This window comes from Corynebacterium riegelii, from assembly GCF_001263755.1.
Taxonomy (GTDB): Bacteria; Actinomycetota; Actinomycetes; order Mycobacteriales; family Mycobacteriaceae; genus Corynebacterium; species Corynebacterium riegelii.
The window spans coordinates 1,345,036-1,402,209 of record NZ_CP012342.1; the positions used below are offsets into that span (position 1 = coordinate 1,345,036).

Annotated in this window: 58 protein-coding genes, 1 other RNA gene and 1 riboswitch (2 of these 60 cut by a window edge); of the genes, 29 read left to right on the top strand and 30 right to left on the bottom strand. The window is 58.9% G+C overall.

Translation table 11 applies throughout. The features are described from left to right. From AK829_RS06555 to AK829_RS12460, 5 genes are all read left to right on the top strand, one after another. Positions 1–484, top strand: the 3' portion of a protein-coding gene (locus tag AK829_RS06555; protein WP_052205140.1) for a hypothetical protein. The gene continues 53 nt to the left of window position 1, outside the view; the window shows 484 of its 537 coding nt (coding positions 54–537); the start codon falls outside the window, past its left edge; it ends in the stop codon at positions 482–484. 118 nt (positions 485–602) lie between these two features. Next, positions 603–1,166, top strand: a complete 564-nt coding sequence (locus AK829_RS06560) for a hypothetical protein (protein ID WP_052205141.1) — start codon at positions 603–605, stop codon at positions 1,164–1,166. Between the two features lie 14 nt (positions 1,167–1,180). Continuing rightward, positions 1,181–2,209 (top strand): XRE family transcriptional regulator, encoded by a 1,029-nt coding sequence (locus AK829_RS06565; RefSeq protein WP_052205142.1) that lies wholly within the window; start codon positions 1,181–1,183, stop codon positions 2,207–2,209. 8 nt (positions 2,210–2,217) lie between these two features. Then, a complete protein-coding gene (locus tag AK829_RS06570) occupies positions 2,218–2,655 on the top strand; it encodes an ImmA/IrrE family metallo-endopeptidase (RefSeq protein WP_083439771.1) in 438 nt (145 codons plus the stop codon). A 302-nt stretch (positions 2,656–2,957) separates the two neighbouring features. After that, a complete protein-coding gene (locus tag AK829_RS12460; RefSeq protein WP_157045314.1) occupies positions 2,958–3,098 on the top strand; it encodes a hypothetical protein in 141 nt (46 codons plus the stop codon). Between the two features lie 242 nt (positions 3,099–3,340). Here the strand turns inward: AK829_RS12460 and AK829_RS06580 are convergent, their stop codons facing one another. The 9 genes from AK829_RS06580 to prfB form a co-directional block, all read right to left on the bottom strand. Further along, on the bottom strand, positions 3,341–3,733 hold the full coding sequence (locus AK829_RS06580) for a hypothetical protein (protein ID WP_052205145.1): 393 nt from the start codon (positions 3,731–3,733) through the stop codon (positions 3,341–3,343). Beyond that, positions 3,733–4,224, bottom strand: a complete 492-nt coding sequence (locus tag AK829_RS06585; RefSeq protein WP_052205146.1) for an ImmA/IrrE family metallo-endopeptidase — start codon at positions 4,222–4,224, stop codon at positions 3,733–3,735. The genes AK829_RS06580 and AK829_RS06585 overlap by 1 nt, the downstream gene beginning before the upstream one ends. A gap of 340 nt (positions 4,225–4,564) precedes the next feature. Next, entirely contained in the window at positions 4,565–5,854 is a 1,290-nt protein-coding gene (locus AK829_RS06590; RefSeq protein WP_052205147.1) for a tyrosine-type recombinase/integrase, read from the bottom strand. Between the two features lie 191 nt (positions 5,855–6,045). Next, positions 6,046–6,436, bottom strand: a transfer-messenger RNA (tmRNA) gene (ssrA, locus tag AK829_RS12190). Positions 6,437–6,470: 34 nt separating this feature from the next. After that, positions 6,471–7,121 (bottom strand): SDR family oxidoreductase, encoded by a 651-nt coding sequence (locus AK829_RS06595; RefSeq protein WP_052205148.1) that lies wholly within the window; start codon positions 7,119–7,121, stop codon positions 6,471–6,473. 3 nt (positions 7,122–7,124) lie between these two features. Beyond that, complete coding sequence (smpB, locus tag AK829_RS06600; RefSeq protein WP_052205149.1) at positions 7,125–7,619, bottom strand: SsrA-binding protein SmpB; 495 nt, start codon at positions 7,617–7,619, stop codon at positions 7,125–7,127. Between the two features lie 16 nt (positions 7,620–7,635). Next, positions 7,636–8,538 (bottom strand): permease-like cell division protein FtsX, encoded by a 903-nt coding sequence (gene ftsX / locus AK829_RS06605; protein ID WP_052205150.1) that lies wholly within the window; start codon positions 8,536–8,538, stop codon positions 7,636–7,638. Further along, positions 8,539–9,225, bottom strand: coding sequence for a cell division ATP-binding protein FtsE (ftsE, locus tag AK829_RS06610; protein ID WP_052206419.1), 687 nt, complete (start codon positions 9,223–9,225; stop codon positions 8,539–8,541). A gap of 29 nt (positions 9,226–9,254) precedes the next feature. Then, complete coding sequence (gene prfB / locus AK829_RS06615) at positions 9,255–10,361, bottom strand: peptide chain release factor 2 (protein ID WP_052206420.1); 1,107 nt, start codon at positions 10,359–10,361, stop codon at positions 9,255–9,257. A 62-nt stretch (positions 10,362–10,423) separates the two neighbouring features. Then, positions 10,424–10,536: riboswitch (TPP riboswitch) on the top strand. On the opposite strand from prfB, the gene thiC reads away from it, so the two are divergent. The 3 genes from thiC (at position 10,535) to hisN (ending at position 13,938) form a co-directional block, all read left to right on the top strand. Beyond that, entirely contained in the window at positions 10,535–12,313 is a 1,779-nt protein-coding gene (thiC, locus tag AK829_RS06620) for a phosphomethylpyrimidine synthase ThiC (protein WP_052205151.1), read from the top strand. (Overlaps the previous riboswitch by 2 nt.) 19 nt (positions 12,314–12,332) lie before the next feature. Continuing rightward, positions 12,333–13,166: an inositol monophosphatase family protein gene (locus AK829_RS06625; protein WP_232305672.1), complete on the top strand. Its 834-nt coding sequence runs from the start codon at positions 12,333–12,335 to the stop codon at positions 13,164–13,166. Beyond that, on the top strand, positions 13,156–13,938 hold the full coding sequence (hisN, locus tag AK829_RS06630; protein WP_052205153.1) for a histidinol-phosphatase: 783 nt from the start codon (positions 13,156–13,158) through the stop codon (positions 13,936–13,938). Before AK829_RS06625 ends, hisN begins: the two co-directional genes overlap by 11 nt. Positions 13,939–13,949: 11 nt before the next feature. Here the strand turns inward: hisN and AK829_RS06635 are convergent, their stop codons facing one another. Next, positions 13,950–14,780 carry a S1 family peptidase gene (locus tag AK829_RS06635; RefSeq protein WP_052205154.1) on the bottom strand — a complete coding sequence of 277 codons (831 nt, stop codon included), beginning with the start codon at positions 14,778–14,780 and terminating at the stop codon, positions 13,950–13,952. A gap of 103 nt (positions 14,781–14,883) precedes the next feature. Here AK829_RS06635 and AK829_RS06640 point away from each other — a divergent pair, with 103 nt between their 5' ends. From AK829_RS06640 to AK829_RS06695, 12 genes are all read left to right on the top strand, one after another. Next, on the top strand, positions 14,884–15,357 hold the full coding sequence (locus AK829_RS06640) for a GNAT family N-acetyltransferase (protein WP_232305673.1): 474 nt from the start codon (positions 14,884–14,886) through the stop codon (positions 15,355–15,357). 179 nt (positions 15,358–15,536) lie between these two features. Further along, positions 15,537–16,451: a cation diffusion facilitator family transporter gene (locus AK829_RS06645; RefSeq protein WP_052205156.1), complete on the top strand. Its 915-nt coding sequence runs from the start codon at positions 15,537–15,539 to the stop codon at positions 16,449–16,451. Between the two features lie 24 nt (positions 16,452–16,475). After that, the gene (locus AK829_RS06650; protein ID WP_052205157.1) at positions 16,476–17,726 is read left to right on the top strand and encodes a DUF418 domain-containing protein; all 1,251 of its coding nucleotides are present in this window, start codon (positions 16,476–16,478) and stop codon (positions 17,724–17,726) included. A 27-nt stretch (positions 17,727–17,753) separates the two neighbouring features. Next, positions 17,754–18,404, top strand: coding sequence for a thiamine phosphate synthase (locus AK829_RS06655; RefSeq protein ID WP_052206421.1), 651 nt, complete (start codon positions 17,754–17,756; stop codon positions 18,402–18,404). 117 nt (positions 18,405–18,521) lie between these two features. Then, positions 18,522–19,775, top strand: coding sequence for an ATP-binding protein (locus AK829_RS06660; RefSeq protein ID WP_083439774.1), 1,254 nt, complete (start codon positions 18,522–18,524; stop codon positions 19,773–19,775). Positions 19,776–19,824: 49 nt separating this feature from the next. Further along, a complete protein-coding gene (thiO, locus tag AK829_RS06665; RefSeq protein ID WP_052205159.1) occupies positions 19,825–20,922 on the top strand; it encodes a glycine oxidase ThiO in 1,098 nt (365 codons plus the stop codon). A 9-nt stretch (positions 20,923–20,931) separates the two neighbouring features. Further along, a complete protein-coding gene (gene thiS, locus AK829_RS06670; RefSeq protein WP_198147751.1) occupies positions 20,932–21,141 on the top strand; it encodes a sulfur carrier protein ThiS in 210 nt (69 codons plus the stop codon). 3 nt (positions 21,142–21,144) lie between these two features. After that, positions 21,145–21,927, top strand: coding sequence for a thiazole synthase (locus tag AK829_RS06675; protein WP_052205160.1), 783 nt, complete (start codon positions 21,145–21,147; stop codon positions 21,925–21,927). Between the two features lie 116 nt (positions 21,928–22,043). Next, on the top strand, positions 22,044–23,042 hold the full coding sequence (locus AK829_RS06680; RefSeq protein ID WP_052205161.1) for an ABC transporter substrate-binding protein: 999 nt from the start codon (positions 22,044–22,046) through the stop codon (positions 23,040–23,042). Positions 23,043–23,061: 19 nt separating this feature from the next. Further along, entirely contained in the window at positions 23,062–24,024 is a 963-nt protein-coding gene (locus AK829_RS06685) for a FecCD family ABC transporter permease (RefSeq protein WP_052205162.1), read from the top strand. Then, positions 24,021–24,788, top strand: coding sequence for an ABC transporter ATP-binding protein (locus AK829_RS06690; RefSeq protein WP_052205163.1), 768 nt, complete (start codon positions 24,021–24,023; stop codon positions 24,786–24,788). Before AK829_RS06685 ends, AK829_RS06690 begins: the two co-directional genes overlap by 4 nt. An 11-nt stretch (positions 24,789–24,799) precedes the next feature. Further along, positions 24,800–25,090 carry an ArsR/SmtB family transcription factor gene (locus AK829_RS06695; RefSeq protein ID WP_052205164.1) on the top strand — a complete coding sequence of 97 codons (291 nt, stop codon included), beginning with the start codon at positions 24,800–24,802 and terminating at the stop codon, positions 25,088–25,090. Between the two features lie 24 nt (positions 25,091–25,114). On the opposite strand, the gene AK829_RS06700 is transcribed toward AK829_RS06695, so the two are convergent. The 8 genes from AK829_RS06700 to AK829_RS06735 all read right to left on the bottom strand — a co-directional run bounded on the left by AK829_RS06700 (position 25,115) and on the right by AK829_RS06735 (position 31,464). Further along, a complete protein-coding gene (locus AK829_RS06700) occupies positions 25,115–25,981 on the bottom strand; it encodes an urease accessory protein UreD (RefSeq protein ID WP_052205165.1) in 867 nt (288 codons plus the stop codon). A 1-nt stretch (position 25,982) separates the two neighbouring features. Beyond that, positions 25,983–26,597: an urease accessory protein UreG gene (ureG, locus tag AK829_RS06705; protein ID WP_052205166.1), complete on the bottom strand. Its 615-nt coding sequence runs from the start codon at positions 26,595–26,597 to the stop codon at positions 25,983–25,985. 21 nt (positions 26,598–26,618) lie between these two features. Then, a complete protein-coding gene (locus AK829_RS06710) occupies positions 26,619–27,338 on the bottom strand; it encodes an urease accessory protein UreF (protein WP_052205167.1) in 720 nt (239 codons plus the stop codon). After that, positions 27,319–27,786, bottom strand: a complete 468-nt coding sequence (locus AK829_RS06715; RefSeq protein WP_052205168.1) for an urease accessory protein UreE — start codon at positions 27,784–27,786, stop codon at positions 27,319–27,321. The genes AK829_RS06710 and AK829_RS06715 overlap by 20 nt, the downstream gene beginning before the upstream one ends. Positions 27,787–27,864: 78 nt before the next feature. Next, positions 27,865–29,577 carry an urease subunit alpha gene (gene ureC / locus AK829_RS06720; RefSeq protein WP_052205169.1) on the bottom strand — a complete coding sequence of 571 codons (1,713 nt, stop codon included), beginning with the start codon at positions 29,575–29,577 and terminating at the stop codon, positions 27,865–27,867. Positions 29,578–29,610: 33 nt separating this feature from the next. Further along, positions 29,611–29,922 carry an urease subunit beta gene (locus AK829_RS06725; protein WP_052205170.1) on the bottom strand — a complete coding sequence of 104 codons (312 nt, stop codon included), beginning with the start codon at positions 29,920–29,922 and terminating at the stop codon, positions 29,611–29,613. A 14-nt stretch (positions 29,923–29,936) separates the two neighbouring features. Then, positions 29,937–30,239, bottom strand: a complete 303-nt coding sequence (locus AK829_RS06730) for an urease subunit gamma (RefSeq protein ID WP_052205171.1) — start codon at positions 30,237–30,239, stop codon at positions 29,937–29,939. A 61-nt stretch (positions 30,240–30,300) separates the two neighbouring features. After that, entirely contained in the window at positions 30,301–31,464 is a 1,164-nt protein-coding gene (locus tag AK829_RS06735) for a DMT family transporter (RefSeq protein ID WP_052205172.1), read from the bottom strand. A 362-nt stretch (positions 31,465–31,826) separates the two neighbouring features. On the opposite strand from AK829_RS06735, the gene AK829_RS06740 reads away from it, so the two are divergent. Continuing rightward, positions 31,827–32,960 carry a ThiF family adenylyltransferase gene (locus AK829_RS06740; RefSeq protein ID WP_083439908.1) on the top strand — a complete coding sequence of 378 codons (1,134 nt, stop codon included), beginning with the start codon at positions 31,827–31,829 and terminating at the stop codon, positions 32,958–32,960. A gap of 5 nt (positions 32,961–32,965) precedes the next feature. Beyond that, positions 32,966–33,400, top strand: coding sequence for a hypothetical protein (locus AK829_RS06745; RefSeq protein ID WP_070496114.1), 435 nt, complete (start codon positions 32,966–32,968; stop codon positions 33,398–33,400). A 5-nt stretch (positions 33,401–33,405) separates the two neighbouring features. Here AK829_RS06745 and AK829_RS06750 read toward each other — a convergent pair whose 3' ends face one another. From AK829_RS06750 to AK829_RS06760, 3 genes are read right to left on the bottom strand one after another with little or no spacing between them, the layout of a single operon-like run. Then, positions 33,406–36,651: a type I restriction endonuclease subunit R gene (locus tag AK829_RS06750; RefSeq protein WP_052205175.1), complete on the bottom strand. Its 3,246-nt coding sequence runs from the start codon at positions 36,649–36,651 to the stop codon at positions 33,406–33,408. Positions 36,652–36,657: 6 nt separating this feature from the next. Next, entirely contained in the window at positions 36,658–37,821 is a 1,164-nt protein-coding gene (locus tag AK829_RS06755) for a restriction endonuclease subunit S (protein ID WP_052205176.1), read from the bottom strand. Further along, positions 37,814–39,409 (bottom strand): type I restriction-modification system subunit M, encoded by a 1,596-nt coding sequence (locus AK829_RS06760; protein WP_052205177.1) that lies wholly within the window; start codon positions 39,407–39,409, stop codon positions 37,814–37,816. The genes AK829_RS06755 and AK829_RS06760 overlap by 8 nt, the downstream gene beginning before the upstream one ends. A gap of 223 nt (positions 39,410–39,632) precedes the next feature. Here AK829_RS06760 and AK829_RS06765 point away from each other — a divergent pair, with 223 nt between their 5' ends. Both AK829_RS06765 and AK829_RS06770 read left to right on the top strand, forming a co-directional pair. Beyond that, a complete protein-coding gene (locus tag AK829_RS06765; RefSeq protein WP_052206423.1) occupies positions 39,633–40,751 on the top strand; it encodes a glutathione S-transferase C-terminal domain-containing protein in 1,119 nt (372 codons plus the stop codon). 97 nt (positions 40,752–40,848) lie between these two features. Further along, positions 40,849–41,319, top strand: a complete 471-nt coding sequence (locus AK829_RS06770) for a hypothetical protein (protein ID WP_052205178.1) — start codon at positions 40,849–40,851, stop codon at positions 41,317–41,319. 18 nt (positions 41,320–41,337) lie between these two features. Here AK829_RS06770 and AK829_RS06775 read toward each other — a convergent pair whose 3' ends face one another. Further along, the gene (locus AK829_RS06775; protein WP_052205179.1) at positions 41,338–42,789 is read right to left on the bottom strand and encodes a purine-cytosine permease family protein; all 1,452 of its coding nucleotides are present in this window, start codon (positions 42,787–42,789) and stop codon (positions 41,338–41,340) included. Between the two features lie 237 nt (positions 42,790–43,026). Here AK829_RS06775 and AK829_RS06780 point away from each other — a divergent pair, with 237 nt between their 5' ends. Next, a complete protein-coding gene (locus tag AK829_RS06780; RefSeq protein WP_052205180.1) occupies positions 43,027–43,911 on the top strand; it encodes an abortive infection family protein in 885 nt (294 codons plus the stop codon). Positions 43,912–44,023: 112 nt separating this feature from the next. On the opposite strand, the gene AK829_RS06785 is transcribed toward AK829_RS06780, so the two are convergent. The 5 genes from AK829_RS06785 to AK829_RS06805 form a co-directional block, all read right to left on the bottom strand. Then, positions 44,024–47,560 (bottom strand): type I restriction endonuclease, encoded by a 3,537-nt coding sequence (locus AK829_RS06785; protein ID WP_052205181.1) that lies wholly within the window; start codon positions 47,558–47,560, stop codon positions 44,024–44,026. A gap of 2 nt (positions 47,561–47,562) precedes the next feature. Further along, positions 47,563–48,720, bottom strand: a complete 1,158-nt coding sequence (locus AK829_RS06790; protein WP_052205182.1) for a restriction endonuclease subunit S — start codon at positions 48,718–48,720, stop codon at positions 47,563–47,565. Further along, positions 48,713–50,713, bottom strand: a complete 2,001-nt coding sequence (locus AK829_RS06795; protein ID WP_052205183.1) for a type I restriction-modification system subunit M — start codon at positions 50,711–50,713, stop codon at positions 48,713–48,715. The genes AK829_RS06790 and AK829_RS06795 overlap by 8 nt, the downstream gene beginning before the upstream one ends. Before the next feature lie 171 nt (positions 50,714–50,884). Next, complete coding sequence (locus tag AK829_RS12465; protein ID WP_052205184.1) at positions 50,885–51,415, bottom strand: hypothetical protein; 531 nt, start codon at positions 51,413–51,415, stop codon at positions 50,885–50,887. A gap of 69 nt (positions 51,416–51,484) precedes the next feature. Further along, the gene (locus AK829_RS06805) at positions 51,485–51,988 is read right to left on the bottom strand and encodes a hypothetical protein (protein ID WP_052205185.1); all 504 of its coding nucleotides are present in this window, start codon (positions 51,986–51,988) and stop codon (positions 51,485–51,487) included. Positions 51,989–52,111: 123 nt separating this feature from the next. Between AK829_RS06805 and AK829_RS06815 the strand changes: the two genes are divergently transcribed. The 3 genes from AK829_RS06815 to AK829_RS06825 are packed head-to-tail and all read left to right on the top strand — an operon-like array spanning position 52,112 to position 56,076. Further along, positions 52,112–53,689 (top strand): SLC13 family permease, encoded by a 1,578-nt coding sequence (locus AK829_RS06815; RefSeq protein ID WP_232305674.1) that lies wholly within the window; start codon positions 52,112–52,114, stop codon positions 53,687–53,689. Between the two features lie 27 nt (positions 53,690–53,716). After that, positions 53,717–55,603: a sensor histidine kinase gene (locus AK829_RS06820; RefSeq protein WP_198147752.1), complete on the top strand. Its 1,887-nt coding sequence runs from the start codon at positions 53,717–53,719 to the stop codon at positions 55,601–55,603. Beyond that, on the top strand, positions 55,600–56,076 hold the full coding sequence (locus AK829_RS06825; RefSeq protein WP_052205189.1) for a response regulator: 477 nt from the start codon (positions 55,600–55,602) through the stop codon (positions 56,074–56,076). The genes AK829_RS06820 and AK829_RS06825 overlap by 4 nt, the downstream gene beginning before the upstream one ends. Here AK829_RS06825 and AK829_RS06830 read toward each other — a convergent pair. Then, entirely contained in the window at positions 56,073–56,303 is a 231-nt protein-coding gene (locus AK829_RS06830) for a flavodoxin domain-containing protein (protein WP_052205190.1), read from the bottom strand. The genes AK829_RS06825 and AK829_RS06830 overlap by 4 nt on opposite strands. Before the next feature lie 39 nt (positions 56,304–56,342). Between AK829_RS06830 and AK829_RS06835 the strand changes: the two genes are divergently transcribed. Next, complete coding sequence (locus tag AK829_RS06835; protein ID WP_052205191.1) at positions 56,343–56,762, top strand: YbaN family protein; 420 nt, start codon at positions 56,343–56,345, stop codon at positions 56,760–56,762. On the opposite strand, the gene AK829_RS12470 is transcribed toward AK829_RS06835, so the two are convergent. Together AK829_RS12470 and AK829_RS06840 are read right to left on the bottom strand one after the other, a co-directional pair. Beyond that, positions 56,743–56,904, bottom strand: coding sequence for a hypothetical protein (locus tag AK829_RS12470; RefSeq protein WP_157045315.1), 162 nt, complete (start codon positions 56,902–56,904; stop codon positions 56,743–56,745). The genes AK829_RS06835 and AK829_RS12470 overlap by 20 nt on opposite strands. 77 nt (positions 56,905–56,981) lie before the next feature. Next, positions 56,982–57,174: the 3' portion of a YwiC-like family protein gene (locus tag AK829_RS06840; protein ID WP_052205192.1), read on the bottom strand. 608 nt of this gene lie beyond the right edge of the window; the window shows 193 of its 801 coding nt (coding positions 609–801); its start codon lies off the right edge, out of view; the stop codon is at positions 56,982–56,984.

Sequence of the window (57,174 nt, forward strand, 5' to 3'; positions counted from 1 at the left end):
CCCCTCCCAAGCAGCTGAAGCAGCAAACCTGCCGCGTCCCACACTTCTGAGGCACTCAGACCGGGGACGTACGACTGCGGAGAATGCGATTGTGATTGCTCGGGCGTTTAATGTCTCGCCTGCGGATGCGCTCGTTGAGATGGGTTTCTTGGAGCCGGACGAGGTTAATGCTTCGGAGGCTCTTGCTGTTCGTGAGGCGCTTGGGCGTGCGGAGTGGTCGGAGATTTTCGAGGAGATCACACAGCGCATTAATGCGTCGCCAATGTTCGAGGGTGATTTCGAGCTGTCCCTAGATTCGCCGGTGCATATTCCCGAGCCTGCGGACCTGGAGGAGAAGCGCAAGCAGCGCGAGGCTGGCGTCGAGAAGCAGTTCAAGGGTGCGGACTGGCGCAGCAAGCCGAAGCCGGGGCGTGATGGGTATGCGGCGGACAGCTCGCCGCGTGAGCCACAGATGGGGGACGACGGGTACCACGATGGGCCCTAGCCCTATCGACCCTTAGTGCCCGTAGGTCCTGGACAATCGCCCGATTGTGTAACAGTTCGAGTGATATTATCACTCACGTGTGAAAATATCACACGGATTGTTACATGAAGGAGTTGTGATGGCCTATCCCCTGGAGGACAATGCATTGCTACTGCGGCGCTTCCATAAGCAGCTAACAAAGCAGTACGACGACCTACGTGAAGCAGTTGGTGTCGCACTGGAATACCGGCGAAAGCTGCCCTACCACGACTACCTGGACGAGTTTCCGAGCCTAGACCGCAATCCCATGCTGGTGGCTCTGCATAAGCAGTTCCGCGACACTGGGCTCGGCGGCCTGGCCCTGAGCGAGCCGTCGGGGTTCCCTACCCGCCTGTGGTTCGAAAACGACGAAGCCATCCTGATGGTGCGCCGCAGGAAGGGATTCCGCCACTCCACGAGCGAGGAACCCGACCAGCCCCTCATTGAGAACAAACGTCGCATCGTGTTGCTTTGGGAGTTCCCGAAGACGGGGACAGACTCGATCACCGCGTTTTCCATGCAACTGTTCGATGGTGAAGGCATGCTCGAGGATGCAACGAAACTATCGCAAGAAATCCAGCTACTGACACCCAACGAGAAGATCACCGCCGACAAGTTCTACCCAACGCGCGCAGACGAACAAGGGTTTAACTTCGGCAGCTAGAAAGCACCCACTACATGTCCACTGAAAGCACGAACCTCAAGCACATCAGGATTCTGCTCGGCTACACCCAAGGAGCCTTCGCCGCAGAACTCGGGGTTTCGCAATCAACGCTGAGCAGCGTCGAACGCCAACGACGCAACCTTTCGCCGCGGCTCCTGACCACCGCACAATTCGTCACCAAGGTTCCCCGCGAGTTCTTCGAGGAACCCATCGACTACTACGAGGCACCCGACCTCCTGTTTCGTACAGCACGACTCGGTCAACCCGAATCGGAGAAAGTCGCCACTGCGTTCTCCATCACCGAGCACTACCTCAAACGCCGCTACCCCAACACAACAAGCAAGCTGCCAGAGTTAAACCTGGACGACCAGCCACTAGACCTGCTCACCATCGAGGACGCTGCCGCACGCACTCGCGAACACCTACAGCTTGCACCCGATACCGCCATCGGCAACCTGACAGCAGCACTCCACCAATGCGGAGTCATCGTCACCTCCCTGCCCGAACACATCGTCCGCGACACCAACTTCGATGGTGTCTCCACGCCTACACCCACTCCCCTTCGCGTCATCGCACTCAACCGGCAGCGCAGCGGAGACCGCTACCGATTCAGCCTTGCCCACGAACTCGGCCACCTGGTCTTGCACACAGCAACCACCCGGCGCGACCTGTCCGCGCTCGAGACCGAAGCCAACCAGTTTGCCGGGGCGTTGCTTATGCCCCGTCAGCTTCTTGTTGGCACCGTGACGCCAGAGGCGACGCTGTCTGATTACGCGAAGCTTAAGTCGCAGTGGGGTTGCTCAATCCAGGCGATTGTGCGGCGCGCGCATGAACTCGACCTTATTGATTACAAGCGTTACCGCAGTCTGCGTATGCAGATCTCTGGGCGTGGCTGGCGGGTCGAGGAACCCGGCGACGTGCTGCTTGAAAACACCTTCGTCGAACCGGTTGATCTGACCCATCTTGTTCCTTCCGCCCATGAGGCAGCGGTGCAACCACGCATTGCCAGTGTGACCCAACTGCCGACTACTCGCTCAAAGTAAGGCGCACGATGTCATCGAAACATGTTGCTTTGCTTGATATGGCCACCGCCATCAATGTGTGGGTCGATGTGGACGACGTGGGGTGGCTTTCCCCGCGTGCCAAAGGGGGCTGGTTCCCCCAGCACGACCTGATTCTGCTCGCTCCGGGTCTACACCCGGTTGAGGAACTGTGCACCCTCGCTCACGAACTCGGCCACGCCACTCTCGGCCATACAACTCACGAGAATGGGTGGTTTGCACAGCGCCAAGAGCGAGCCGCCGATAGGTGGGCGGCACGTATGCTTATCTCCCCTGTCGAATACGAACTTGCGGAACGTCTCCACGGCACACATCTCGGCGGTATCGCACATGAGCTCGGCGTGACCACGCACATCCTTGCCACCTGGCAAGGCCTCTACGAAAGGACACACGTAAGACGGCCCGCGCCACCCCCACCTATGCGGTGATGCACCACAAGTTCCAATGTTTACCAACTTGACACATAGCGCGTTAGCGCGCTATGCTGTAGGTAGTTCCACAAGGAACAACGAAGAAAACTCAACAGAGAAAGGAGGCAAGGTGATTGAATTCATCGCCACAATCACCGCCATCTGGCTAACAATCCTCAAGACCAGGGAACACTTCACAAAGTACCCACTCAAGAAGAAGAACCCGCCAGAGATTGAAAAGTAGAACCCCGGTTCCGACTAAGCCAAGTAGCCGGAACCGGGGACTACCCCAACACTAACCCACAGAAAGGAACCAAGCAATGACCATAGCCACCGTAGCCCTCTTCATTATCGGCGCCATCTTTAACTGGCACCCCGCCACGCTTGCCGCCATCGGCGCATGCGCAATCCTCTGCCTCACACTCGACACCCGAGCACTCATCATGAACCGAAAGGTATAACGATGCGCCCCATCATTACTGACGCAGACACCGGACGCGAACTCTGGCGCGTCAAAGAGTGCGCCACCCATTGCGGCATCAAACCATCCACCTGGACTACCTACACCGCACAGGGACGCACTCCGGCTCCCATTGCTCACTTCGATGGCAGAACCCCCCTCTGGGACGCCGAAGCCGTCAAAACCTGGCACGCCCAGCGGCCCGGCAGCCCAGTGAAAAACCACCCCAAGTAGGTTAGAACGCTACGAGAAGAGCGTCATTACGATGACCCGGCAAGCGACAACTCCAAGTCCCACCAGTATGGCAACCATGACCAGGAAGTCGACGATTACACATAGCCAGTAGAACTTCGGCCACATGTCGCGAGCGGTATTGAATCGAACGTAAGGCGGGTCATCACTAGAGGTTGCACAGTCCGCCAGGAACTGGAACGTGCCAATTGCCGGGTGCCACTTCACCCAGGACATCAGAAACGCCGGGGAATTGACCGGCTTTTGCATTGCTGCCGCTGGTGGGTCCGGACTTGGATGCTGCTGCTTGGCCTGCGCCGCCATAACCCGCGCTTCAGCACTCAGCTGGACGTCAACCTTGGCGTCTTCAGTCTTCCGTTCGTCCGCGTTTGTCAGATCGTCCATTACTCCGGGTTCTTCTCCAGACGGTCACAACGCTTACGCACTGCAGGAACAGACACACCGAAGTGCTCCGCTGCTGCATACTCCCCTCGGGCATTCACGATGCGCAACAATTCATCGGCAGGCATCAGCAGCGCACCTGCGAACTCGTCCGCATAGAACTCATGGAGGTTGTAGTTGTCGGACTTGCGGTAGTCGATGAACGAATAGTCATCATCGTCGGCGATCGAAGCACGCTCGATCAAATGGCCGATCTCGTGCGCGAGCGTAAACCGCTGCCGCTGCGGGGTCTCAAGCGAATTGATGAAGACCTCCGGGGCCGTGTCCTTCTCCTTGAGCACAAAACCAGACACATCTGGCTCAAGCGGCTGCAGCCACACACGAGCGCCGAGCATGTTGGCCATCTTGACCAAGTTGTCCAAGCCAAAACTGCCCGGGTCCAGCACGGAGCGCAGCCGGTCAGCCTCCTGCCTCGCAGACTCCCACAACAACATCGGCGCTCCTCCTTACCTACTTGCCGCCAGTATATCTATCCACCACGACGCTACTGCAGCGAAAGACTTCCAGAGCCCCCCGACTGGCACTCGCTATCGACTACCTCGGCTGGAATAACGTCGGCTATTCGAAGTTCTCCATCGACGCCCTAATCCTCTTACCGGTGTTGCTCCAGGCTCGCCGAACAAATTGGCCCGGCTTCGGAGGCCTCAGAATGTAGATCTCCTCTCCGTGGCTCGTGGTCGCGATGACTTCCTTTTCGCGCTCCTGCCACGCGGACTCTCCTGACAACACAACTAACCTCCTCGCTCATGGCCACCACCGTATCCGCACGCCCAGCTAGGCGGTCTGTTCGTCCGACTTGCGCTGCTTGCGCTTCTCCTCCAGGTCGGCGACGCCGTCGGGCAGTCCCTCTAGTGTGCGGTTGACGCTGTCGAGGACTTCACGCTTCTTGGCTTCGGTGGTGCGCATGTAGATCTCGGTGATCGTGCGTAGATCGCGCTGGCCGAGGATTTCGCCGATGGCGGGGATTGGCATGCCAGCTTCCACCAGCGTGGTGATTAGCCAGACGCGGCCATAGTGGGGTGTGATGCGGACGTCTTTGTGCCCGGCGCGTTCTTTGGCTCGGTTCATGATCGAGCGGTATGAGGTGTCCATGACGATCTTTCCGGTGGGGCCGGTGAATAGGAAGGCGTTGGGGTCGGGGTTGGTGAAGTGTTTGAGGTGGTATTCGAGGTCGTCGTTGTAGTGCGGAAAGATTGGGACGTAGCGGCTGGCAGCAGCGGTTTTGACGCTGTTTTTGTAGGCCATGCCGCGTTGTTCTTTGGGGCCGTCGGTGACGCGGTAGGCGTTGCCGTTGATGTGGAAGGTCCATGTGTCGCCGTGTTTGGTGAAGTCTTTGCGTTGTGCGCCGAGGGCTTCGCCGAGTCTGACGCCGTGGACGAGGGTCAGGATTGCAATGAGTTTGTGATCTCCCCTGACGTTGCGGGAGGTTGAGGTCTTCGGGTCGAGTTCCTTGATGATGTCGGTGATGACTTGGTTTTCTGGCAGTTGCTTGCGGTCGTGTTGGATTGGTTTGGCGGCTGAGGGCAGTACGACCGGGTTGGCGTCAATCATGTCGCGTTCGACGGCTGCTTCGATTGCGGTGCGCAGTCGCTTGTAGGCCGCTCGGTTCGTCGGTGGGGTGTCGTACTGGAGGTTGATTGCGTCCCACCATGCTGCGACGTCTCGGCGGGTGAGTTGAGTTAGCGGAATGTCTTTCAGGCGGGCTGCTTTTCCAGACACTTTGAGGATGCGCCGGTTGATGGTTTGCGTGTAGTTCTGGTGCGTGGCTGGGCCGAGCGAGTTGGTGCCGCGGGTGCGCAGTTCGAGCCATTCGGTAAGCCAGGCGCCGACAGTGCGGGCATCGTCCTCTTTGGCCCGTGCGCGTTGCTTCGGTGGGATCCAGTCGCCACGGTCAATGATCTTGCGCTCGTTGGAGAGCCAGGCGTAGGCGTCATCAGATTCCGGGAATGTTGTGGCGGCAGAGTGCTTCTTGCCGTCGGGTCCGGTGTAGCGTGCGCGCCAGCGTCCGGAGGGGAGCTGAGAGACGGTGCCGAACTGTCGTTTCGATGGGCGGCGGGGTGCCATGTTCTCGTCCTTTTTCGTGGTCTCTGCGTGGTCTATACGTGGTCCACAATAGCCGTTTTCGTGGTCTAAACGTGGTCTACGGAATGAACGGCATTGCACTTTGGTGCACCATCCTGCACTATCATTTATTACCGCTACCAGCACAAACAAGAAGAAACCCCCAGGCCCGTGAGGGTCTGGGGGTTTGTGTTCAGTGGAGCCGCCGGGAATTGAACCCGGGTCCTTCATCACCGCGCCAGGGCTTCTCCGTGCGCAGTTCGCACAGAATCTCTACTCGACCCTCCGGATCAGACGAACATGTCCGGATGACGGGCCCAGTCAGTGAAAGGTGTCCCTTCCAAGGCCCCACTGACAGGGCCGGAAGGCAAGTCCCCTAAGTCGACGCCAGGTACCGGGTCGGGGACTTCCCCGGCCTGACGGACACGCAGGTCGCTAGCTCTATGTATTAGGCAGCGAGGGCGTAGTCACGCTGAGAGTTCTTCTCTGCGTTTATTAGTTACAGCGACGCTTACGGTGGTCTCCTGCCTGCACCGGCACGCTTCCCCTGGCTAAGTAGATGAAGTCGAAACCAGAATCGACCCCATGTCCACTACGAGAAAACGTAGGTAAAAGCACTCTAGCTTGTAGACGGCCTCACGCGCAAGAACTCCACCACCGCATCGGGCCCGGCGTCCACGGCAAGACGCGCAGCTTTGGCTACTTCGGTGGCGGGCATCTTCGGCAACGCGTCATCACCAGCGAGCATGTCGGTGTCCGTACGCCCCGGGTGCAGAGAGGTCACACGGATCTTGCCGACTTCTTCAAGCTGCAGCGACTCAGTAAAGCCGCGCAGGGCGAACTTGGAGGCGCAATAACCGGAGTTGTCCGCAATACCGTGGAAGCCGGCGCCGGAGTTGAGGGTGATGAGGAGGCCACGTTGGCGTCGTAAAGCAGGAAGCAATGCGCGAGTCAGGGTGACGGGCGCGAACAGGTTGACCTCCATCATCCTGCGCCACGCGGCGTCATCGAGCTGCTCCAACGGGCCGTGCTCCATCACGCCAGCGCACAACACGAGCACGTCGAGCTGCTCGATCTGGGCAGCGGCGCGCAGAATCGCATCGGTATCCGTCAGGTCCGCAACGAACGGCTCTGCGCTCGGCAGCTCGGCAACCACCTCGGAGGCATCGGCCGAAGCACCTGCATAAATGTGGTGGTCTTTGCCCAACTCTTGCGCAATCGCGTGACCAATGCCGCGGGTTGCGCCCGTAATCAGTGCAGTCTTCTTCATCGTTTAGGCCTTAATCCCCTTCAGCTTGCGCCCCAGCTCGCGCGTGATTTCACGGTCCTCAGTGCGGCGCTTAATGTCACGGCGCTTGTCATAATCCTGTTTACCCTGCGCAAGACCAAGCTCCACCTTGGCACGCCCGTCCTTCAAATAGAGGGAGAGGGGGACGAGGGTGCGGTTGCCGTCCCGAAGCTTGCCCTCCAGGGAGTCAATCTCCCGGCGGTGCATAAGCAGCTTGCGGGTGCGGCGCGGCGGGTGGTTTGTCCAGTGGCCGCGCGAGTACTCCGGAATGTGCATGTTGCGCAGCCAGACTTCGCCGTTGTCAATGGTGGCGAAGGCCTCTACAAGCGAGACCTTGCCCTCGCGCAACGCCTTGATCTCGGTGCCCTGCAGCACAATGCCGCACTCCCAGGAATCCAAGATGGTGTAGTCATGGCGGGCTTTCCGGTTAGTGGCAAGCACCCCGGAATTGCTCAGCTTGGACTTCTTTTTCTTGGCCATAAGTGTTCAAAGTCTACTACTTACGCACGTAGGAACGAAGCGCCACCTGCGCGGCCAGCCCGCCAATCAGCATCGCACCAAGGCCTACCAGCGGCAACACCACAAACACCGCGGAATCCGGCACGTGCGCAACCAGCTGCGAGGCGTAGAGCTCCCCCAGCATGGAATCGATCACGGAGCGCTTGCCAACCCACACCAACAGCGTGGCCAAGACCGACCCCATGAGCACAGAAAGCACCGCTTCAAGCACGAACGGGGCTTGGGTGAACCACCTGGAAGCACCCACCATGCGCATGATGCCGATTTGTTCACGACGGTGGAACGCCGCCAACTGCACCATGTTCACAATCAGAAACAGCGCAGCCAACCCCTGTACCGCCGCCACCATCCAGGTGACATTGCGGAAGGTGTCCATCGTTTTCGCCGCCTGGCGCACGGTATCCGCCTGATCGGTGACCACGCTGACCTGTGGCATCGTTGCGATATCACTGATCGGCCCTTGGTCGCCCGGGTCCTTCAAACGCACATGCAGGACCGCTGGAAGCGCCTCCGGGCTGGTTTCACGGACTAGGTCCGGCTCAGTGTCTTGGAACAGTTCCACGAAACGCTCGTATGACTGCTCGCGGGAGCGGAACGTCACCTGCTCCACACGATCATCGCCCTGCAGTGTGTCACGCACCTCAAGGCATGCCTCGGAGGAACAGTCCTGGTCATTGGCCGAAATCTCTTCGTCCAGCTCCACCATGACCTCAACGCGGTCAAGGTAGAGGTTCTTCGTCTCAGCTGTCGCGCGCGACATCAAAATGCCCGTGCCCACCAACGCCAGCGACAGGGCGGTAGTAATCACCAGCGCGATCGTCATGGTGATGTTGCGGCCAAGGCCCTTAATGCCCTCGCGGAAGATAAAGCCCCAGTTCATTTATGCCCTCCCGTAGACACCGTTGGCGTCGTCACGCACAAGCTTGCCCAAATCCAACTCAATGACGCGTTTGCGCATGTCATTGACCGCACGCGCGTTGTGCGTAGACATCACCACAGTCGTGCCCAGCCTGTTAATGCGCGCCAAAAGCGCCATAATCTCATCTGCCGTATCAGGATCCAGGTTGCCCGTCGGCTCATCCGCCAGCATCAGCTTCGGTTTGTTCACAAACGCGCGCGCAATCGCCACTCGCTGCTGCTCGCCGCCCGAGAGCTCATGGGGCATCCTTGTGCTTTTGGACGCCAGGCCCACCAACTCCAACGCCTCCGGTACCAGTTTGGCAATCCTGGTCTTCTTCATGCCAATGACCTCTAGCGCAAAGGCAACGTTGTCGTAGACGTTCAGCCGCGGCAGGAGGCGGAAATCCTGGAAGACGTAGCCAATAGCCTGGCGCAGCTTGTTCACGTCCTTGCCCTTGAGCGCATTGACGTGGAAATCGTTGAACCAAATATCGCCCGAGGTGACGTTTTCCTCACGGATCATCAACTGCAAAAACGTCGACTTGCCGGAACCGGACGGGCCGATAAGAAAGGCAAAGTCCCCGTCTGGAATCTCAAGCGAGACATTATCCAGGGCGGGCCGTGTCGACGTTGGGTACGACTTGGTCACATGGTCAAAGCGGATCACGCCGACCACTCTACCCGTTACGGGTGTGACTATTGTGACTCGGTTTGCTGCTGCGCCATGCGCCAGCGAATGCCGGATTCGAGGAAGCCATCGAGATCCCCATCGAGCACCTTTTGGGGATCTCCCACTTCGTACTCCGTGCGCAGGTCTTTGACCATCTGGTACGGGTGCAACACGTAGGAACGCATCTGGTTGCCCCAGCTTGCGTTGCCGCCAGCGCCGAGAGCATCCATCTCGGCCTTTTCTTCTTGGCGCTTCTTTTCCAAAAGCTTGGACTGCAACACGTTGAGCGCAGACGCCTTGTTTTGGATCTGGGACTTCTCGTTTTGGCAGGTCACCACAATGCCGGTTGGAATGTGCGTGATGCGCACCGCGGAGTCGGTGGTGTTCACGCTCTGACCACCCGGGCCGGAGGAACGGTAGACGTCCACGCGGATGTCTGCATCCGGGATGTCAATGTGGTCGGTTTGCTCCACCACTGGCAGCACTTCTACCTCAGCAAATGAGGTCTGGCGGCGCCCCTGGTTATCAAAGGGAGAGATGCGCACTAGGCGGTGCGCGCCCTGCTCCACGGAGAGCTGGCCGTACATGTACTCGCCGTGCACCACGAACGTTGCGGATTTGATGCCGGCTTCTTCGGCGTAGGAAATGTCGTAGACATCTACTTTGTGGCCGTGTTTTTCGGCCCAGCGCACGTACATGCGCATCAGCATCTCCGCCCAGTCCGCCGCGTCCACACCGCCGGCGCCGGAGCGGATGTTCACTACGGCTTCGCGCTCGTCGTACTCGCCGGAAAGCATCGTTTGCACCTCAAGCGATTCGATTGCCGAGGTAATCTCGGCAAGCTCATCGTCTGCCATGGAGGCGTCGCCTTCCTCTTCGGCAAGCTCGTACATCACCGGCAGGTCATCCAAACGCGAGCGCAGCGACGTGACCTTCTTCAGGCGCGCCTGCACGTTGGATAGCTCGGTGGTGACTTGTTGGGCGTGCGAAGGATCGTCCCAAAGCGAGGGGTCCTGCGCCTGCTGCTCAAGCTCGCGGACGCGTTGCGCCATGGCGTCGAGGTCCATCACCTGCTCAATAGTCTGCAGGGTGGTTTCGAGTTCCTTGATGCGGGCTTGGGTCTCCGGTTGCATAACCATGCAGTCTAGTTGCTCGGTTCTACTCACCTAGCGCCATGGTGGCCGCTACACTGTTTCGTGCCCAACACGGGCGCCCAAGGCTTAAGGGCTGAGATCGTGCTAATGCCGCACGAGCACCGTTTGAACCTGTCTGGTTAGCACCAGCGAAGGAAGTAGAAGGAGCGGCAATGGCCGACATTTACGCGCAAGAAATCCACCCGAAGCACAGCTACGCCCCCATTATCCAGGACGGGCTTGAGGTGCCGGAGACCGCGATCCAGCTTGATGACTCCCCCACCGGGCCGAATGAGCCGTTCCGCGTCTACCGCACCCGCGGCCCCTACGCCGAGCCGGAGGTTGGCCTGCCGGGGCTTCGCTCCGACTGGATCACCGGTCGCGGCGATGTGGAAGTAATTGAGGGCCGCAGGCGCAACCTGCTTGACGACGGTACACGTGCCGCCAAACGCGGCGCCGCCTCCGAGGAGTGGCGTGGAGCAACCCGCCCGGTGCTGCGCGCCAAGGAAGGCAAGCGCGTCACCCAGATGCACTACGCACGCCAGGGCATCATCACGGAAGAGATGAAGTTTGTCGCCCTGCGTGAGCACTGCGATCCGGAGAAAGTGCGCGTGGCGGTGGCAAGTGGCCGCGCGATCATTCCGAACAACGTGAACCACCCAGAGAGCGAGCCAATGATCATTGGCAACCAGTTCCTGACCAAGATCAATGCGAACATTGGTAACTCTGCGGTGACCTCCTCTATCCGTGAGGAGGTGGACAAGCTGCGCTGGGCTACCCGCTGGGGTGCGGATACGGTGATGGATTTGTCCACGGGCAATGACATTCACACCACCCGCGAGTGGATTCTGCGCAACTCGCCGGTGCCGATTGGCACGGTGCCGATCTACCAGGCGCTGGAGAAGGTCAACGGTATTGCGGAGGATCTGACGTGGGAGATTTTCCGCGACACGGTTATTGAGCAGGCGGAGCAGGGTGTGGACTACATGACGGTGCACGCTGGCGTGCGCCTGCCGTTTGTGCCGCTGACGGCGAACCGCGTGACCGGCATCGTGTCGCGTGGCGGCTCGATCATGGCTGGCTGGTGTTTGGCGCACCACAAGGAGAGCTTCCTGTATGAGAACTTCGACGAGCTGTGCGAGATTTTCGCGCAGTACGATGTTGCCTTCTCGCTTGGCGACGGCCTGCGGCCAGGCTCCGTCGCCGACGCCAACGACCCAGCGCAGTTTGCAGAGCTGAAGACCATCGGTGAGCTGTGCAAGCGCGCCTGGGAGTATGACGTGCAGGTGATGATTGAGGGCCCGGGTCACGTGCCGCTGAACATGATCCAGGTCAACAACGAGAAGGAAGAGCAGTGGTGCGGTGGCGCGCCGTTCTACACGCTTGGGCCCCTGGTGACGGATATTGCGCCTGGGTATGACCACATTACGTCTGCAATCGGCGCGGCCCACATTGCTATGGGTGGCACGGCGATGCTGTGCTACGTCACCCCGAAGGAGCACCTGGGCTTGCCAAACAAGGACGATGTGAAGACGGGCGTGATCACCTACAAGCTCGCCGCCCACGCGGCCGACGTGGCCAAGGGGCATCCGGGTGCGCGCGACTGGGACGACGCGATGAGTAAGGCGCGTTTTGAGTTCCGTTGGCACGACCAGTTCGCACTGTCCCTGGATCCAGACACCGCCCAGTCTTTCCACGATGAGACGCTGCCGGCAGAGCCCGCGAAGACGGCGCACTTCTGCTCCATGTGTGGCCCAAAGTTCTGCTCCATGCGTATTAGCCAGGACATTCGTGATGAGTTTGGGGACCGCCTGGCGGACCTTGGCATTCCGGAGATTCCGGCAGATGTGGCTGCCGTGAGCGCAAACGACGCGATTGCTGGTGAACAGGAGATGGCTGAGGAGTTCCGTGAGCAGGGCTCCCAGGTCTACTTGAAGGAGCAGTCGCAGTAACTGGGGTATGAATGGGTGCGTGACTTCCGCACCCATTTCTACTGCAGCTTTTATTGACGCTCACCGTAATGACGATGACGCACAGCTGGCCGCAGCGCTTGTAGCGCATGCTGGCCAGCTTGCGCTTTCTATGCGTGATGGTGGTTTGGACACGCTTTCCACGCAGCGCAAGACGTCAGTCTCCGATGTGGTGACTGAGGCAGACCACGCCGCGGAGAACTTCGTGGCAGAGATGCTCGACGCGCTGCGCCCCGCCGACGGTGTGCTGGGGGAAGAAGGCCACGCCCGCGCCTCAGAAACCGGGCGTACCTGGGTGATCGACCCGGTTGACGGGACGTATAACTTTGCGCAGGGTTCGGATTACTTCTGCTCTGCGTTGGCGGTGGCCGAGGGCGATCCGGCTGATGGCAAAGCGTCAATTGGTGCGGTGCACCGCCCGGCGACGAATACGACGTGGCTCGCTGCCAATGGTCAGGCGTGGTGTGATGGGGAGCGGTTGGGGGTGTTGGGTGGGGCGCACCTAAGCGAACAAGCCCTGGTGACCTACCTGCATCCGACCTTTATGGGTGATGAGGCGATTGTGGGCGCGTGGATGCGTGCGGTCAAAGATGCGGCGACGATCCGGATGATGGGTGCGGGCAGCGTGGACCTGGCCAACATCGCTACCGGTCGCATGGGTGGCTGGCTGCAGCATTCGGTGCCGGATTGGGATTGGCTGCCGGGCAAGGCGCTGATTGAGGCAGTTGGCGGGGTGGCCACAAAGGTTGATGCGGGCGGGGTGACGTGGTGCGTGGCCGGAAATCCGCTCCTGGTTGAGCAGGTGGCGAGTAGGCTTGTCGGGCATGCAGCGTAACCACGATCTGAAACTCGCCCTCGAACTCGCCGACCTGGCAGATGACATCACTTCTTCCCGGTTTGATGCCGCTGACCTGCACGTTGAGTCCAAGCCGGACCTAACACCGGTCTCTGATGCGGACCTGGCTACGGAAAAGGAGCTGCGCGAGCACCTCGCGGAAAAGCGCCCGGATGATGCGGTGCTGGGCGAGGAATTTGGTGGTGACGCCGTGTTTGCCGGCCGTCAGTGGGTGATCGACCCGATTGATGGCACGAAGAACTTCGTGCGCGGCGTGCCTGTGTGGGCAACGTTGATTGCCCTGCTTGAAGACGGCGAACCGGTAGTCGCAGTTGTCTCCTCCCCTGCCCTGTCGCGCCGTTGGTATGCGGCGAAGGGCGAGGGTGCGTGGCGCGAGTTTGGTGACGGCAAGGCAACCCCGATGCGCGTGTCTTCCGTGGCCAAGTTGGAGGACGCTTCTGTGTCGTTTTCCTCGCTCACCGGCTGGCGTGACCGCGGCCTGCGTAAGCAGTTCATCGAGCTGACGGACGCTGCGTGGCGTCTGCGCGGGTTTGGTGATTTCTTCTCCTACTGCCTGGTGGCAGAGGGCTCGGTAGACATTGCGTGTGAGCCGGAGGTCTCGCTGTGGGACCTCGCACCTTTGGCGCTGTTGGTTACTGAGGCCGGTGGCCGTTTCACCTCATTGGCGGGTGTTGACGGCCCGCATGGTGGCGATGCGGTTGCCACCAACGGGCTGCTGCACGACGAGGTGCTTGGCCGCCTGCGCGGTTAAGTGCCTGACAGTTAAGGCAGGCGGAAGCCACCGGGGACGGTGGGCAGTAAGGCGTCTGCACGCGCGGAGCCCGTCGGCGCATGCAGCGGGCCCTGCAGCGGGGTGTGGCAGGCCAGCGCGAACGGCTGCGGGAACATGCCGCCGTTGATAATGCCCACGAGGCGGTCGCCAGTGTAGAGCGGGCCGCCGGAGTCGCCCTGCATTGCGCAAACCTGGTTGATGTTCATAACGCCCCCGTCTTGCCAGGTCATGCTGCAGGTCACGCCGGAAGCGACACCCTTCTTACACACGGTCTGCCCGGTAGGCACGGGTGCGGCGCCCAAGTGGTTGATGGTCAGTCCGTCATAGCTGCGGGAGACCTCGGTGTTGGGGTGCAGCTGGATTACGGCGTAGTCCAGGTTGCGGTCCACGGCGATCACGCGGCCGGTCTGGCCAAGGGCGCGGGCATCCGCGTTGACCACCGGGTCGCCCACGTTGCCTGCGCAGTGGCCGGCGGTCAAGGCGATCTTTTCGCCAGCGTCGTTGTAGCCGGCAACTGCAACGGTGCAGATCATGTCGTTCGGGGCGTGCCCCACGTAGATCGGGGTGCCGGGCCCGTACAGGGCGTTGCCGCGGGCCTGGGCCTGGGTGGCTTCGGCTGGGATACGCGGGGCGTCGTGGAACGAGGTGGGTACGCGGTGCAGCACGCGATCTGCGTTGAGCTTGCCGGCAAGTGCCTTGGACATGAGGTCTGTGCGCCAGACGTAATTAGGGTCAGCTGGCTGCGCACTCGCGGCTGGCGCGAGCAAAGCAGTGGCAGAGATAACGGCTGCGGCGGCGACAGCGGCGATGCGTCGGAACATGCGGACCCCTTTTATGTGTCTTGTATGCGTCAGGCAGGAAATCACAAACGTAACTTCAGTTAACACAAACACCTTACGTCACAGCGGTGTTAGGATCACCCCCGTGACACACCCTGCGCTGCATCCTGCAATGACGTTCAAAACCCTCGACCAGATGAGCTCACGAGAGGCCTTCGACCTATTTCGCCTCCGCGTGGACGTGTTTGTGGCCGAGCAGGACTGTCCCTTCAATGAGCTTGATGACATTGACGCAGCCGAGGACACCTTCCACGTCCTCGCCTACGACAACGCAGGCAGGCTCGCCGGCTGCGCGCGCGTCTACCCCGAGGTTGCAGACGGCAAACCCCGTGCGCGCTTTGGCCGTTTCGTGGTCGCCCCGTTCGCGCGCGGCACCGGAATTGGCCCCGAGATTGTCCGCAAGGCGATAGCGTTCACCACCCGCTGGCCAGGCGACGTTGTCATTGAGGCGCAGAGCGGACTTGTCGGCTACTACAACCGCTTCGGCCTCAAAGAGGAGGGTGAGGAGTTTTTGGACGGCACGATCCCCCACATCGTCATGAGGCTGGAACGCCCCTAACCCCAGTGGTATGATTTTTGAAGTTTCATAAAGGTTTGAAGGGGAGTAGCTCACCAACAACTCGCTCGACATACTGGTTCTCCACGTAGAGCCCGGGCGGTTGGCCTTACACGCTTTACAGGACATGCTTTACAGGCGAGCGAGACCTTCGGTTGTTTATTGCACCGAGAGGATTTCCTATGTCTGCCCATCCCTGTGAAGAACAGCGCATGCTTGAGCGCTTCATGTGGATCTCTATCACCGCTTCCCTGTTTGTTATCGCACTGAAGGCCTATGCCGCCTACGTCACGGGCTCAGTTGGTTTCCTTTCGGACGCGCTGGAATCTTTGGCCAACGTCGCCGCCGCCATGGTTGGCCTCTGGGCGCTGAAGCTGTCCGCCAAGCCTGCGGATAAGAACCACAATTTCGGCCACGCCAAGGCCGAATACTTCGCCGCCCAGGTAGAGGGCAGTCTGATTCTGGTGGCGTCGGTGGCCATTATCTACACGGCCGTGCAGCGCCTGATCAACCCACAGCCGGTGGAGCAGCTTGGCATTGGTTTGCTGTTTTCCGTAGTGGCCACGCTGATCAACCTGGGTGTGGGCGCGATGCTGGTGCGTGCCGGCCGCAGGCACCGCTCCAGCACCCTGGTTGCCGACGGGAAGCATTTGCTTACAGACGTCTGGACCACCGTCGGCGTCATCGTCGGCATGGCCCTGGTGTGGATGACTGGATGGCAGGTACTCGACCCGATTGTGGCCATCCTGGTTGGTGCCAACATCCTCTACACCGGCTACAAGCTTCTGCGCGAGGCCATCCAGGGTCTGCTTTCAGAGACCCTGCCAGAGGAAGAAGTGGCGACGGCGCAGGAGTTCTTGGACAACTACGCCAAAGATAATGGTGTCGCATTTACGTCGCTTCGCACCACTGCGTATGGACGCCAACGTCTGATCAACGTTGTCATGCAGGTCCCCGGCGGCTGGACGGTGTCCCACTCCCATGAGCACGCCGACAATGTTGAGGAGGGCCTCGCTGCAGCCCTGGGTAGTGCGGAAACCATCGTGCATATTGAGCCGCTGGGGATTAAAACCACCACCGGGCCGATCACGGCGTAGGGCATCAGTGATACGTTCGGTGCCGTGAACAATGCGCCAGCGCCGAACCAAGCAACCACTCCCCGACTCTTAGTCCCAGACCTTGCGCGTGGCCTTGCCCTCATGGGCATTGCCATGGCCAATGCGGTGCAGACGTGGATGATCAATGACATTGACGCGCTGGACCAGCCGGGTTCCACCCTTGGCGGTGTGCGCCCAGACAGCACGCTCGACCAGATTGCTGCAATCCTCTCGGCAGTGTTTTTGCACGTACGCGGGCTGCCAATGTTCTCCACACTGCTGGGCTTTGGCATTGGCCTTGTCGCGGCAAGTGCGTGGCGTAAGGGCTATCCGGCTGCTGATGCGCGCTTGATGCTGGTACGCAGATACGGGTTCCTTGCCCTGTTTGGCATCGTGCACATGCTGTTAGTGTTCCACGGGGACATCATGTTGTATTACGGCCTGATGGGCATGCTGGTGGCCACCATGTTCACGGCAAGTAACAAAGCACTGCGTATCACCGCTTACTCAGTGCTCCTGGTCGGCGCCGCGTTCGGTACTGCTATCGCCGTGGCGGTGTACAGCGTCCAGGCGCCGATCGGCGCGATGGAGCAGACAGCCACCCCTGAGATGACCAGTCTGGGCGTCTACTTCAGCGAAAACCTCTTGGGCGGACTGGGGATGTTGATCAACGCCCCGTTTGCGGTGTTCCAGCTGGGCGGGCTGGTGTTGCTGGGCTACGTGTGGGCGCGGGAGGGATACCTGATCAACGTGGAGCAACACAAACGTGTGCTGGTCAGGTGGACGATCCTGGGTGCGGTGGTCGCGATTGCCATCGGCATCCCGTGGGGTCTCAGCGCTGCAGGCTTCATCGACCCGCAGCTTGAACAGCCTCTCTTTATACTCAACCTCGCCTGGGGACTGTTCACCGGCCCGGCAATCCTGGCAGCACTCGCTCTTGCCACCAACGGTGTGCAGCAGCGCATCAACGCCACCGGCCAGACACCGGCGTGGGCGCGCCCCTTCATCGCGTTGGGCAAGCGCTCGATGTCCGGCTACTTGGCGCAATCGTTCCTGTTCATTGCGCTGGTGATGCCGTTTGGGCTGGGGTGGGGCCTGGAGGCGTCGATAAGCGGGAAGCTCCTTGTGGGCTTTGTGGTGTGGTTGATCACCCTGCTGCTTGCAATGGTGATGGAGCGTGCGGGTGTGCCGGGGCCGTTTGAGCAGCTGCATCGCCGCGCAAGCTACGGCAAGACGAAGCGGCTGGAGCCGTACACCCCGCCGCTGCCGCAGTAGGCTTTGGGCATGGCTGATACCACCCCGATGAACCCCCGTAACCTGGACCTGCGCTGTTACTTTGTCACCGGCCAGGGCCCCGATGTGGTCGAGCGCGCCGTTGAGGCGGCCCACGGCGGCGCCGGCGTGATCCAGGTGCGCTCCAAACCGATTTCCGCGCGTGAGCTCTACTCCCTGTCGTCCGCGATTGCCGCCAAGCTTCCGCCCGAGAGCATTGTGCTTATCGACGACCGCGTGGACATCGCCCTCGCCCTTCAATCCCAAGGCGTCCACGGTGTGCATCTGGGCCAGGACGATCTGGACCCGCGCGAGGCGCGCCGCCTGCTCGGGCCTGATGCCGTAATCGGCCTGACCACCGGGACCCTTGAGCTGGTCAGGGCCGCAAATGACCTTGAGGGCGTGATTGATTACATCGGCTGCGGCCCATTCCGCGACACCCCTACTAAGCACTCCGGCCGCGAACCTATCGGCTTGGAGGGCTACCCGGCGCTGGTGGAGGCGTCCCGGCTGCCCATGGTTGCCATTGGGGACGTCACGGTGGATGACGCGTACGCACTGGCCGGAACCGGTGTGGATGGCGTGGCCATTGTCCGCGGCATCATGCACGCCGATAATCCCCGTGCCTACTGCGAGCGGGTGGTCGCGGAGTTCGACCGCGGCCGCGGCGCGCTCGCCTAGCTACAGGTTCAGCTCGACAATCCTGTCACGTTCAGCTCGACAATCCTGTCACGTTCAGCTCGACAATCCTGTCACGTTTAGCTCGACAATCCTGTCAAGTTCAGGTATTTTCGCAGTATGAGAGCTTATCGGCCGCGGATTCTTGATTCAGTTTTGGAGCAGTATCTCAAGGCTTCATCAGCGGTGAATATCACTGGTGCAAGGGCAACTGGGAAGACAACTACCGCTCTCCAGTCAGCTAATTCCTCAATCCAGTTGGACGGGCAGCGACCGGAGATAATTGAAGCCGCATCGCTAAACCCATCGGCAGTCCTTGAAGGCGATGCGCCACGTTTGATCGATGAGTGGCAGCTGGCACCAGATCTCTGGGGCGCGGTCCGTCGGGCTGTGGATGCGGACCCAACGCCGGGTCGTTTTCTACTTTCGGGATCAGCATGGCCAGATGACACAGCTCTGCGCCATTCCGGGGCAGGAAGAATCATTGACCTTCCAATGCGCCCGATGACCCTATATGAGTCGGGCGACTCAACGGGAAGCTTTTCCCTTTCCCGCGTGTTCCAAGGTGAAGCTCCTGTACAGGGGCAGCAGCTCAGCCCCCATTCAATTGATGACGTCTGCGCATTGATCACCCGAGGCGGTTGGCCGGCATGGGTGGACAGGGAGGCTGACCAGGTCGAACTCCTTGTTGAGGGATACATGGACACGTTGGCGCAGCGCGATTTTCCTTTCGTGGGTGGGCCGCGCCGATCGCCTCAGCGCCTTCTCCATTTTCTTCGGGCCTATGCTTCACTCACCGCCCACCCAGCTCCGCTGAGCACAGTGCAAGAGCGTCTGGGGGAAGACGGCGTGGAGGTTGGTGAACGGTTTGGGTACCAGTTCCATGAGTTTGCAAGCCGGATGCATCTCATTGAAGACCAGCCGCCATGGGCACCGGCACGCAGGTCTAAAACCCGGCTGAGCGCTACACCTAAACGCCACCTCGTGGACCCTTCGCTTGCCGCATCTGCGCTGGGTGCTTCACATAGCGCTTTAGCTATCGACCCACGCACTCTTGGATTCCTTTTTGAATCTCTCGTCTTGCGTGACCTGCGGGTGTACAGCCAACCGTTGCGCGGCACGGCCTTCCATTTCAGGAACAAGGATGGCACTGCCGAAATGGATATTGTGCTTGAGCTTCGCGACGGTCGCTGGGTCGGAGTCGAAGTGAAACTGTCACCACAGGCCGCTAAGGAAGCCGCCCCACGTTTACGCGAAGTCGCCGACACCATCGGAAGGCCTCCCGAGGGACTGCTGATTGTCACGCCAACAGGTACGGTCGCGGAAGTTGGTGAGCGCACCTGGCTCGTGCCCATCGGACTGCTCGGACCTTAGAGAACAACTGATCCCTCCCCCATCATCCACACGGCGTACGGTAATTCCCATGGAGAACATGAACGTCGCCGTTATCGGTGGGGGCATCATCGGCTTGACTTCTGCGCTGACACTGGCGGATCGGGGTCATAGGGTCACGGTGTTTGATCCGGCGCCGGTGTCTGGTGCGTCGTGGCATGCGGGTGGCATGTTGGCGCCTACGGCGGAGGTTGTGTACAAGCAGGAGCCGCTGTTTCCACTGATGAACGCTGCCGCCAAGTGGTACCCGGAGCTGATCCAGTTGGTGAACAAGTACAGCGATCTACCCACCGGGTATCGCACGGACGGCACGTTGGTGGTGGCGCGGGATCGTGCGGATAACACGCACTTGGAGGAGCTTTCGGTCTACCAGGCCTTGCACGGCATGGAGGTTAACCGGCTGACTACCCGTGAGGCGCGCAAGCGCGAGCCAGCGCTGTCGCCTGCCTTGGCGGGTGCGGTGGAGATCATCGGGGATCACCAGGTGCAGCCGCGCCTGTTTGCAAAAGCCTTGTTGGATGCGTGCGTGAACACGGGCGTGACAATTGTTCAGGAGGCGGTTACCAACGTCGATGACGCCAACGACCTTGACGCAGATCAGGTGCTGATCGCCGCAGGCCTTGGCGCGGCGGAGATTACCGGCTGGTTTACAGGTGTAAACCCGCTTGAGCTGCGGCCTGTCTACGGCGACATCTTGCACGTGCGCGTGCCCAAGCACCAGTTCCCGCTGCTGGATCACGTGGTGCGTGGCTTTGTGGAGGATCGTCCGATTTATCTCATTCCGCGGGGTGATGGCACGTTGACCATCGGCGCCACCACGCGTGAGGACGGCCGCGCAGAACCCCAGGTCCAGGGCGTCTACCAGCTGCTGCGTGATGCAATTGAGGTCTGCCCGGCGCTAGAGGAATGCGACTTTCTTGAGGCGGACGCGGGTGCGCGCCCGGGCTCACCGGATGACCTGCCGTATTTGGGCAGAGTCAACGAGCGTGTCACGGTGTCGACTGGGTATTTCCGCCACGGCATCTTGCTGGCCGGCATGGCGGCGCGTTGCGGGGCCGATCTGGTGGAACAAAAGGCACCTGCAATATCGTTGGAAGCGTGTGACCCCTGGCGTCATCAACGGGCTTAGGAGGTAGCCATGGCCATTACTCTCACAGTGAATGATGAATCCCGCACGACAGAAGCGGCGTCGATTGAGCAGCTGGTGCACGAGGTCCTCGGCGAGGTGCCGGAGGCTGGCACGGCGGTAGCGCTCGATGGTGATGTGGTTCCCCGCTCGGCGTGGGGCACTACCAAGCTTGCGAGCGGCGCACGTGTAGACATCCTCACCGCAGTCCAGGGAGGCTAGGCGTTGCTTTCAATTGCAGATAGGCAGTTCAACTCGCACCTGATCATGGGTACGGGTGGGGCGAGCTCGATGGACATGCTGGAAAAGGCGCTGGTGGCGTCAGGCACGGAGCTGACTACGGTGGCGATGCGCAGGTACGCCAAAGCCCCAACCAGCGGCGAGAGTGTCTTTGACATGCTGCAGCGGCTGGGCATCGCGCCGTTGCCGAATACGGCGGGCTGCCGCACGGCGCGTGACGCGGTGATTACGGCGAAGCTTGCGCGTGAGGCGCTGGGCACGAACTGGGTCAAGCTTGAGGTGATCGCGGATGATCGCACGCTTCTGCCCGACGTGGTTGAAACCGTCGATGCCTGCGAGATGCTGGTGGCCGAAGGTTTTACGGTGCTTGCCTACACCTCTGATGATCCGGTTGCGGCGAAGCGTCTGGAGGATCTGGGTGCGGCGGCGGTCATGCCGCTTGGCTCCCCCATCGGCACTGGTCTGGGCATTTTGAACCCGCACAACATTGAGCTGATTTGTTCGCGTGCTGAGGTGCCCGTGCTTATCGACGCTGGCGTGGGCACCGCCTCCGACGCCTCCCTTGCCATGGAGCTGGGTTGCTCCGGGGTGCTATTAGCTAGTGCCGTGAACCGTTGCCAGGATCCGGTGGCGATGGCTGAGGCGATGCGTCTTGCTGTGGACGCTGGCCGTCTGGCGCGCGACGCCGGACGGATTCCGAAGCGGGAGCACGCGGTGGCATCCTCAAGCTTTGATGGCTTGGCTAGCTGGGCAGATCAGGTGCTGTAGCTAGGTGCTGTAGCTAGCCCCTTTTAGGGCCAGCGTGAAGAAAAACTTGTCAAGGCGTGCCAGACGTAGGACACTTCATTCAAACACTAGATTGACCGTTTGAAGGAAGGTTCATCATGCGTCGCCTACTTCCCATTTCTCTCATCTCCGCACTAGCGCTAGCTGGCTGCGCAGGCGGCGAGACTGACACCACCACCAGCACTGACACCAGCGCTTCTACCAGCGCCGAAGCTAGCGCCAACCAGATTGATAACTGCGGCGTCATGATTGATGCCGCTCCGACAGTTGAGCGCGCGGTCGCGCTTGAGCAGGGCTCTTCCGACACCCTGCTGCTTTTGGGCGCTGCGGACCAAATCGCTGGCGTTGGCCACCAGAAGGACAACCCGCCGGAGGGCTACGAGACCCCGAAGATCATCGCGCCTAGCATCCCTACCGCTGAGCAGATCCGCGCGGTGGACCCGGACTTTGTCTACTCCCCGTTCCGTTTGGTGTGGACAGCAGACTCTGCGGGCACCCGTGAGGAGTGGCAGAAGCTGGGTGTTCGCACCTACCAGTCCAACGTGGAGTGCCAGGACCACGGTGAGAACAAGGGCAAGACCACCTTTGAGCTGATTGAGCGTGACATTACGGAGCTCGGCCAGCTCTTCGCCCACGAGGACGTCGCGGCTGACCTGATCCAGAAGCTTCGCGACACCAAGGCGGGTGCCGCCCAGGCACCGGACGGCACGACCTTTGCCATGGTGTACTCCACTATCGGTGGCGCGCCGTACGTGGCTGGCGGCCCGTCCATTGTCACGGAGATGGGTGACTCGGTGAACATGGTCAACGTGTTCGGTGATGTGAAGGAAGAGTGGCCGCAGATTTCCTGGGAGGCTTTGGCGGAAGCTGACCCGGACGTGCTCATCTTGGGCGATCTGCCAACTCGTGGTGAGCCGGGCGATACCTGGGAGGAGAAGGTTGGGGCGCTGAAGGCAACGCCGGGTGTCAGCAGCATGCGTGCGGTGCAGGAGGAGCGTTTCATTGTGATCAACGGTGTGACCACCTCCCCATCGGCGCGCTCCTACCAGGGCTTGCAGCAGATCTCTGACGCCATTGCAAACGGCATCACAGAGTAAGCAGTAAGAACCGAAAAGCGTGAAGAAGTCCATCGCCTTCGGGCTGTTATCACTGCTAGCGCTTGCGGCGGCGATTGTCATTTCGCTGCCGCTTGGCTCTAGCGGTATCTCCGTGTTTGACCTGGATAGCATGTCGCCGGTGCAGCGTTCCATCCTGACGGAGTTGCGTCTGCCGCGTGTGCTTATGGCTGCGTGCGTGGGTGCAATCCTGGCGGTGTGTGGTGTGGCCATGCAGGCCATTACGCACAACGACCTAGCTGAGCCGTACCTGCTTGGTATTTCCTCGGGTGCGTCTACTGGCGCTGTCATTGCCATCATGTTCTCCACGTGGCAGTGGGGCATTGTGGTTGGCGCTGCGGTTGGTGGCTTGACGTCGTTCTTGCTGCTGATGGCGCTGCTTCGCCATACACGTGCTGATGCCACTCGCGTGGTGCTTACCGGTGTGCTGGTGGGCTTTTTGTTCCAGTCCTTGACGTCGCTGGTGGTCACCGCCTCCGGTAACGCGGAGTCCACCCGCGGCATCATGTTTTGGCTGCTTGGTGTCCTCTCGGCGGCGCGCTGGAACACGCTGATCGTGGTGGCCATCGCTGGTGCGGTTGGACTGGTGGTGCTGTGGTTGCTCTCGCGCCACTTGGATGCGCTGACGCTTGGCGACGCTACGGCCCACACCATGGGCGTCCCCGTCGTCGCCGTGCGATACACGGTGCTCATTGTCGTTTCGCTTCTCACCGCTGCGACTGTGGCCGCGGTTGGTGCAATCGGTTTCGTCGGCTTGATCGTGCCCCACGCAGTGCGCATGGTGCAGGGGCCGTTGCATGCTCGTTTGATTCCGGTAGCGGCAATCGTTGGCGCGCTGTTTATGGTGATCGCTGACGCGATTGCACGTGTGCTGTTCGCGCCGCAGGAGCTGCCAGTTGGCGTGATTACGGCGCTGATTGGTGTGCCGGTGTTCTTCATCATTTTGAGGAGGATCAACCGATGATTGACATCAAGGTTCAAGCCCAGGTGCAGTCATTCCGCCTTGATGTGGAGACCTCGATTCCCACCCCGGGCATCATCGGCATCGTCGGCCCGAATGGCTCGGGCAAGTCCACCCTGCTGCGTGCCATGGCGGGAGTCAGTGACGCCAAGGGCAGCATTCTTTACGACGGCACACCGCTCACCTCCATGTCCCGCGCCGAGCGCGTACACACCGTGGCCTACGTGGCGCAAAGCCACGGAACCCTGCCGGACCTGACAGTCCAGCAGCTGGTGGAGATGGGCCAAAGCGCCGCCTACGGCCTATTTGGACGTGGCAGCGGCGGAGATGAGGCCATCGTTGAAGAGGCACTGATCCACTCCGACCTGGTGGGGTTGAAAGATCGCTCCCTGCGTGCACTTTCTGGCGGGCAAGTGCAACGCGCAATGACGGCACGAGCACTGGCGCAAAACGCGAAGTTTTTGCTGCTCGATGAGCCAACCAACCACCTGGACCTGCATCACCAGTACCGGCTGATGAACATGCTGGATCACGTGGGCAGAAACCACGGCACCACAATGGTGTTGGCGCTGCATGACCTAGTCTTGGCGGCACGTTTCTGCGACACGGTGCTGGTGATGGAGCACGGCCACGTTGCGGGGCTTGGGGATCCGAGTGAGACGTTGACGCCGGAGTTGTTGCGGGAAACGTTTGGCGTTGATGCGTGGTTACGCAAGGCGGATGGTGAACATTCCCTGATTGTCCACGGGCCGGTGATTAACCGCTAGGCTTGAGCCCTATGCGGTATCACGAGACTTGGGCAGAGGTGTTCAAAACCTTAGGTGACACCACGCGGCTGAGGCTTTTAGACGCTATGCATACGGCAGGCGAAAACAAGCTGACCGTAACTGACCTGGCCAACGCGACTGGCACGCGGGTAGCTACAGCATCCGCGTCATTGCGTGCGATGGAAAAGATGGGCACGGTGCGCTCAATCCGGGAAGGCCGCAGCATCTTCTACGGTCTTGCAGATGAGCGCATTCACCGCCTCCTCCACTGGGCCGCGGATTACGCGGATCCAGAGGAGTAACCCCCTACTCACGCAGTACGTGGTTTAGTACTGGCGCAGGTGCACCTTGCCCTGGCCACGCAGGGTGGAGCGAACCACATGCGCTGCGCGAAGCACCACTTCCATGAGGTGCTCGGTGCGGTCAGCCACACCACGCAGCACAAACCCAGGCACATCCGTTGGGGTGACGGATGCCTGTACTCCCTCAACCTCACTGATGGCGTCACGGACCTGCACAATCAGGTCCTCATCCATCTGCGGGTCGAAGCAGATGGCGGTGGCGAAGTGGGTGTTTTCTCCCAGGAACGTTGGAGAAGCAATCTCCTCGTGCTCTTCCAGCGGCTGGATGCGCATATTGTCCACCAAGGCAAGTGTGTCCCCTACCCGCACTGTTGAGCGCAGGTGCGCCTGGCGGTAGCGGAACATCTCCTTATCAGGCGACCAGCCTGGGGTGACAATGTCTGAAAGAAACACGTGGGCTTCAGGATCCACCTCAACCGTCATGTGCTGACGAAAATCCGCGTCACGGTACAGGATCAGCTGATCCGGAATGTACTCCAGCACAGCACCCGCACCTACCTTGAAGTGCAGGTTCTGGCTCACATACGAACCCGGGGTGCGGTACACCTTGGTTGCGGACTGGTCAGTCAGCAGCACCGAGGCACCATCATCCACGCTGACGGCGATGTCGTAGGAGTCTCCTCCCACGTATCCCCCGCCGGGGTTGACGGTGATGTAGTAGACCTGCCCACTGTCATCCAGGTAGTGCGGGCGGATGATCTTCAGCGCACCGTCGTGGTACTGCTTGGTGGCCACGGAACGGCCAGCGCGAACAGCAATCCCCAGATCAAGGGTGCCGGTGAAATCCGTGCCGGGAGCTTTGTTGAAGCGTTCTGGCGAAATGGACCACATACTAGCCCTTGATGTCCTGCATCAGGACGTCACGGCGGATCCACTGCAGTACTTCATCCAGGCCCTCATCAGTCTTGAGGTTGGTCAGCACAAACGGCTTATCCCCACGGAACTGCTTCGAATCATCAGCCATGACCTGCAGGTTGGCGCCAACGTACGGAGCCAGGTCCGTCTTGTTAATCACAAACAGGTCAGACTTGATCATGCCCTGGCCCGCCTTGCGCGGGATCTTCTCGCCCTGGGCTACGTCAATGATGTAGATGGAGAAATCCACCAGCTCCGGGGAGAAGGTAGCGGACAGGTTGTCGCCGCCGGACTCCACGAACACCAGCTCCAGGTCCGGGTGGCGCTCAATAAGCTCCTCGTAGGCGGCCTCGTTCATCGAGGTGTCCTCACGAATCGCGGTGTGCGGGCAGCCACCGGTCTCAACACCGATAATGCGGTCCTTCGGCAAAATGCCTTCGCGCGCAAGGATCTTCGCATCCTCGGTGGTGTAAATGTCATTGGTAATAGCGGCCATGGAAACCTCACCGTCGAGCGCACGGGTGATGCGCTCAATCAGCTGGGTCTTGCCGGAGCCAACCGGCCCGCCGATGCCAACCTTGATAGTGGTCATAATGTTTCAATTCCTTTCGTTTTAAGACATGAACATGCGCGAGCGCATGTACTGATGTTCCATCTGCGCGATCTCAAGCCGCGGGAAGGACACACCGAGATCAGCCACGTCGTGTGCCAGAGTCTCCTCCGCAAACTTCGGCAGATACTCGTACACATCAATCAGGATCCGCTGTCCAGCGTCTTGGCCGAGCGGGATGGCACGGATGGCGTTTTGCGTCATCGAGTTAGCCATCTGCATCAAGTATGCCGATACCGCGGTGTGTTCATCCACCCCGGCGGCGCCCAACACCAGACCAGCGGCAATGCCGGGGTTGCCAAAGAACTCGCGCTTGCGCAGGCCGGCGTCGTAGGCGTCAACCAGCGCATTGTCAGCGTCCATAATCTTGGCAACCTTGGCCATACGCTTGCCCATTGCCTGCATGGATGCACGCAGCTCCTGCGGGGTCTGCGTTGCGTGGCAAATCTCATCCAACTCACGCAGCGCAACGATTGCCTGCTCCTGCTCCAGGTTGGCAGCTTGCAAGCGCACCGCCAAAAGCACCGCCAGGGCTTCACCGTAGGTGGCCTGGTGTAGGTAGCCAACCAGCCAGCGCAGGTAGCTCTCTGGGTCATGAACCTCATCACGCTGGATGTAGGTCTCTAACCCTGCGGAGTGTGCGAACGCGCCTGTAGGGAGAGCGGAATCGGTGATGTGCCACACCACCAGATTCGCACGCGCGTTAGTGGGTGTGTTCTGCATGACGGAAAGCCTTCGGCATCACGTAGTCACCGCGGTGGTAGTCCACGGACATGTGATCCAGGTGGTGTTCAACCGTGTGGTCATAGCGCACAACCATTACCTCAGCGTTGAACTGGCTGTCCTTGCCAAAGAACTGCGCCTGCAGGTGGCGGTTACCCAAGGAGTGAGCCACTTCCAGCGCCTCTTCAATGGTCTTCGGAGCGATCACCAGCACGTCCAGCGGAGCCATCTCTGCGATGACGTAGCCGTTTTCGGTTTCAGCCAGGATGTCGCCATCTTCCAGCTCACGCACGGACTTATCCAGCTGCAAGCCCATCTCCACCCCACCGGCGGTGGTGACGCGCTGGATGCGCTTGAGTCGGCTTTCATTGTCAAACACCACCCGGTCTGCAACACGGGCGCCTTCGCCCGCGTCCCGAATGTTGCCACGAAGTTCGGTGACAATCATTGTGCTCTCCTTCATAAATAGCGAGAGCGGAGTGGCCAAGGCCTCTCCGCTTTCAGGGTTTGAATGACGTGCTACTGACTAGAACAGGAAGTAGCGCTGCGCCATCGGTAGAACCTCGGCCGGCTCAGAGGTGATCTCCTTGCCGTCCACGGACAGAACGTAGGTCTCCGGGTCCACCTTAATGTCTGGCGTGGCGTCATTGTGCTTCATGTCCTTCTTGGAGATGTTGCGCATGTTCTTCGCCTCGACAAACTTGCGGCCAATGTTCAGGGTGTCCGGTACGCCGGCCTCGATCGCAACCGTCGGTAAGAAGGTAACCGAGGTGCGTGCAGCAGCGTGGCCGTATGCGCCGAACATGTTGCGCATGGTGCGCGGCTGCGGGGTCGGGATCGATGCGTTGGAGTCACCCATCAGGGCACGAACGATGAAACCGCTCTTGAGTACCAGGTACGGCTTGACACCGAAGTATGCCGGCTCCCAGATAACCAGGTCAGCAATCTTGCCTTCCTCAACGGAACCAACAGCATGGCCAATACCAGCGGCAATCGCCGGGTTGATGGTGTACTTGGCAACGTAGCGCTTGATGCGGTTGTTGTCGTTGTCCTGGGTATCACCCTCCAGCGGACCGAACTGCTCCTTCATGCGGTGAGCAACCTGCCAGGTGCGCAGTACAACCTCACCGACGCGGCCCATTGCCTGGGAGTCAGAAGAGGTGATGGACAGTGCGCCCATGTCGTGCAGGACGTCCTCAGCTGCGATGGTCTCGCGGCGGATGCGGGAGTCAGCGAATGCCACGTCCTCCGGCAGGTCCGGGTTGAGGTGGTGGCACACCATGATCATGTCAAGGTGCTCATCCAGGGTGTTCACCGTGTACGGCAGGGTCGGGTTGGTCGACGCCGGCAGCACGTTCGGCAGGCCAGCTGCCTCGATGATGTCCGGTGCGTGGCCGCCGCCAGCACCCTCGGTGTGGAAGGTGTGGATTACGCGGTCACCGATTGCAGCCAGGGTGTTGTCCACAAAGCCGCCCTCGTTCAGGGTGTCGGTGTGGATTGCAATCTGAATGTCCAGCTCATCCGCAACGGTCAGTGCGGTGTCGATGGAGTTAGCGGTTGCACCCCAGTCCTCGTGGATCTTCAGGCCGATTGCACCAGCGCGGATCTGCTCACGCAGCGGGTTCGCGTCAGATGCGTGGCCCTTGCCCAGGAAGCCAACGTTGACCGGGAAGTCACGGGTTGCCTCGATCATGCGGGTGATGTTGGCCGCACCGGAGGTCACCGTGGTTGCGTTGGAGGACTCAGCCGGGCCAACGCCGCCACCGACCAGGGTGGTGGTGCCGTTGTCCAGAGCAACCTCTGCCTGCTCAGGGGAAATGTAGTGAATGTGGGTATCCACAGCACCAGCGGTCACAATACGACCCTGGCCTGCAATAACCTCGGTGCCAACGCCAACGACAATGTCAATGTCGTCCTGCACGTCCGGGTTACCGGCAGCACCGATCTTGGCAATCTTGCCATCCTTGATTGCAATGTCAGCAACGTAAATACCGGTGTAGTCAATCACGGTCGCGCCGGTGATAACAACGTCCGGAATCTGCTCGTCGCCCATCGTGCGGCTGTTCTGGCCCATGCCGTCACGGATAACCTTGCCGCCACCGAAGGTGACCTCGTCGCCGTAGTGGGTCAGGTCCTTCTCAACGCGTGCCACGAGGTCGGTATCGGCCAGGCGAAGACCATCGCCGGTAGTCGGGCCGTAGAGCTCAGCGTACTGTCGACGCTCCATCTCAAATGCCATTGTCTAATGCCTTTCTTGTAGAGACTGGGTGGACTAGTCGAGCTTGCCGTTGACCTTGCTGTTGAAGCCGTACACCTCACGGCTTCCACCAAAGTCAATCAGGTTGACGGTGCGGCTATCGCCGGGCTCAAGGCGCACAGCGGTGCCAGCAGGGATGTCGAGGCGCTTGCCTTTTGCAGCTTCGCGGTCAAACTCCAGGGAGGCGTTTGCCTCAGCGAAGTGGAAGTGGGAGCCGACCTGCACGGGGCGATCCCCTCGGTTGGTTACCTCAAGGGTCAGAGCCTCGCGGCCCTCATTAATGGTCAGCGGGCCATTGTCAGAAATGAAGTACTCGCCAGGAATCATATTTGTCACTCCTCTTAGCGGATCGGGTTGTGGACGGTAACAAGCTTGGTGCCGTCAGGGAAAGTTGCCTCAACCTGAACGTCAGAGATCATCTCGGGCACGCCCTCCATGACGTCTTCGCGGCTGAGAACCTCAACACCCTCACTCATCAGCTGCGCCACGGTCTTGCCGTCACGAGCGCCCTCAAGCAAGAAGTCCGAAATAAGTGCTACGGCCTCTGGGTGGTTGAGCTTCAGGCCACGCTCCTTGCGGCGGCGAGCCACGTCAGCGGCGACCACAATGAGAAGCTTTTCCTGTTCACGCTTAGTCAGATGCATTGACTGCTCCTTATGGTTATGGGCCCCGCGGGAAGTGTTCCCGCTTAGGGCCTTGGATTAGTTACAGCTTTTTCGGATTCTCCGGAACTTCCTCCGGTGAGTGGCCAGGTGCTAGCCCCTCCCTTTGTAGTTGTTCCGAGAGAGTTTCGTCGGGGTTCTCCTCATCTGGCTTCTTCTTTCTGCCAAGTATGAGGGCAAACAGGCCGTTTTGGTAGGCCACCGTTGCCAGAATCATCAGGACACCGATGATCTGCAGCATGGACGGAATTTCACCGAACAGCGGCGCTGCAATGATGACGGAGGTAACCGGGGACAGCAGCAGGATGCCAGCAGACAGCGTCGGGTCGAGCCAGACGGAGCCGTACTGGACCATGGTCCATGCGAGTGCCTGACCGAAGACTGCCAGGGTGATCAGTGCGATCCAGTTGCCAGCGGTTAGCGGGTCACCCAGGGTGGTCTCCGGGTTCACCGACGGCAGGACGCCGTCAACCAGCACACCGTGGGTGAAGTCGAAGCCGCCACGCGGAGAGAAGGTGAATGCCACCAGAACCGGGGCGATCATCTGGGTGATAGCCGTGTACATCATCGGCTGGACGTAGAGGTCCTTGCGTGCCGAGGTGCCCGCCTTGCGGGAGAAGTACAGGTAGAAGGAGTAGCAAATACCGGAGGTCAGGCCGAACGCGGTACCCAGAACTGCGGTCTTCACACCGTAGATGGTTTCCGGGCCGGTTGCCTCAGCAGAGCCTTCAAACACGCCACCGGTCAGCAACACACCAACAGCCATGATTGGCACAAGCACGAGGAACACTGGCGGAATCTTGTACTTATCAAAGATTGCCGCAAGCATCGGCACAATGATGACCTGCAGGTTCAGAAGAACCGCTGCCACACCAGCGCCAATGTAGAAGATGGAGTAGTTCCACGCAGTGAAGTCAATACCCAGGAACACGCCAGAGACCAGCGAGAGAATGACGGCCTGCTTGCTCAGCTTCTCCTTCTTCTTCATCTCCCAAATAGCAAAGGGCAGAAGAATCAGGAAACCAATAAAGACACGGAGGAAGGCCTGGGTGGCCGGGTCCATATTCGCTGCCTTCACCTGCAGCGGTGTCGCCGCAAGGAAAGCTGTACCCAACGCCAGGACAGCAAGAGCGCTGCCGTGTGAAACGGGCTTGACTGGGGAGGCTGTGGCCACGCCAGCTGCGCTGTTAGGAGAAGTAGTTGACATGCCTTTCACACTAGGGCAGAAAAAGTACCCGTGACGCGCGAAATTTGCCACACTGCATAATATGCACGAATTTAAATCAAATGGGTTCTAAATCCCAAGTTGAAAGGTATAATCTATAAACTGATTCATAATCCTTATCCCCCGTTTAGGGGGTGCCTCACTTCGACTGCCGACACAAACATAATGGCCAGGGCGTTAGATAATCTCATTACAGGCACAAAACTATCCAAATTGATAGATTCAATTATCTAATTGATCAACCGTCCGGTTGACCGTCCAGAGTTCAAAGGTTTGCCCTTCCAACTAAAACGTCATCGAAGCACAACCAAAGCGCAATTGACAGAGGCCGTACATTGGTGCAGGTGAGCAATACACCCGATTTCCAGCTAACACTCCCCCGCGAGGAACTTGAGCGCACCGCCAGGCAGATGAACCTGCCCGGTTTTGGCCCCGAGCAACAGCAGCGCCTGCACAACGCGCACGTGCTGGTCATCGGCGCCGGCGGGCTTGGCTGCCCAATTATGCAAACACTTGCGGCCACTGGCGTTGGCAACATCACGATGTATGACGATGACACGGTTGCTCTTTCCAACATCCACCGCCAGATCCTGTTTGACGCCGATGATGTGGGCAAGGCGAAGGTGGAGGTTGCCGCGAAGCGCATTCAAGCAATCCAGCCCCACATCACCGTGCATGCAAACAAGGAGCGACTGACGGAGGACAACTTCATCCAGGCGCTTGAGGGCATTGATCTGCTTATCGACGGCTCCGATACCTTCCAAACCAAATTCCTCGCCGCCGACGCCGCAGAGATCACCGGTACCCCGCTGATGTGGGGGTCCGTGCTGCGCTACCGCGGCGATGTTGCCTTGTGGTGGTCTGGCCCCGGCGCGCCAGATGATGGTGTGGGCATGCGGGACCTCTACCCCGCCCAGCCCGATGCGGATAGCGTGCCGGATTGCGCGACCGCGGGTGTGCTTGGCGTGACCACGAGTGTGGTTGGCGGGCTTATGGCAACGGAGGCGGTGAAGTTCCTCACCGGTCTCGCCCCGGTGCCCCCGGGGCGGCTGCACATGTACGACGCGTTGAGCGCCACCATCCGCCAGTTCAACGTTTCTCGCGACCCGGCGCGTGCACTCGTTGAGGGCTTCGGGGTTTACGACGCTTCGTGTGCCCTTCCCAGCAACGACGGCCAGGAGCTGCTGGACCTGTTGGACCGCGGCGAGGCGGTGGCGTTGGATGTGCGTGAGCCACACGAGAAGGTGCTTAGCGATATTGCGCATCCCGGCCAGAACCTCCCCATGAGCCAGGTGGCGCAGGACAGTAATGCGGCGGAGGAAGTCTTTGCTTCGCTGCCTCCTGGCGAGGTCATCGTCTACTGCGCATCGGGCAAACGCTCAACAAATTTTGTTGAGCAATACGCAGGTCAAGCGTCCAAATACGGGCTGCAGCTGCATTCTTTACCTGGCGGGGCTCACCGCTGGGCTTTACCCTAAATGTTATGCGTATCACACCAGTGTTCACGGCAGCCGTTGCCGCTGCCACCCTTGTAGGCGCTCTTGCACCGTCCGCAGCAGCCACTGGCAGCCGAGGCTTTGCCAACGCGGATGGCTCGGTGCGTTGTGAGCTCACCCAGTTCGACTCCACCCACGAAACCCTCTGCGTGTCCCAGCGTGCACGCGAATCCCAGCCGGAATGCAACCCGCCGCAGCAGCTGATTCCGGCGATTGCCATCCAGGACCGCTTTGTGGGCAAGAAGTGCTGGAACCAGGGCTTTGGCCAGGAGCCGGAGCGCCTGCAGCCGTTCCAGATCCGCTCCTACGGGCAGGCAACCGTAATCCCGGGCCTTTCCGGCACGCTGTACGTGCTCGACATTGCCCGCCTGGCACTCATCCAGGCCGGCGCGCAGAACCAGGTGCTATTTGGGGCCCGTTAACTCCCCTACATCATCTTGAAGCGCTCCACGAAGTCAGCCAGTTTCTTGCCCACGCGGGCACGGACCTCATCATGGTTGGCTTGCCGTCCAAACCTTGAGGTAGCAGGCAGAAGCTTCGTCATCGCGGTACCGGAGGTAGGCACCACGCCTGTCTGCAGTGCTTCCTCCACGAACGCGTAGGTGAGCTCAGGCTTGAGCTTCTCAGCCTTGATCAGTTCATTGAGCTCCTGATCACGACGCACTGCCACAAACTGTTCCCAACGCTCATCGGTATCGCCCGATGTGTTCGCACCATCTTCAGAGTCCATGAAGTCCTCAAAGAGGTCCTTCTTGCCACGCAACGTCGGGGAGGAATCGAGGCTGCGCCCGATAATTGCACGGGTTTCTTCCGCACCAGCTTCGTCGCCCTCTCCCTGCTTCGCACGGAAGTCATCAACCAACATGACGATGTAGTCCACGTTGATCTCAACCTGCTTGACCAGCTCAATCTCAAAAACCAGCTGATCATCTTCCGGCTCTTCAACGCCAGAGCCATCGACCACGCGCTCGGCATCACGCTTGGCCTTGAACTCATCGTGCAGGTCCAGGTACATCGACTTGTAGTCTTGTGACTCACGCTCGGTGATGAGCTGCTTGTCCTTGAACTCATCAAAGGAGGTCAGAATGTTCTCCAGTTTGAGAATCTCACCATAGAGTTTCACAAACCCAACTTGAGCCTTCTCAGATGCAATCAGCTCACCCGCTGGGTAGAACTCCTTCAAGTCCTCCACCTTGCGCTGGTACTCGCGGTAGAAATCCTTAAACGGTGCAAGGATTGCTACCTGCGCTGCATTGTCGGCGTTACCGAAGAGCTCCAGCGCCTCGTTCGTGTTCTCATCCAAGTCGCGGAAGCAGACGATGTTGCCGTAGGTCTTCACCGAGTTGAGGATGCGGTTTGTGCGTGAGTACGCCTGAATCAGACCGTGCATGCGCAGGTTCTTGTCCACGAACAAGGTATTGAGCGTGGTCGCGTCAAACCCGGTCAGGAGCATGTTCACCACAATGACAAGGTCTACCTCGCGGTTCTTAATCCGCTGGGAAAGATCCTTGTAGTAGTTCTCAAAGGATTCGGGATCATACGCGTCATAGTTGGTCGCGAACATCTCGTTGTAATCCGCAACCGCGCCCGCCAAAAACTCCAGGTTATCCACGGAGAGCTTGGTGGTATCGAAGTCTTCATCCTCAATGATGTCCACGTCACTGTTCGGATTTGATTGGGAGGAGAAGATCGTTGCCACCTTCAACCGCTGAGCCGGTGGCAGGTTTTCTTGTTGCCGAGCAAACTCCTCGTAATAGGTCCGCGCAGCCGGAATCGAGTCGGTGGCGAACAGCGCGTTGAACCCGCGCACGGTCTTGTCCGCCTTCGTGGCTTCAGATGCGCCACGTTTGCGGACTGACTGCTCCACGTTGGTCACAATCTTGTGGATATAGATCTGGCCCAGATCACGCTTCGTTTTCTGGTCGAAGTGCTCCAAAATGTAGCTGGTAATCGCTTCCACGCGTCCCGGCGCGAGCAACTCCGCCATCCGCTGCTCAATCGTGGAATGCGGATCCGGATCCACGGGTGCAAGCTCGTTGTACTCCACACGGAACGGCAAGACGTTCTTATCCCGGATAGCGTCCACAATCGTGTACGAGTGGAGCAAATCCCCGAAGGCTTGCGCGGTTGTCTGCAGATTCGGGTTGGAGCCAACCTTGTTCTGTTCAAAGATTGGCGTGCCGGTAAAGCCAAAGAAATTCGCTTTCTTGAACTTCTTTTTAATCGCCGTGTGCATGCTGCCGAACTGGGAGCGGTGGCACTCATCGAAGATGAACACCACGTGTTTGTTGTAGATCTCGCGCTTATCGTTACCGGCAATAAAATGGCTCATTTTTTGGATCGTGGTGATCACGATCTTTGAGTCCGCACGGGAAATATCAATCCCTTTTGTGGAGAGCTTCTCGCGCTCGCGCTGCTCAATCTCAGCCATCAACTCCTCAGGCGTGGAGAGCTGCTGGGTGAGAATGCGCGTGGACGTATTCGAGTTCGCTGCGCCTTTTTCAAAGCGGTCGTACTCACGGATTGTCTGATAATCCAGATCCTTGCGGTCCACTACAAAGATCACCTTGTCCACTGACTCCATCTCGGTTGCGAGCTGGGCAGTCTTGAACGAGGTCAGCGTCTTGCCTGAACCGGTGGTGTGCCAAATGTAGCCACCCGCATTGATTGTCCCAAGCTGCTTATTCAGAACAGATCGTTCGATGCGGTTGAGAATGCGCTCAGCTGCCGCGATCTGGTACGGACGCATGACCAGCAACAACTCATCAACGGTGAAAATGCAGTACTTCGTCAGCACTGACAGCAGTGTGTGCTTAGACATGAACGTCTTTGCAAACGCGATCAGATCCATGATCGGCTTATTGCTTGCATCCGCCCACCAGGACGTGAACTCAAATGAGTTGGAGGTCTTCCTCTTGTTCCGCCGTGGGTTAGCCTTGCCCGCTACTTCCTTCACGTGGAGATCACGGGTGGTGTTGGAGTAGTACTTGGTCTGCGTGCCGTTGGAGATGATGAACAGTTGGACGTATTGGAAGAGTCCTTCATCAGCCCAGAAGGAGTCTCGCTGATAGCGGTCGATCTGGTTGAACGCTTCGCGGATAGCAACGCCCCGGCGCTTCAGCTCAACATGCACCAGCGGAAGGCCGTTTACCAGCACGGTCACGTCATAGCGGTTCGACCGGTTGCCTTTGTCGCTTCCCTTCGTGGCGTACTGGTTAATCACCTGCAGGGAGTTCCGGTAGATGTTCGTTTTGTCGATCAGCCGGATGTTTTTGGTCGTGCCGTCCTCTCGGATCAGGTTCTTCTCATGGTCAACTTGCATCGTACGGGTCTTTTCCACGATGCCAGCCGATGGATTTGCTATCTCTGCTCGGTAGAAACTGTCCCACTCCGAATCGGTGAAGCTGTACTCGTTGAGCTCTTCCAGCTTCTGACGAAGATTGTCACGCATTGCCTCGGCAGTACGAATATCAGCATGCTCATAAGCCTGGTTGGTGAGCTGGTTGATAAAGGCATCTTCAAGATCAGCCTCGGACTGGTACCCCGTGGCACTCTTCCCATCAGCTGCGTAGCTAGCGATGACCGTTGACGTGTCCGTCACAGCAACAGGATCGAAGTATTCGTGTTGCGGACGAGACGAAAAGGAGCGAGACGGGTTAGAAAACTGTGCCATTTTCAGTTACTCCTTCACCGGGAAATCGAGCAGTAGGTCACGGTAATACTCGTATTGCTTCTGCCGCAGCTCGCGCTCGCGTTTCAGGTTCTCGATGTACTCGGTGAAGGTGTCGAGTTTGGCAGCGATTTCTTGCTGGACCTCTAGCGGTGGGAGGGGAACTTCGAAAAGCATCAGTCGTTTCGTGTCTAAAGAAGCGACTGATCCCCCCTTCTTGTGTGCTTGAAGAAGGATGCTCTCTCGACTGTGCTCTAATGCGTTAAACAAGTAGCGCCCATTTACCCCGTCTTGCGGGCACACAGCTTTCAGATCTTGATTCATAGCGACAGTTTGAGGAAAGTACGCAACAGGCAGCCTTTTATCCAAAATGCTAGATCTAGTTACCAACGCTGTCGATCCTGCTGGGACTAACTTCGCCGAAGATCCCGCCACAGCTTCCTCGGTGATGTAATCGACAGTACTTGTCACCGAATGACCTTGCATATCTTTCGGAGAGACCCAAGGAATAACGCCGTTTTTCCAGAAAGAGTCGTTCTTTTTAGAAGGTGTGCCGCCTCCAAACCACGTTCCTATACTCTGAAGTGGGACAAGCGGATAAGCGCTCAATTGATCGAATAAAGCGTTGCTCAATGCGGTTTTCTGCAGCTCTCGTCCTCCAATTTCTTGCTCCAGCTCGCGGTCTAGCTCCACGAACTGATCGAGAATCCGCACGATCTCTTCCTGGACCTGAAGAGGAGGGAGGGGGATCTGAAACTTAGCGTAAATACCAATCCACTGGCGAGCGTGCTCTACCGGTTGGTAGTTGATCGTTTGCATCCCGTAGTAAATAAACCTGAGATCGTCGCGCTCGCCAGAACGCGCTTTCAGCAATTTCATGGCTGAGGATTTCACTTTAAATGGGAAATCGACCCATTTAAAGGACGTGGTGAAGTCATCAAAGATCACAACGGGATTCTCTAGTGAAGCTGGGTAAATCCCTTCCTCTTCGTTTGTGTAGCCGAGGACGAAAGACTGGCCAGCAGTGAGGACCGGAGTTTTATACTCATCGTGATATTCGGCGCTCTTAACGGCATACTTGCCTGGCTGCTCGTAGGACAACAGCTCGCCCAGCGCCACTCGCTGAACCCCGTCAGGACACAACTCCCGAATCAGCTCACCGACCTTACTCATCTGCGTCCACCTCGCCTTCGAGGTCGGCCACGATCTCATCGATGGACTCACGCAGGACCTGTTGGCGGGCAACGATCTGACACAGCTCTTCGTTGAGTGCCTTTGCATCAATAACTTCACGCACTTCTTCACGGGCAACGTAAGAGTTCACCGACAGGTTGGAGTCGTTATCAAGCACATCCTCGTTGGAAACCAGCGCAGTCTCGTACTCCACTTCTTCACGGTCTTTGTAGAGTTTGAGTATCGCGTCCTGGTGCTCAGGGAAAAGCTTGTTGTTCTTGCCTACGCGCTTGAAGTGCTTCGAAGCGTCTACAAACAGAATGGAGCTGTCTTCCTTGGACTTCTTCAGCACGAGAATGCAGGTAGCAATCGTGGTGCCGAAGAACAGATCCGCGGGAAGTTGGATGACCGCTTGGACGAAGTTGTTTTTGATGAGGTACTCGCGGATCTTCTTCTCCGCTCCACCGCGATACATTGCGCCCGGGAATTGAACAATGGCCGCGGTGCCGTCAACGTCAAGGTAAGACAGCATGTGCATGGTGAACGCGAGATCCGCCTTGGATTTCGGGGCGAGCACACCGGCGGGCGAATAGCGATCATCATTAATCAGCACTGGGTCGTCCGCACCCTCCCAACGGATTGAGTACGGCGGGTTGGACACGATTGCGTCGAACGGCTCGATGTCGTCGTGAAGCGGATTGATAAGCGTATCCCCACGCTGGATGTCGAAGGCTTCGAACCCGATATCGTGCAGGAACATGTTCATGCGGGCGAGGTTGTACGTGGTGATGTTGATCTCTTGCCCGTAGAACCCGCCGACGTTCTCCTTGCCCAAAACCTTGGCAAACTTCAGCAGCAAGGAGCCGGAACCACACGCAGGGTCATAGACCTGGCGAACACTCTTCTTGCCAGATGCTGCAATTCGAGCAAGGAGTTCGGAGACTTCCTGAGGTGTGAAGAACTCACCACCGGACTTGCCCGCGTTCGATGCGTACATCTGCATGAGGAACTCATATGCATCACCGAACAGATCAATGCTGTTGTCTTCGAAGCTGCCGAGTGGCAGGGCCGCCACAGCGTCGAGAAGCTGAGCAAGCTTCTTGTTTCGCTCCGCTACAGTCGCACCGAGCTTGGTGGAGTTGACCTGGAAATCATCGAAGAGACCCTTGAAGTCACCTTCCGAGTCCGTGCCCACCGCACTGGTTTCGATGTTGCGGAAGACCTGCTCGATGGTCTCATTCAGATTGGGGTCGTTTTGAGCCTTCGCCTGAACGTTTTCAAAAAGCTGCGACGGTGGAATGAAGAAGCCCTTGTCCTTGACTACTCCCCCGCGCCCGTACTCCGCATCCTCATCCGAGAGGTTGGCGTAATCAAGATCGGGATCCTCAGCATTGAGGTAGGCCGTGAGGTTCTCAGAGACGAAGCGGTAGAACAGCATGTTGAGCACGTAGCTCTTGAAATCCCAGCCATCTACAGAACCACGGAGATCATTGGCAATCTTCCAAATGGTTTTATGCAGTTCAGCACGCTGTTCTGCACCATCTGTTGCTGGTGCGTTCTCCGCTACTTCTTTTTCAATATCCGCCATACCTGGTTCCCTCAAAGTTATTGAGTTATCTTTGCTAACTCCCCGATTGTGTCATAGCTGCAGCGTCTTCGCGGTAGCAAAAAGCGGGCATTTCTTGCAGGTTATGGCGTGGTTTTCAGCCTGGGCTGCTTTGGGGCTTCCTCAGCACAGCTGGTTGTGGCTGGCCAGAATTCATCTATAGTTGACACATCACCAACTTTACGTTTCAACAGGGAGGCCCCAAATAGCTACGGACGCGCAGAAGGAAACCTCGACGGACTGGGCTGGCGATGCCCAAAACGCCTCGACGGACGGCGAGTTCAAGCGGGACACCAACTACATCGGTGACCGCATCGTTGCGTCAGTTACCGGCGATGCCCCTCAGCCGTCTCCTAATGACAATGGCGAGACCCTCCATTGGCCGGTACAGCCGAATCGTTACCGTCTCATCGCTGCGCGTGCCTGCCCGTGGGCACACCGTGCGGTCATTGTGCGTCGTTTGATGGGCTTGGAGGACGTGATCTCCCTGGGCCTGGCTGGGCCGACCCATGACAAGCGCTCCTGGACGTTCGATCTGGATCCGGGCGGGCTCGACCCAGTCCTGCAGATCCCCCGCTTGCAAGACGCGTACTTCAAGCGCTTTCCGGATTATCCGCGTGGCATCACTGTGCCGTCAATAGTTGAAGAGGCAAGCGGCAAGGTGGTGACCAATGACTACAACTCGATGGTCCGTGACTTCCAAACGCAGTGGACCGAATACCACCGCGCCGGTGCGCCCAACCTCCTGCCGCCGGAGGAGCAGCGCGAAGAGATGGAAAAGATCAATGACTTCCTCTTTAGAAAGTTCAATAACGGTGTGTACCGGGCGGGGTTCTCGGCATCGCAGGAAGGTTACGACGCTGCCTATGCGGATGTCTTCGAGGTCCTCGACTGGCTGGAAGACCGCCTAGCAACCCGTCGGTTCATCATGGGTGAGCACATCACAGAGACCGACATCCGCGCCTACACCACCTTGATTCGTTTCGACGCTGTCTACCACGGCCACTTCAAAACCAACCGGAACAAGATCAACGAAATGCCGAACGTCTACGGCTACTTGCGCGAGCTATTCCAGACCCCTGGGTTCGGTGACACCACTGACTTTGTGGAGATCAAGCAGCACTATTACATCGTGCACCGCGAGCTCAACCCCACCCGTGTCGTCCCGGCTGGCCCGGATCTCTCGGGCTTGGCGCAGCCGCACGGCCGCGACCGACTACCTGGCGCACCGTTCGTTGAGGGCACTACCCTGCCCGGTGAAATGCCAGAATCCGAGCGGCTGAAAAATCCCACGACGTTCCAGCTGGAGCTCTTCGGGAATTAGCCGTAGCCACACATCCGTTCGACAATCTGCCTCCCTGTGTCGAAGGGCAGTTTTATAATGTCTCCTCGTCCCATCACAAGAGAATAAGGAGGCGTTGTTGGGCGAGCTGCTCAAAGCCGCAGTGGGGTGCATTGAAGCCCCGTCCCTATTTCCCCGAGAACTGAAGATATTGATGCAGGTGGCGTTGCTTGCTGAAGACGCCACCGGCCCAACCCTCACCCCCACCGGGATAGTCCGCCAAGCAACAGCGGGCCGGGTGGACAACTTCGGAGGGCCAACCATGACGAACTGGCTCAAGCGAGACATCGTCGATGCGACACTGCCCACCTTCATCGGCACAGGTTGGCTCCAGGAGGTCCCCGGTCCGGAGAACGACGGTGCCTACCAACTCAACCTGACCCGGTTGAAGCGCCTCCTCGACCAAGCGGAGACAACACTGGCCACCGGCGAGTCCGACCAAGAAGCGCTGGAGCAGGCGGACCGTGAACTGCCCGGCGACTTCGACTCCACCCCGGATGACCTTGCCGAGCAGGTGGATCGCATCCTGGTCAGCAACCCGGCGATGTAGCCCGCTGGGTTGCAGCGCCTAGGCCGCAATCTCCTCCTGACGGCGGATGCGGCCCCGGCGCGCAAACCACGCTGCAACAAAGGAGAGCACGAGAGCGACGAGCACACCAAGGTTCGCGTCAGCCCAGTGCTCGCCCACCAGCGGCAGGAAGTATCCCTGCCAGTTATTCCAAGCCGCTTCCTCCGCAAACAGGTTGACCACAAGGCCCCACCCGATCACCGAAGAGACGACGAGGATACCGATGGAGATCCAGTCCACGGCACCGTAGCGCCCTGCCGAGTTGTACAGCGGGGGCTCGTCGTAATCCTTGGTGCGGGTGAAGATGTCCGCGATAAGGATGCCCGCCCAGCTAGCCAACGGCACGCCGAGAGTAATCAGGAAGGACTGGAATGGGCCAAGGAAGCTTTGGGAGACGAACACCACCCAGATGGTGCCGATTGTCAGGATCACTCCGTCGATGGCGGCAGCCGCCGGGCGCGGGATGTTAATGCCCAACGTGAGCAGCGTCAGGCCCGAGGAGTAAATACCCAACACCGCGCCGGAGACCAGTGCGAGTACCGCGGTGATCAAAAACGGCACGAGCACCCAGGTAGGCAACACAACTGCGAGGGCGCCAATCGGGTCGTCCGCGATCGCCTCTGCCAACGTCTCGTCAGACGCTGCCAGCAGCAAGCCGAAGATCACCAAGATGGTGGGTGCGATGGCGCCACCGAACGTGTTCCAGAAAATGATGGAGCGATCCGGAGTGTCACGGCGCTGGTAGCGCGACCAGTCCGCCGCAATGTTGATCCAGCCAAGGCCGAAACCGGTCATCACCATCACCAGCGCACCAACCACGCTGCCTGCAGAGCCGGCCGGGATCGCCTGGACCGCGGACCAATCGATGCGCGGAATGGTCAACACCATGTACAGCAGAGTCACCGCACCGGTGAGCCAGGTCAGGACCGACTGCAGCTTCATAATCGTGTGGTAGCCAAGCACGGACGCCGCCACGATCAGGCCTGCGACAATAACGGTCGCAATCACACTTGTGGCCGTGCCCGGATTGCCGCCGAGTTCCCGGATCACCGTGGTGGTGGCCAGCACCGCCATAATGGCCAGGAACGTCTCCCAACCAATGGACGTCAACCACGAGACAATGCCGGGCACCTTCTGCCCTTGCACACCGAATGCGGCGCGGGAGAGCACCATCGTCGGCGCAGACCCGCGCTTACCAGCTACCGCAATGAGGCCGCAGAGGAAGAACGAGAACGTCACGCCGAGTGCGGTGACGAGCGCGCCTTGCCAGAACGACAGCCCGAACCAAAGCACGAACGAACCGTAGGAAATACCGAACACCGAAATGTTTGCCGCAAACCACGGCCAGAACAGATCGGAGGGTTTCGCGGTGCGCTCGGATTCGGGGACGATATCAATCCCTAAGGTTTCTACAACCGGCGCACCACTTGCTGAAGACTTGCTGTGTGTCATACACGGACTATACGACGTTCAGGTGAAAAGTCACCGAATTGTTTTCTTCGCGAATGGAAGAAGAACCATGGGAGGTTCATTGCTCACTTCTAACAGCACTCCCCGTATTTCTCGGTTTTGGTGCAGTAGCGCTTATCAAACTCTTCTACCCCTTATCATCACGGCACATCGGGAATTGATAGAGCATTTTTGGAGTAAAAATGAGCAAGTACCTTCTAACAAGGAGAATGCCCTAGCATGATGCAAGATCAGCAAGGAAATTTCATTAGTTCCAACATTCGCGGGCTGGTTTATGAAATGAGTAAGTTTGTTACCGTTTCTGATGTGGAACGATCGTTTCAGAGAAGTGGCCTAACGATCAAGCACGCACCGGGAAAACGCCCTGATACCCCACAGAAAATGTTTTCAGCTTGGTCCACTTCCATCAACTGGACAGACAAGCACCGCGCTATAGATGGGTTGAAAGCGTTAAGCCGAATCACACAGAGAGCGCGAGCTATCGAGCTGGAGCAATACGACGGAAGTTGGGTACAAGGCTTTTCCGAATACGACGGGTGGGTAGACGAACTGGAACGAGATTGTGCTGATGAGGGATTGCTCTACGACCGGGGTACGGGGAGAATTACCACTGACCCGGACGCCCACACTGAAGAGTTCGTAGACCTCGATCTCGAGATCCTGCAATACCAGCAATCGGTAGTAAAGGCGCAGCGCAACCTGAATGACGCAATCCGCGATGACGTGACTTCCTGGGCAGTCGCAGCCCGGTGCAAATACTTAGTGGAAGCGGTCTGCAAAGTGATCCTGAGCCAGAGCGCTCCTGAGCGACTTGCAAATCTGGAGAACCCTTATCTGAATACCCTCACCAAGGAGGTTTCCGAGTACCTCGGTCTTAAGGAAGGCCGGAACTCATCCCCTGCGATGAAGAATTTTGCCATCGGGCTGCAACGATTAGCTCAAGGTTTGGCAGAGGTACGCAACCGTACAGATGAGAATCATCCTCAGATCGATTTCGATCCTCCATCCGACCATGAAGTCAGGTTGAGCCTAGACGTGACACACGCATGGTGCAGATTTGTTCTTGCAGAATACCGAGCAAAATTGGAAGAACCACCATTCTGACAAATTGCTCTTTGCATTAAGTAAGGACAGATACCGAACACACTTGGTCACCTACTATTCGGTTTGTTAGGTGATCAGTATTGATCGGACCCTCCAGGCGCCTCCCCCCCCCCTAGTAGTGCTCCACTGCGTACATCACGACACCCTGGTACAGGTCACCGTCCACCGGCAGTGAGTGTCCGACGAACTGTGAGCGAACCACCTCGAACACGTTGGAGGTTCCGCGATTCGAGAGCGCTTCGTCCAGGGATCGGGCGAGTTGCTCCTCAACGGTAGAGGCACCAGCGTGCATGAGCATTACATCGAGAAGGTCCTGGATACGACGTTCAACCGGCGACTCATCCTGGGGTTCTTCCGCACCACCGATGAGCGCGTCGTCCGGCACAGCAATCCCGCGCGCCTTGTCCTCCATCGCAGCAACAGCAAGACGGGACATTGCTGCAGTAAGGACGTTCAGCGCGTCTTCGCCACCGAGCATGAGGTTGGTGAACTGCTCGTGCTCAGCGTCGGCACCCAAGATTGCGGAAAGCACTTTGTCGCGAAGTTTCGGTGACTTCGCCAACGCCTCCTGCGGGTTCTTGGTGGCAAGGGCTTCTACTTCTTCGTCGTTAGCCAACGCCTCCCACACGGCATGAACCATGCGGGTGTTCGCGGAGTTGGACATGTCGATGCCTGCAGCGGAGAACAGCTCGTTGACCTGCTCCACTGCTTCGCGGAATGCGCCTTGCAGCGGATCCCCTGCGCCACCGGTAGAGACACGACCATCGAACCCTGGAACAGGGAGCGGGGCTCGCGAATCCTCGATGTTGAGTTTCAGCTCAACGCCTGTTTCAACGTCACCCATGACGGCGGTCTTCACTACCTCGACGCCGGTGACGTAATCCTCCTCGCGGGCCTTCTTACCAAGTTTGAGATTGCGCACGAGCAGGTCAGCGAAGATTGCTCGCTTGTGCAGGGTGACGTCTTGAAAGTCGATGAACTGGCTCAAGAAATCCCACGCGTGGACATACTTCACCAGGTTGGCGCGGAAATCCGTCGCCACCGCCTCGTTGTCCTTATCCTCGGAGATCAAGGCGCCTCCGTAGAACTCGGTCCACCGGGTAACGATCGGATCAATACCAACGCGGATCAGGGTGTCTTTCTTCTTTACATCGATGTCCCGATCCATGAACGTGTTGGCGATCGCTTCCATCTCCTCGGTGTCGTAAAACTGGGAGGTGTCCAGCACGCGAGCAAGATCTGCAAGCACATCCGGGTCTACCTCGGTATCGATAGACGCCTGCGAGTAGTACGGCTGGAACGAATGAAGAATCGTTTCGGGATCATTGACGAAGTCGACGACGAAGGTCTTGGTCTTATTTTTCGACGGCATCGTCCTGTTCAGGCGCGAGAGCGTTTGCACCGCCATCACGCCGGACAGTGGCTTGTCCACGTACATCGCTGACAAGCGAGGTTCGTCAAAGCCAGTCTGATACTTGTTGGCCACGATGAGGAACTTGTACGCCGCACCGTCGAACATCTTCGTCGTTTCCATACGACGATGACCCTCAGGTGCGTTCTCGTTATTGAGCGAAGACTCCGTAACGATTTCCTCGATATCCTCGTCCTTGGACACATCGAGCGAGCCAGAGAATGCCACAAGTGCTTCAAGCCCGTGATACTTCGGGTTGGACTTGATCACATCCTGAACTGCCCGGAACCAGGTGTATGCGCTCATGCGGTCGTCACAAACGACCATTGCTTTCGCGGTCGATCCGAGCAGGAAGCGCACGTTGTTGTTGAAATGCTCGACGGCCACTTCTGCCTTGGAGTGGATCGTCTTCTCGTGGGAGCGAACGAAGTGCTTGAGTGCAGATTTAGCCTCGCCAAGAACTACGTCGTCTTCGCGGCCAAGTTGATCTTCGATCTTGGCGTAGAGAGACAGTGAGATGTAGTTCTGGAGCACGTCCAGGATGAAGTTTTCGTCGATTGCCTGCGCCATGGAGTACAGGTCAAACGCCACATACTTCTCTGGGTTGTCCGGGGACGGCTCGCCAAACACTGCAAGGGTCTTCGCCTTGGGAGTTGCGGTGAGCGCCACGAGAGTGACGTTCGACGAGCGCGCGACCGCCGAGTCCCGCTGCTGCTGCAAACGGTCCTTCTCAGCACGCGTGAGTTCGCCGGAGGGAGTCGAACCAGCAGGGGCACTGAGCGTTACGCCGCTGTCGAGCGCCTCGTCGTCTTCAATATCCGCAGCCGCTCGCGTTGCTGCTTCCGCAAGCTCATCAGGAGTGTCCGAAAGCGTCTCAAGCAGCGTGCGCGAAGCCTTGCCGTGCTGGGACGAGTGCGCTTCGTCGATAATCACGAGCCAGCGGCGGTTCCGCAGTTTCGGGGAACGGTCAATCGTTTGCGCTAGTGCCGGGAAGGTTTGCAGCGTACAGGACAAAATGCGCTTGCCCTGGGTGAGGTAGTGGTTCAGTTTCTCGGACTTGGACGTATCGTCGCCGGTGATGTTGATGACCATGCCTTCAGAGGCCTGAAGCAGCGAAAGCCCATCCGCGACGTTCTTATCCAGCACAGTCCGATCCGTAACGACGATTACGCAATCGAAAAGTTTCGTCCCGTCTTCGTGGATCATCTTGTTGGCGCGGTGCGCCAACCACGCGATTGTTTTCGTCTTGCCGGACCCCGCAGAGTGCTGGATCAGGTAACGCCGACCGGTGCCATTGGTTGCGACGTCTCCGGTGACACGTTCAACAGAGCGCAACTGGTGGAAGCGCGGGAAGATCAGACGACCCTCGTTGCCCTTCGTAGACGGCTCCCACAGTGCGTAATCCTTCAAGATGCGCAGCAGCAGATCTGGCGAGCACACCCACTCCCACAGGTAGGAAACGTTGTACCCGTTGGGGTTGTCCGGGTTACCAGCGCGCCCTTCCTCGGTTCCCTGGTTGAACGGAAGGAAGACGGTATCGGTGCCGTTGAGTTCCGTGGTCATCATGACTTCACGGGAGGACACCGCGAAGTGGACGAGGCAGCGGCCAGGATTGAGCAGCGGGCGGCTGGATCGGTTCGGCTTGCGGTCGTGTTTGTACTGGGCGACGGCATCGTCAATCGACTGCGTGTTGTCGGTCTTGAGCTCCATCGTGATGACGGGAATACCGTTGACCAGCAGCACAAGGTCAATCTCACCTAAGCCACGTTTTTCAAAGTGGACTTGCTGCAGCACACGTAGGCGGTTTTCCTTCGCCTTGTCGATCACATCCGTCTTCGCCGGGTCGTACGGGTAGAACCCCGCCATATCCGGGAAGTTCACGGTGCCAAGGTCTGTCTGTGTAAACGAGAACCCATCTCGAAGAGTGCCCAGTAGGCCGCCGTTGACCTTCTTGGTGATGCCATCAAGAATCGGCGTGTAGTCGAGCTCCTTCGTCAGGCGTTTTAACAGCCGGTGCTCGCGAGACTTTCGCTCTGTGTCGTTCGCAGTTTCAGGAATCGCCCGCTCGTATTGCTCCGGATACTGAGTCTTTAGCCAGTGAAGGACATCTTCGGGGAACAGCCCGAGTTCGGGGTCAAAGCCCTTGTCGTTGGCACCCTCGTTCCAAATCCAGCCTTGGCTGTTGAGAGAACGGCAGATGGTCAGTTCCATCGCTTCTTCAAGAATTGGGTTCACCATGATTAGACCTCTTTTCGCCCCGTAACGACTTCAGTGATCAGAGCAGTCTTTCGCGCTTTGAGGTTTTCGATGAGTTTGGTGGACTCTTCAATGAGCGCATCCATACGCTCAAACTCGCGGTCGAGTTCGTCTGCGATCTCTCGCTGCTTCTCTAGTGGAACGATAGGGATCTGCTGAAGTTTCAGGTCGGTAGCAGTCATACTCGGGATCGCCGTCTGGGTGCTGAGTAGATCGAACGGAAGTATCAAGGACCAGTAATAGAAAAAGTTCACGTCCAAATGTTTGTTAGGAACTGCTACATAGGCGGTGTCCACAACCCAGAACTTTCCGCTAATACGTCTTGGTTTGTTGAGCGTCCCCTTGCGCCCAAAAATCACGGCTTCGCCGTCATAAAGGTAGTCGTTGGCGTATCCCATTTGGCTCCCTGACCCGAACACTGGGTATTCGCCGTTTTCGTCTTCAACTTCGGACCAGTCACGACCACTAATGAACCTAGCGAATAAACCCATTTGCGTGGTATCAGCGTTTAAGGAATCAAGTTTATCTTTCACTAGCAGAGATTTTCTGCATTCGAGCGATGCTGCTAACTTTTCGAGATTGTCAATCAGCGCGTCCATCTCGCTGATTTCCTTATCGAGATAATCAGCGATACGGCGCTGGGTTTCGAGATCAGGAAGGGGAATGCGAATCGCCCCAAAACGCTCTTGGGCAATGCTTCTCCTGTGCGGGAGGATACCGTTCCCCATGTTCTGCGCTTGGTTACGGAATTCCTGAACACCAAACCAGTAGTTGAGATACCGAGCATCAAGTTTCGATTCGTCGGGCGAAATGATGTGGTACACAGTGGAAACGACCCCATCGAACGGGCTAATACCATAACTACCGATCCAGAAGTTCATACTGTTGACGATGATGTCGCCTTCATGAACTTTCTTCGTTCGAGTCAGGTCTTCGGGTTTTCTGTTCCCTACAGCACCCTTATCTTCATACCTCATTACGCCTTTCTCCCTCAGCAACGAGAGATACTGCGCGTCTAAATCCTCGTTTTGCTCGTTTCGAAACTTTACGAGAAGTGAGAGAGGTGCCGTGTTCGTGAATCCTGCATTCCTCCACTCTTGACCATTGGATATATCAGTCACCGGAAAAAGGTTGTTAGTCATCAGAACGCACCTCCCCGAACATGGCGTAAATACGATCCAGCGAGCTAGCAATATCCGCGTCCAACTCTTCGAGAGAGCGGGACTCTTCTGGCTTGTAGAACAGTCGCGTCAGTGGCAACTCCGTTCCCACCTTCGCCAAGGACTCATCCCACTGCATATCCGGGACGAACGGGAGCACTTCACGCTCCATGTGCTCGGAAACGTCCTCGGTGTACGGCACGCGCTCGATAACCTTAGAGGATGCATCCACAACAGGGTTCCCCTTCTCGTCCAAGGAAGCGGGCGCATTCTCATCCTCCACAGCGAATGCCTTCATAATGTGGCGAAGCAATGGCGCGCCCATCTTCACGCCATGTTCCTTAGCAACAGCCTTCAACGCTTTCGGCAGATCGTTGTACTCGCGTCCCTCCATCTCACGGATAACTGCTTCATGCTCCGGGAATGCAGACTTGTGCTTCATCGCTTCTGCCACAGTTTCATCCGTGACGCTGACCGCGTAGTGCGCCAACTTGAACATCGGCACATCACGGTAGGTCAGATCATCAGCCGTCACGATGATAGAGCGATCGTTCTCCTCGAAATCCTTGTAAACCTTCGTGATCTCGCGGATGTTGTCTTCGGTAAACTCAACGCGTTTTTGTCCCATGTTTTTACGCATCGGGGCGCAAATTTCAGTCGCGTCGATGAACTGGATCTTGCCGCGGCGACGTGGTTCCTTGTTCCTGTCAAGAATCCAGATGTAGGTGGCAATGCCGGTGTTATAGAACATGTCATTTGGCAGCGCGATGATCGTGTCCAGCACTTCAACGCCGCCTTGCGCGCCAATGAGGTACTTGCGGATGCTGTCCGGACCACTCTCCGCATCGCCGGTAAACAGCGGCGAGCCGTTAGTAACTACGGCTGCGCGCCCACCCTTCGTTGCACCATCAGCCGCAGCGAGTTTGTGCGCGATGTGCATCAGAAACAGCATTTGGCCATCGCTGACAGCGGGAAGCCCCTCAGCAAAGCGGGGATCGCCCTGCTCCTGGAGCGCCTTGACGTCCTTCTGGAATGCCTTCCAGGACGAGCCGTACGGTGGGTTCGCCATGATGTAGTCAAAGGTTTCGTCGGCGTACTGATCATTGGTCAGGGAGTTGCCAAACTTCAACACTTCTGGGTTCTTGAACCCCTGCATGAGCAGATCAGACTTGCCCATAGCGAATGAAGATTCCTTGAGTTCTTGTCCTGCAACGACGATCTCAATACCTGGGTTGATAGCCCGGAGCGCATCACGGGCAGCGATGAGCATGCCGCACGTACCGGCGGTTGGGTCGTAGACGGAACGGATGATGCCGTCTTCCTCCAGTTCGCTGTCGTCCGAGGTGAACAGAATGGACGTCATCAGACGAATCGCGTCGCGCGGAGTGTAGAACTCACCGGCGTCTTTCGCTTTTCTGGCGAAGGAACGATACATCAGGTTCTCGAAGATGTCGCCCATCGTCTGATCCTGGAGTGCCTCGTCAGACATGTCGATGGACGCGAAATGGTTCACCACATTCCAGAGTTGATTATTGCGGTCAAGGAAGTCGATGAGTTTCTCGAACTCAAACGCTTTCCAAATCTCTTGGATATTTGCAGAGAACGCCCTGAGATACTGCAGCAGCCCTTCCCTCAACGTGTCGTCGGAGGTAGCCAGGCGTTCGAGAGACAACTGAGACGTGTTCCAAAAACGAAGCTTGAACATGTTCTCGATCTTGAGATTCACAATCGAGGGATCTGTTCCCTTCACGTTCTCCCGGTGGACGAGATCTAATACGTCCTTCTTCGTCGACTCCAATCGACCTTCAAGGCGACGGAGCACAGTGAACGGAATGATGTAGTCACCGTAATTCTCGGCCGGGACAATAAGCCGCAGGTAATCATCTGCGGTCTGCCAAATGGCAGCATTGAGGCTGTTGACCTTGGCAGTTTGCTTCGGCGTGATCGAATCGAGGATCTCTGAGGTGTCAGTCATCGTTGCTTCCTTGTGAATCTGTAGACGCCTGATTGTCCCACAGGAATCACTCATTTTCGGACAACAAATGTTGGTGTTTCACCGTACGAGCGGGAGGTTTGCCACTGTGCACCGATCCATGTCGCGCGACGAAATGCTTCTCGAATATCTCAAGACCACCAAAACCGGCACCTACCTCATCCCACCCGGTGTGGGTGAGACCGGTTTCGTCGGTGAAGGAATGTTTGCCTGGCCCCTGTCCTGTATCTCGCCTTTGCGTCCTTTCACCGCCACAACAACGCCCACGATGTAGGACACAATTGCCCCAAGGACGCTAAGCAAACACAATGTCCAGGAAAGATCTAACGCCGAGCGCCCCACAAGCTGCGTAAAGACGGATTTCACGCTCTCTTCGGTATCACCGGTATCGACCATAAAGAAGCCTGCCAGGACGAGGAACAACGTCACCGCGATGAAGGCCCAAGACTCGCGCCACCCGAAGGACTTAAACGGGCCTGCCCCTGGGCCTTCCTTCGCGCTGCGCACGGGGATAAACCACAGAGCAAGAAGCAAAAGTGCCACGAATAGCCCAGCCGGAATGGAGTAAAAAATGAGCCATCCGCCCACCCCAAAGAACATCCGCCCAAAGGCAAAGAACGCAGTCCCAAACAGACTCACGACAAGCGCCGCAACGGAGTTGATACGGACATTGCGGTAATTCATGCACCACATCCTACGGAGAAAACCCACTGCTCTCGCCGGCAAAACTTCCTCGGTGGGCAGCGCCTAGCATCACACTTGCGTTTCGGTCGGCCCAGGATACGACACCCGGTCTTCAGCATCCTTAATGCGTCCTTTCACCGCCACAACAAGACCCACGATGTAGGACACAATCGCCCCAAGGAGACAGAGCCAACACAACAACGCAGAAAGCTCTGTCGCCTGCCGTCCAACAAGCAGGGTGAAGACGGATTTCACGCTGTCCTCGGTGTCACCGCCATCGACCATAAAGAAGCCAGCCAGGAAGAGAAACACCGTTACCGCGATGAAGGCCCAGGATTCGCGCCACCCGAAGGTCTTAGACGACCCTGCCCCTGGGCCTTCTTTCACGTTGCGCACGGGGATGAACCACAGGCCAAGAAGCAAAAGCGCCGCGATCGCCCCAACTGGAACGGAGAAGAGAACCATCCATCCGACCACCTCAAACATAACCCGCCCCAGGGAAAAGAACGCCACCCCCAACAGGCTGAGGACAAGCGCCGCGACGGAGTTGAGTTGAACATTCCGGAAGTTCATGCGCCACATCCTACGGAGGAAACCCAATACTTTCGCTAGGAAAACTGTCTCGGTGGGCAGCGCCTGTCAGATCTCTACATCAGTGCAGGTGGAGAGCATCGCTGAGAGCTCTGGCTTTCTTGAGTGCAACACTCGAACCTTTCTGAGAGGCAAAGGCGTGCAGGTCGACCTGCGTGCGGACGCCGTAGAGAACTCCTGACAAACCAAGTAATCCCTGTTGTAGCGGGTAGAATTCGACACATGGTGGAGACACAACGCCGCTCGAAACAACGCCCGCCCGCGCTAGCCAGTAAAGGCCCCCAGCTGAGCAAAAAGCAGTTGGTGGGCCTGGTTTTGGGCGTGGTCTGCTTCCTCATCCCCTTCTTCGTCCAGATCCCGGACTTGTCCACCCCCGGGCACCGGATGCTGTCGATCTTCTTGCTCGCCATCGTCTTCTGGGTGCTCGAGCCCGTGCCGCTCACGGCAACGGCGGTGTTGGTCATCCTGCTGGAGGTCCTCTTACTCTCCGACGGTGCGATAGTCGACCCCACCGGTGGAGACCCAGCACTAGCAGATCAGCTGCTTCCTGCATCCGCGTATTTCTCTGCGCTGGCCCACCCGGTCATCATCCTCTTCCTCGGCGGGTTCATGATCGCGCACGGGGCGGAGAAGTTCGGGTTAGATCGCAACCTCGCAGCGATCATGCTGCGCCCCTTCCCAGACAAGGCGCGCCTGACCGTGCTGGGGCTCATGCTGATTACCGCCGTGCTCAGCATGTTCATGTCGAACACGGCCACCACAGCGACGATGTTCGCGGTTGTCATCCCGATTCTCAAGACGCTGCCCGCGGGCAAAGCGCGCGCCGGCGTGGCGCTATCGATCCCGCTCGCTGCCAACGTGGGTGGCATCGGCACCCCGGTGGGCACACCCCCGAACGCGATCGCGATCGGTGCGCTCGCCGAGCACGGCATCCGTGTCTCCTTCGTGGATTGGATGCTCATGGCGGTGCCTTTCATGCTGGTTGTCCTCGCCTTTGCCTGGGTATTTCTCTGTCTCGTTTTCATCCCCGCTGAGAGCCGCATCTCCATCGAGATGCGCTCGAAGTGGAACACCGCCACCGACGCGAAACTCTTCTACGCCGTGGCAGGTCTGACCATCCTGTTGTGGATGAGCGAGCCGCTCCACGGCATCTCCTCCAACACCGTCGGCTTCATCCCCGTAGTGGCACTGTTGTGCCTGCAGGTGATGAAGGGCAAGGACGTCCAGGCACTTGACTGGCCGGTGCTGTGGCTCGTCTCCGGTGGTATCGCGCTCGGCACGGGCGTGGGTGCCAGCGGCCTGGACGAGTGGCTGGTCGGCTCTGTCAGCTGGGAGGTTATGGGCGCGCTTGCGATCCTCGCGGTGCTCGGCCTGATCGGCTTCGGCATGGCGAACGTCATCTCGCACTCCGCGGCGGCCAACCTCTTGGTGCCGCTAGCAGTCTCACTGGCGCTCTCGCTCGACGGCATCGACCCGCTGGTAGTCGCCGCAGTGGTGGCGCTCGCCTGCTCGCTGGGCATGGCGCTGCCGATCTCCACGCCGCCGAACGCGATTGCGTACGCCACCAAGGAGATCGCCATCCCGCAGATGGCGCTGGTCGGGCTCGTGGTCGGCACCGTGGCCACGCTGCTGCTGATCTTCGCCTTGCCTTCTGTCTGGCAGCTGATGGGGCTGGTGGTCTAGATGCTGCCGCGTTCCACCCTCTCTATCGTGGGAAAGTCCCAGGCCACCCGCGACGTGCAGCAGGTGGTCAACGAGGCACTGGGCGCCACGCATGACATCCTCGCCGCCGATAATGTCGAGCACCTACGCTCGCTACTCAACGGCAACCCGCTCGCGCTTGTCACCGTCACCGTGCACGAGGACGGCTTGGCGCCCGACCACCCGTTGCTGGAGCTGATCTCCGAGCCCGGTTTCGAGTACACCCGCGTCATGGTGCTGACCACCGCGCCAGAGGTCGCGGGCCTGGATGCACTTACGGACATGGGGCGGCTCGACATGCTCGTGTTCACCCCGGCGATCAAGCCGGAGGCACTGTTGCACAACATCCAGCAGCAGCTCAACCGCTATTGGTACATGCGCGCCAAGCACGACCCTTCTATCGCTGGCACCTTCGCCCTGCCAGAGGTCACCGAACTGGACGTAGGGCTGACCGACCAGGAGATCATCAGCCGCATCATCCAGGCCGCCGACATGCACCTGGGCTACCAGCCGCGCCTGGTTTTCCCGCCGGGGGTCTACCTGACTAAGGAGGGCCACTACGTCGAGGAGGTCATCTTCGCCCTTTCCGGCCAGGTGCTTTTGCAGCGCTTTACCGACGCCGGCGATATCGTCATGCACCACGCCTCCACAGGCCACGTCATCGGACTACTCGCCCTGGCGAGCAACCGGGTCGGCTTCTTTACCGCGCGTACCACCACCGAGGTCGTCGCAGTCCAGCTGCCCACCGAGCAGGTGGACTACCTCATCCGCCAGGAGCCGGAGCTTGCGCGCCTGTTCAATATCCTCTTCGTGCGCTCCTACGACCGCCGCCTGCGCCGCGCCGAGGACATCCAGATCGAGCAGCACGAGCTCACCGCCCAACTCGAAGACGAGCGGGCACGCTTGACCACGGCGCTGCACAACCTGGAAGCAGCACGCCGCGAGCTGATGAGCCAGGCGCGCTTCGCCTCGCTCGGCGAGCTAGCTGCCGGTGTGGCCCACGAACTCAACAACCCCATGGCGGCGATCGAGCGCACCGCAGCGCATCTCGCCGAAGACGTCGAAGGCCTGATCGCGTCCAGCCCCAACCGCAGGTGGCGGGACGCGACCAGCCACGCGCTGGAGGCGGCGCGCAGCTCGCACGCGGTAAGCACAAAGGAGGCACGCGCGCTGCGGCGCGAACTGACCGAGGTCACCGGCGATCGGGCGCTCGCCCAGCGCTGGGTACTCGCTGGCCTGCACGACGTGGACTTTGCCAAGCAGGTACGCGCGAATCGGAAGTTGGACTACGAGACGGTGGAGCACGCGGCGTCGATAGGCACTGCCCTGCGCAACCTCTCCACCGCATCGACCCGCATTACGCAGCTGGTGGCCTCGCTACGCGCATACGCGCGGCCTGACGGCGACCCGGTCACCGACGTGGACCTGCACCAAAGCATCGAGGACACCCTGCAGCTGATCGCCCACAAACTGCGCGGCGTAGAGATCAAACGGGACTTCGCCGAACTGCCGCACGTGACGTGTACGCCAGGGCAGATCGCGCAGGTGTGGACAAACCTGATCACCAACGCCGCCGAGGCCATCGAAGAGTCCGGCAAAGGCTCCACCATCACGATTCGCACGAGCGCCCCGAAGCCCGGCTGGGTGCGCGTGGAGATCATTGACGACGGTCCCGGCATCCCACTCGAGCGCATCGACAAGCTCTTCGAGCCCCGCTTTACCACGAAGAACGGCGAGGTCCGCTTCGGCATGGGCATCGGCTTAAGCATCTGCCGCGGCATCGTCAGCGCACACCACGGCACGATCGAACTGACCTCTTCAACAAATGGCACCTGCGCCACCGTTGGCCTGCCCATCGACGGCCCGCATGCACACGACGAAGGAGACACACCATGAACCTTGCCATCCTGATCCTCGAGGACGAGGCGGAAGTCCGCGCCGCCGTCGAGCGCGACCTGCTCCCCTTTGCCGAGCACATCCGCGTGGAGGTCGCCTCCGACGTGGAGGAAGCCTGGGAGGTGATCGACGAGCTCACCGAAGACGGCGACGTGCTCGCCCTCGCCCTCTGCGACCACCGCATGCCCGGCACCACCGGCGTGGAGTTCCTAGTCCAGATGATGGACGACGACCGCACCGCCGCCACCCGCAAAGTCCTGGTCACCGGCCAGGCGCAGCTGCACGACACGGTACGCGCGGTCAACGAGGCCAACTTGGACCACTACATTGCCAAGCCCTGGGACGTCGACGAGCTACACCAGGTGGTGCGCACCATGCTCACCGACTACGTCGAGGACATGGACATCGATCCCCTGCCCTACCTCGACGTCCTCGACGCCGCGCGCGCGATGGACTTCGTCCGCCGTCGCTAGAGGCGCTCGGTGCGGGCTCCGAAAAGTGGGGTGGGAAGCTTGCCGATAAAGCTGGCGCCGGGGTTGTTCGGGCCATGGATGGGGGCGAGGACCACGATGGGGCCTTCGGGGTTGAAGTCGGCGTCGGGGATTGGCTCGGCGGTGGTACCGAGGCGTTTTGCAAGCTCATCCGCGTATTCCTTGGTAGATCCGTAGAACGAGGCGTACAAGATAGTGCAGGCAGTCATACAACTATTGTTGTATGTTGCGCCTAGAATGTGGCAACGATGCGATACGTGTACATGATTGTGGGGCTGGTGGCGTTCGCCCTGGGCGCGGCCGGCGTGTGGCTGCCGATCCTGCCCACGACGCCGTTTCTGTTGCTTGCGCTGATGTGCTTCACGCGGAGTTCGCCGAGGATGGAGCGCTACCTGCTACGCCATGACACGTTCGGGCCGTTCATTATTGATTACTACTCAGGACAGCTGACGCGGGCGCAGAAGCTGCGGATTGTGGGGCTACTCTGGTTGGGGATGGGCGCCTCCATATGGGTGGTGATTGTGGTGGTCGGGCTGTGGCCGGTGGCATTGCTGCTCGTCGGGATCGGTGCCGGGGTGAGCGCGCACATCTGGCGGCTGCGGCCACGCCCCGAGCGCGCCGCCGAACTACACCAGCGCGCTGGCCTGCCTACCGGCCACGCACATTGAAGCCGATGACGCCGGGGTTGACCAAGGGGGCGTCGCCAAGCAGGGCGTGGATGTTGCCCTCCCTCTCAACCGCACTGGTGACCGCTTTCGGGCGCTGGTTCTTGTCATCCTTGCCGCGGCCCTGCGACATAGGGACGCCCATGAAGCCGCCGCACTACCCCTGCTGACCTGCGGCGTTATTGGCGGAGGATCCTGTGACGCTGCAGCGAATGGGGCGCCTCAGAGCAGCACAACGATGACCACCAGCACCGTGATGACGGCGTCGAGAAGTCCGACGATCTTCGGCGTCCATGGCTTCTCACGACGTGCACCAGTGATCGGCATCAGCGTCGCCCGCGCGAGCAACACGACGGCCACGACGATGATCGCTGGGTGGAACGGATGCCCGCCGGTTACGAGCACGGCGACGACG

Coding starts and splice junctions, on each gene's coding strand:
- AK829_RS06560 (WP_052205141.1), top strand. CDS start 603: ATGGCCTATCCCCTGGAGGACAATGCATTGCTACTGCGGCGCTTCCAT.
- AK829_RS06565 (WP_052205142.1), top strand. CDS start 1,181: ATGTCCACTGAAAGCACGAACCTCAAGCACATCAGGATTCTGCTCGGC.
- AK829_RS06570 (WP_083439771.1), top strand. CDS start 2,218: ATGTCATCGAAACATGTTGCTTTGCTTGATATGGCCACCGCCATCAAT.
- AK829_RS12460 (WP_157045314.1), top strand. CDS start 2,958: ATGACCATAGCCACCGTAGCCCTCTTCATTATCGGCGCCATCTTTAAC.
- AK829_RS06580 (WP_052205145.1), bottom strand. CDS start 3,733: ATGGACGATCTGACAAACGCGGACGAACGGAAGACTGAAGACGCCAAG.
- AK829_RS06585 (WP_052205146.1), bottom strand. CDS start 4,224: ATGTTGTTGTGGGAGTCTGCGAGGCAGGAGGCTGACCGGCTGCGCTCC.
- AK829_RS06590 (WP_052205147.1), bottom strand. CDS start 5,854: ATGGCACCCCGCCGCCCATCGAAACGACAGTTCGGCACCGTCTCTCAG.
- AK829_RS06595 (WP_052205148.1), bottom strand. CDS start 7,121: ATGAAGAAGACTGCACTGATTACGGGCGCAACCCGCGGCATTGGTCAC.
- smpB (WP_052205149.1), bottom strand. CDS start 7,619: ATGGCCAAGAAAAAGAAGTCCAAGCTGAGCAATTCCGGGGTGCTTGCC.
- ftsX (WP_052205150.1), bottom strand. CDS start 8,538: ATGAACTGGGGCTTTATCTTCCGCGAGGGCATTAAGGGCCTTGGCCGC.
- prfB (WP_052206420.1), bottom strand. CDS start 10,361: ATGCAACCGGAGACCCAAGCCCGCATCAAGGAACTCGAAACCACCCTG.
- thiC (WP_052205151.1), top strand. CDS start 10,535: ATGGCCGACATTTACGCGCAAGAAATCCACCCGAAGCACAGCTACGCC.
- hisN (WP_052205153.1), top strand. CDS start 13,156: ATGCAGCGTAACCACGATCTGAAACTCGCCCTCGAACTCGCCGACCTG.
- AK829_RS06635 (WP_052205154.1), bottom strand. CDS start 14,780: ATGTTCCGACGCATCGCCGCTGTCGCCGCCGCAGCCGTTATCTCTGCC.
- AK829_RS06645 (WP_052205156.1), top strand. CDS start 15,537: ATGTCTGCCCATCCCTGTGAAGAACAGCGCATGCTTGAGCGCTTCATG.
- AK829_RS06655 (WP_052206421.1), top strand. CDS start 17,754: ATGAACCCCCGTAACCTGGACCTGCGCTGTTACTTTGTCACCGGCCAG.
- AK829_RS06660 (WP_083439774.1), top strand. CDS start 18,522: ATGAGAGCTTATCGGCCGCGGATTCTTGATTCAGTTTTGGAGCAGTAT.
- thiO (WP_052205159.1), top strand. CDS start 19,825: ATGGAGAACATGAACGTCGCCGTTATCGGTGGGGGCATCATCGGCTTG.
- thiS (WP_198147751.1), top strand. CDS start 20,932: ATGGCCATTACTCTCACAGTGAATGATGAATCCCGCACGACAGAAGCG.
- AK829_RS06680 (WP_052205161.1), top strand. CDS start 22,044: ATGCGTCGCCTACTTCCCATTTCTCTCATCTCCGCACTAGCGCTAGCT.
- AK829_RS06690 (WP_052205163.1), top strand. CDS start 24,021: ATGATTGACATCAAGGTTCAAGCCCAGGTGCAGTCATTCCGCCTTGAT.
- AK829_RS06695 (WP_052205164.1), top strand. CDS start 24,800: ATGCGGTATCACGAGACTTGGGCAGAGGTGTTCAAAACCTTAGGTGAC.
- AK829_RS06700 (WP_052205165.1), bottom strand. CDS start 25,981: ATGTGGTCCATTTCGCCAGAACGCTTCAACAAAGCTCCCGGCACGGAT.
- ureG (WP_052205166.1), bottom strand. CDS start 26,597: ATGACCACTATCAAGGTTGGCATCGGCGGGCCGGTTGGCTCCGGCAAG.
- AK829_RS06710 (WP_052205167.1), bottom strand. CDS start 27,338: ATGCAGAACACACCCACTAACGCGCGTGCGAATCTGGTGGTGTGGCAC.
- AK829_RS06715 (WP_052205168.1), bottom strand. CDS start 27,786: ATGATTGTCACCGAACTTCGTGGCAACATTCGGGACGCGGGCGAAGGC.
- ureC (WP_052205169.1), bottom strand. CDS start 29,577: ATGGCATTTGAGATGGAGCGTCGACAGTACGCTGAGCTCTACGGCCCG.
- AK829_RS06725 (WP_052205170.1), bottom strand. CDS start 29,922: ATGATTCCTGGCGAGTACTTCATTTCTGACAATGGCCCGCTGACCATT.
- AK829_RS06730 (WP_052205171.1), bottom strand. CDS start 30,239: ATGCATCTGACTAAGCGTGAACAGGAAAAGCTTCTCATTGTGGTCGCC.
- AK829_RS06735 (WP_052205172.1), bottom strand. CDS start 31,464: ATGTCAACTACTTCTCCTAACAGCGCAGCTGGCGTGGCCACAGCCTCC.
- AK829_RS06745 (WP_070496114.1), top strand. CDS start 32,966: ATGCGTATCACACCAGTGTTCACGGCAGCCGTTGCCGCTGCCACCCTT.
- AK829_RS06750 (WP_052205175.1), bottom strand. CDS start 36,651: ATGGCACAGTTTTCTAACCCGTCTCGCTCCTTTTCGTCTCGTCCGCAA.
- AK829_RS06755 (WP_052205176.1), bottom strand. CDS start 37,821: ATGAGTAAGGTCGGTGAGCTGATTCGGGAGTTGTGTCCTGACGGGGTT.
- AK829_RS06760 (WP_052205177.1), bottom strand. CDS start 39,409: ATGGCGGATATTGAAAAAGAAGTAGCGGAGAACGCACCAGCAACAGAT.
- AK829_RS06775 (WP_052205179.1), bottom strand. CDS start 42,789: ATGACACACAGCAAGTCTTCAGCAAGTGGTGCGCCGGTTGTAGAAACC.
- AK829_RS06780 (WP_052205180.1), top strand. CDS start 43,027: ATGATGCAAGATCAGCAAGGAAATTTCATTAGTTCCAACATTCGCGGG.
- AK829_RS06785 (WP_052205181.1), bottom strand. CDS start 47,560: ATGGTGAACCCAATTCTTGAAGAAGCGATGGAACTGACCATCTGCCGT.
- AK829_RS06790 (WP_052205182.1), bottom strand. CDS start 48,720: ATGACTAACAACCTTTTTCCGGTGACTGATATATCCAATGGTCAAGAG.
- AK829_RS06795 (WP_052205183.1), bottom strand. CDS start 50,713: ATGACTGACACCTCAGAGATCCTCGATTCGATCACGCCGAAGCAAACT.
- AK829_RS12465 (WP_052205184.1), bottom strand. CDS start 51,415: ATGAATTACCGCAATGTCCGTATCAACTCCGTTGCGGCGCTTGTCGTG.
- AK829_RS06805 (WP_052205185.1), bottom strand. CDS start 51,988: ATGAACTTCCGGAATGTTCAACTCAACTCCGTCGCGGCGCTTGTCCTC.
- AK829_RS06825 (WP_052205189.1), top strand. CDS start 55,600: ATGAACCTTGCCATCCTGATCCTCGAGGACGAGGCGGAAGTCCGCGCC.
- AK829_RS06830 (WP_052205190.1), bottom strand. CDS start 56,303: ATGACTGCCTGCACTATCTTGTACGCCTCGTTCTACGGATCTACCAAG.
- AK829_RS06835 (WP_052205191.1), top strand. CDS start 56,343: ATGCGATACGTGTACATGATTGTGGGGCTGGTGGCGTTCGCCCTGGGC.
- AK829_RS12470 (WP_157045315.1), bottom strand. CDS start 56,904: ATGGGCGTCCCTATGTCGCAGGGCCGCGGCAAGGATGACAAGAACCAG.